Origin of the sequence: Stenotrophomonas sp. ATs4, from assembly GCF_051861585.1 — a bacterium.
GTDB classification, from domain to species: Bacteria; Pseudomonadota; Gammaproteobacteria; order Xanthomonadales; family Xanthomonadaceae; genus Stenotrophomonas; species Stenotrophomonas maltophilia_AS.
The window spans coordinates 113,005-158,530 of record NZ_JBLYPK010000011.1 but is presented as its reverse complement, the minus strand read 5'-3'; the positions used below and the strand labels follow the sequence as shown (position 1 = coordinate 158,530).

The window sequence follows — 45,526 nt, the reverse complement described above, 5'->3', positions numbered from 1 at the left end:
ATGGGGCGCCTTTCCGTTCACCACGCCGGGGCGTGGATCATTCCGATTCCCACCACATCCAGAAGCTGTCCCACAGGCGCTTGAAGAAGCCCGCCTGCTCGACGGCAGCCACCGCCACCAGCGGCGCTTCGGCGACCAGCTTGCCATCCAGCATCACCTTCACGGTACCGATCTGCTGGCCGGCGGTGAACGGTGCTTCCAGGGTCTTGGGCACATCGATGCTCGGCTTCAGGTCGTTGTAGCGGCCGCGCGGCACGCTCACCAGCATCGGCTGGGCCACGCCCAGCTGCACCTTGTCGGTGGTGCCCTTCCAGACCTTGTGCTCGGCCACGGCCTTGCCCGGCTCGTACAGGCGGTGGGTTTCGAAGAAGCGGAAGCCCCAGTTCAACAGGGCCAGGCTGTCATCGGCGCGCTGCTTTTCCGACTGGCCACCCAGGACCACGGCCACCAGTCGCTGGTCACCACGCTGGGCCGAACTCATCAGGCAGTAACCGGCTTCCGAAGTGTGGCCGGTCTTGATGCCGTCCACGCTGCCATCGCGCCACAGCAGCAGGTTGCGGTTCGGCTGCTTGATGGTGCCGACCTGGAATTCCTTGATCTTGTTGTACGCGTAGGTTTCCGGGTAATCGCGCACCATCGCACGGCCCAGCAGTGCCAGATCGTAGGCGCTGCTGTGGTGACCCGGAGCGGTCAGGCCATGGGCATTCACGAAGTGCGAATTCTTCATGCCGATCTTGGCCGCATAGCTGTTCATCAGCGAAGCAAAGGCTTCTTCGCTGCCAGCCACATGCTCGGCCAGGGCGATCGCGGCGTCGTTGCCGGACTGGATCGCCATGCCCTTTTCCATGTCTTCCAGGCGCGCGGTCTGGTTGACCGGGAAGCCACTGTAGCTGCCATCGGTGCCGGCGCCACCTTCGCGCCAGGCGCGCTCGCTCATCATCACCTGGTCGTCCGGGCGCACCTTGCCGTTCTTGACCTCGGCGGCGATCACGTAGGACGTCATCACCTTGGTGATGCTGGCCGGGGCCAGCTGTTCGTTGATGTTTTCACCGGCCAGCACCTGGCCGGTGGCGTAATCCATCAGCACCCAGGCCTTGGACACGCTGGGCGCGGGCGCCGGCGGGGTGGCAACGGTGGCCGGGGCGGCGGCGGCGGCGGCAGGCGTCGGCGTGGCCGGGGTCGGCAGCGGCGTCTGGGCGGAGGCCAGGCCCACCACCAGGGTGGCGGCCAGGGCGGTGGCGGCGGAACGGAAATTCATTGGACAGCAGGCTCCAGGGGACGGCCGGGAATGGAGGGTGGAACGTAACGGCCATTGTAAGGCCGGGGGAACGTGGGCCGGCAGCACCGGTCCGGGCGGATCAATCCTTGACGATCTGCGGTGAACCCAGGCCCAGACCAGCGATGCGGCCGGCAAGTTCCGCGGCACTGGCATGGTCGCTGGCGGGAACGCGCAGGCGGAACAGGGTGCGGCCACCGGCGGCGATGTCGCTGATGGTCGCGCCGACGATACCGGCAGCGTTGAGCTGGCCCATCGCACGGTTGGCATTGTCGCGGCTGGAGAAGCTGGCGACCTGCACCATCACCGCGCCCACCACCTGCTGCGACAGGCTGGGGGCGGCTGGCGTGGTCGATGCGCTGCGCACCGGTGCCGGCGCCTCCGCGCGCGGAGTGGTGCTGGCCACGACAGCCGCAGCGGGCGCCGTGCTGCGCACCGGTGGCGCACTCGGCGGCAGGCTGCTGACCGCCACGTCCGGCAGGGTGCTGGCTACGCCCTGGGTAGTGGCCGGCTGGCCGCGCGCGGGCGCGCCATCGGGTGGCAGGCGCTTAACCAGGCGATCGATGTCGCTGTCGGCGACGGCAGCTGCGGCCGGTGCCGGGCGCGCACCCGCCACCGAGGTAGCAGCTGCCGCTTCGGCGGCACGACGCTCGCGGCGCGACGGCTTCTGCGCCATCAGGTTGCTTTCGCCCGGCTGCAGTGCGCGTACTTCCACGTTGCCGGTGCCGCGCTGGGTGATGCCCAGGCGCACGGCGGCGGCATAACTGAGATCTACCACGCGACCGTCATGGAACGGACCACGGTCGTTGACGCGCACGATCACCGATTCGCCGTTGTCCAGGTTGGTCACGCGCGCGAAGCTGGGCAGCGGCAGCGTCTTGTGCGCAGCCGTGAACTGGTACATGTCGTAGACCTCTCGATTGGAGGTCAGGCGGCCATGGAACTTGGCGCCGTAGTACGACGCGGTGCCACGTTCGACATAGTTGCGGGTGTCGTCGAGCACTTTGTAGGACTTGCCCAGCACCACGTACGGCGTCTTGTTGCCGATCGCCGAGCGATCTTCCGCAGTCACTTCCGGCTCGGGGATGCAGGCCACGTTGGGAATGTAGTCTGGCGTACTGTCACGCACGCCCGGCTTGTACAGGCCGCCGGCGGTGTAGTTGCCGCGGGTATTCATGTCTTCCTTGGCTGCCGCATAGGGCGAACCCTCCGGGCAATGCGCCGGGCGTGAGCCACGGCCCTGCACCAGCGTACCGCTGCTCTTGCCGCCATGGCCGGCCGTGGTCGGCTTCTTCGGCGCGCTGCTGCAGGCAGCCAGCGCGAGGACGATCAAGCCTGGGACCAGCCATCTGATGTTCATGCCGGGGGCAGCTCCTGTCCGGCAATGGCCTGGGACAGCTGGAACACGGCCATCGCGTACATCTTCGAGAGGTTGTAGCGGGTGATCGCGTAGTAGTTCTGGAAGCCCAGCCAGTACTGCTTGCCGGTGCTGCCTTCAAGGGTGATCGGCGTGGCAGTGGCACCCGGCTGTACGGCGGCGCTGGGCTGGTAGCCGCGCTGTGCCAGGTCGGCCAGCGACCAGGTAGGCATCCACTCGGTCGGGTTGAATTCCTCGCGACCCGCGGCCAGCGTTGCCGGCACGGCCACCTGGCCACCGCGCACCCAACCGCCCTTCTTCACGAAGTAATTGGCGATGGACGAGAACACGTCGTCGTAGCTGGTGAACAGATCACGGCGGCCATCGCCATTGCCGTCCACGGCGTAATCCAGATAGCTGGACGGCATGAACTGGCCCATGCCCATCGCACCGGCGTAGCTGCCCTTGAGCGTGGTGATGTCCAGCTTCTCTTCGCGTCCCAGCTCGAACAACTTGGCCAGTTCATCGCGGAAGAACAGTTCGCGGCGCACTTCGCGCTCCAGCTTGGCCGGGTCGCCGCTGCGCGGGTAGTAGAACGCCAATGTGTACAGCGCATCGAGCACGCGATGGCTGCCGGCATTCTTGCCGTAGCTGGTTTCCACGCCGATGATCGCCACGATCACTTCGGCCGGCACCCCGGTGCGCTGCTGCACCCGATCCAGTTCGGCACGGTGCTGCGCCAGGAACGCGCGACCGCCATCGATGCGTGCCTTGCTGATGAACATCGGCCGGTATTCGTTCCACGGTTTGACCCGTTCGGCCGGGCGCGACATGGCGGCGATGATCGGCTGGCGCACCTGCGCCTGGTCGAGCACGCTGCTGATCTGCTCCGGCTTCAGGCCGTAGCGTTTGGCGGTATCGGCAATGAAGCGGGCGCGTGCGACCTCGAACGGCACTGGAGTGAGATCGACCGGCGGCGCGGTGGCAGCGGCGGCTTCAGGCGCGGCCTCAGCCGGGCCCTGCGCTTTGGCGGCAGGTTGGCGCGGCGTACTGCTGGCCTGGGGCGAAGACGGCGGGGACTTCGGCTGGGTCGCGCAGGCGACCAGGCCGAGGGTGAGCATGCAGGCCAGAGTGCGTCGAATCATCGTCGCAGGTTAGCAGGTCATGGATGAATTAAAACCCCTAACACCATGAATCACAACGATTTGCCTGCGAGCAGCGGGAATTGTGAAGACGTCGTGATCCCACTTCCCCATTCAGATAGAGGCTGCCGGTTGCGTCCCCATCCCCGCAGACGCAACCGGCGACCGGATCCGGTCGGTACCTGCGCGGCTGCCGCTCCCCAGTGGCAGTACCCCGCGCTCCTTGTACCCGTTGGATCAGTACTGCTTCCCGCCCGGCGCCCCCTGCGCTGCATCGGTTGACGGCGCCTGTGCCGAACGGGCCGCCATTGTGCAGGCCGATTACGACAAGTCCATTGATCAGGATCAACGCGCTGTAAAAGTGTGAACCAGCTAACGTTTTTTGCGGACTTTGATCAGCGGGCGTGTGGCGGCGCGGCGCACTGAGAACGCTTTCACAACGGGCGTTGCGCAGAGTCGGGAAGTTTCCAGCCAACGGCGCAGCCCCTCGTGGGTGGTGCCGGGTTGGTCGCTGAAAGCCGGATTGCTGAGGGCTGGCCGGGTGGGTGGGTAGCGCGGGGACGCCGTAAACCCGTCCATGGGGGCTTGGCCGCGGCATCCATGCCGCGGACACCCCGCACTACCCACCCACCCGGCCGCTGACAGTTCACGGGTGTTCTCCACCCACGGAGAAGAAAAAGAAGATCAAAAGCAAAAGCGGACTGACGAGTCGCTTCATTGCCTTGTGTAGTGCCGAAGGCAGCGGCAGGAGCCGCTGCCAACGTCGACCATGGCGACGGCGCGAAGGGTGCCGGTCAGGGCGACCGGCATAGCCATGCTCGGCTCACGAGCAAGCGCAGCGCCGCGACCCGCATTTGATCTTCTCTTTCTTCTCTGTGGGTGGCAGACCTCCGAAATCTGTCAGAGGACGGTCGGGTTGGGTACGCGGGGGTGTCAGCCGCATGGATGCGGCTGCCAAGCCTCCAGGGACGGATTCACGGCGTCCCCCGCGTACCCAACCCGACCGGCCCACCCGCGGCTTCTGCTTTCCGCGACTACCCAGACACCACCCACGAGGGGCTGCGCCGTTGGCTGGAAACCCTATCCCCCGTGCACGGGGCGGTGCTCACGTACCGCCATCACCAAGCCGATGCCGGCCAGCAACGAGACCGCCGATGTCCCGCCATAACTGATCAACGGCATTGGAATGCCCACCACCGGCAACAGGCCGGAAATCATTCCACCGTTCACCAGCACGTAGACGAAGAACGCCAGCCCCAGGCTGCCGGCCAGCAGCCGTGCATGGGTGTCGCGTGCGTGCACCGCGATCCACAGACAGCGCCCGACCACGAACAGGTACAGCGCGAACACGGTGGCCACGCCGATCCAGCCGAATTCCTCGGCCAGCACTGAAAATGCGAAATCGGTCGTGTACTCGGGCAGGAAATCCAGCGTCGCCTGGGTGCCCTGCCCCCAGCCGCGCCCCTGCCAGCCACCGGAGCCGATCGCAATGCGCGATTGCAGGATGTTCCAGCCGGTACCGAGCGGGTCTGCGGCCGGGTCAAGGAACGTCAGCACCCTGTCCTTCTGGTACTGCCGCAACAGACCGAACCACGCCAGCGGCGCGGCCACCGCCAGTCCCGCCGCGCCCGTAGCCACCCAGCCCCAGTGCAGGCCGGCCAGCAGCAGCGCGAACACGCCGCTGGCAGTGACCAATGTGGCCGTGCCGAGGTTGGGCTGCATCAGGATCAGCACCGCCGGTACACCGATCAACACCGCAGCGGTCAGCACCGTGCGCGGCGACGGTGGCAGCGGCTGACGGTGCAGGTACCAGGCCATCATCAGCGGCAGGCTGAGCTTGAGCAGCTCGGACGGCTGCAGGTAGAAGACGCCGAGGTTGAGCCAGCGCTGCCCGTACTTGCCGGTGCCGATGACGTACACCGCCATCAGCGGCAGCATCGACAACGCGTACAACGCCGGTGTCCATGCGCGCAGGCGCAGCAGCGAGACACGCGACAGCAGCCACATGGCCAACAGGCCACCGGCAAAGCGCGCCGCCTGCCCGACCACCGGGCCGGACACGCTGTGCAGCACCGCCAGGCCCGCGCCCATCAGGATCAACAATGCGACCAGCAACGGCAGATCGATCGTGCGCAGCGCCTCGCGGCAGCCGCCAAGCATTCGTTTCCATTCCACGCGTGCCACGGTAGCAACGGGCGCTTGCGTGAAGCTGTCAGGGCGCTGCTGCTTTTGTAGAGTCGAGCCATACTCGACTGGCTGAGGTAGCGCCGGGCCATGCCCGGCGGCGGGCCGCCCGATGGGGTCAGAGCCCTTTTCCCATGGAAAAGGGATCCGACCCCGATTCCGGACTCAGCCGTAGCCGCCGTGCACCGGGTTGTGGCTGCGCACCGCCATCACCAATCCGAAACCGGCCAACAGCGAAACCGCCGAGGTACCGCCGTAGCTGATCAGCGGCATCGGCACGCCCACCACCGGCAGCAGCCCGGAAATCATCCCACCATTGACCAGCACGTAGACGAAGAACGCCAGCCCGGTGGCACCGGCCAGCAGGCGCGAATAGGAATCGCGGGACTGGCTGGCGATCCACAGGCAACGCCCGATCACCACCAGGTACAGCGCCAGCACGGTGGCCACGCCGATCCAGCCGAATTCCTCGCTCAGCACCGAGAACGCGAAGTCGGTGGTCTGCTCGGGAATGAAGTTCAGGTGTGACTGCGAGCCCTCGCCCCAGCCCTTGCCATCGAAGCCGCCGGAACCGATGGCGATCTTCGACTGGATGATGTTCCAGCCGGCGCCCAGTGCGTCCATCTCCGGGTCCAGGAACATCATGATGCGATCCTTCTGGTACGGACGCAGCAGCCAGAACCAGGCCACCGGCGCGACTGCGGCCACCCCGCCCACGCCCAGGCCGATCCACCACCACGGCAAGCCGGCCAGCAACAGCACGAACACGCCACTGGCGGCGATCAGCACGCCGGTACCGAAATCCGGCTGCAGCATCACCAGGCCGGTGGGCACGCCAATGATGACCAGGGCAACCAGCACGGTGTTGAAACGCGGCGGCAGCGGCATCTTGTGCAGGTACCAGGCCACCATCATCGGCAGGCTGACCTTCAGCAGCTCGGCCGGCTGCAGGTAGAAGAACTTCAGGTCAAGCCACTGTCGGCCGTACTTGCCAGTGCCAAGCACGAACACCGCCAGCAACGGAATCATCGAGATCGCGTAGATCATCGGCGTGGCCGAGCGGATGCGCAGGATCGGCACCCGCGAAATGCCCCACAACGCGGCCATGCCCACTGCGAAACGCGCGCCCTGGGCCATCACCAGGCTGTCGCCGCCCGCACTCTTGAGCGTCGCCAGGCCGATCAGCATCAGCGCACCCAGGGCCAGGCACAACACCCAGTCCAGCGTGCTGAAGAAGCGGCGAAGCATGTCGCCGGCCCAGCGCAGGAAGACCTTCATCGTGCGGGCTCCGCAGTGGTCGGGCGTGGCGTAGCCGGCAGCGCGGCGGCGGCCGGGGGACCCGGCTGCGGTGCAGGTGCCGGTTCCGGCGCGGGCACGCCGACCAGCACTGGGGGCTCACCCACCTGTGCGGCGGCGAGGTCGCCAGCCTGGCGCGCACCAACGTCTTCGTTGTCGAACGCGGTGGCACCGATGGCGGTGGTGCCGCGCTCGCTGTCCAGCGGCTGCATGCCTTCAGGCATTTTGCCCAGCAGGTAGGCGTCAAACACCTTGCGTGCGATCGGCGCCGCCGCGGCGCCGCCGTAACCACCACCTTCCACGGCGATCGCAATCGCGATCACCGGCTGGTCGACCGGCGCAAAGCCGACGAACAGCGCGCGGTGGCGCAGGTGCATCGGCAGGCTCTTCGGGTTCACTGCCGCCGTGCCCTTGCGGCTGACGACCTGCGCGGTACCGGTCTTGCCGGCCATCGTGTACGGCGCGCCGGCCGCCATGCGGGCCGCGCTGCCGCCAGGCAGCATGGTGGCCATCATGCCTTCGCGCACCGCCTGCAGGTTGTTCGGGTTCGGGCTGACCGGCTTGCTCTCGCCCGGGTCGGTCGCCATCCAGTCATGGTCGAACCCTGCACGTTGCTGGATGACCAGGTGGGGCGTACGCAGCTGGCCGTTGGCCAGCCCACTGACGCCCCGCGCCAGCTGCAGCGGGGTGACCTTCCAGTCGCCCTGGCCGATGCTGATGTTGACCGTGTCGCCGGGGTACCAGGCTTCCTTGCGGCTCTTCCGCTTGTAGGCCGGCGACGGCAGGATGCCGCCGATCTCGCCGGTCAGGTCGATGCCGGTCGGCTGGCCGAAGCCGTAGTACTCCATGTAATGGTCGAAGCGCTCGACGCCCAGGTCCAGCGCCAGCTTGTAGTAGTAGGTGTTGACCGACTGCGCGATCGACTTGCGCAGGTCGGTCCAGCCATGGCCGCCGCGGTGCGAATCGCCCCAGCCGCGCGAGGTGCCGGGCAGGTAGAACATGCCGGTGGACAGCACCTTGTCTTCCGGCCGGCGTACGCCCGAATCCAGGCCGGCCAGGCCGATCAGCGGCTTCAGGGTGGAACCGGGCGCCACGCCACCCAGCACCAGGCGGTTGAACTGCGGCCGCGAGGGATTGTCGTTCAGCGCTTTGAAGTCGGCATGGGAAATGCCGTTGACGAACAGGTTGGGGTCGTAGGACGGCAAGCTGACCATCGCCAGCACTTCTCCGGTGCGCGGGTCCATCGCCACTGCAGATCCTTCCTGCTCACCGAAGGCAGCCACCATGGCGCGCTGCAGGTCCGCGTCGATCGACAGCCGCAGGTCGGCACCGGACTGCGCGGCGACCCGGCCGATGGTGCGGATCGCACGGCCCTGCACGTTGGTCTCGACCTGTTCGTAGCCAATCTTGCCGCGCAGCTGCTGCTCGTAATAGCGCTCCAACCCGGACTTGCCGATGTGGGTCAGTGCTGCGTTGCCCTCGCCAAGGATCTCCAGATCCTTTTCATCGACGCGGCCGACGTAGCCGATGATGTGCGCGAACAGATCACCATAGGGATAGCGCCGGGTCAGATAGGGTTCCAGCTCCACGCCCGGGAAACGCCAGCGATCGACGGCGAAGCGCGCCATCTCCTCATCGCTCATGCGCAGCTTCAGCGTGACCGGCAGGAACTTGCGGCGCGCCTTGCGCGACTTGTCGAACGCTTCCAACTCTTCCGGGCTGATGGTGATGATCTTCGCCAGCCCTTCCAGGGTGGCGTCCATGTCCTTGACCTTGTCCGGGGTCACGTCCAGGCGGAAGGCCGGCACGTTCTCGGCCAGCAGACGGCCGTTGCGGTCGTAGATCATGCCGCGCCCGGGCACCACCGGCCGCGGCTTGATGCGGTTGGACTCAGAGCGGGTCGCGTAGAAATCGTGGTCCAGCACCTGCAGCTTGAAGTACCAGCCACCCAGGCCCAGCAGGCAGACCAGTACGCCAAGGAAGCCCAGCGCCGCGCGGCGGCGGAACTGCTCGGCTTCGGCGTGCGGGTTCTTGACCTGGCGGCGCGGAATCATGGCTCAGCGCCCGCGCTTGCCGAAGCGCACCGCGTCCAGCAGCACGAACACCAGCGGCCACAGGCCCATGCCCAGCAACGGTGCCCACCAGTACGACCACGGCAGGGTCGGTTCACCCACCAGGATGTGAACCAGCGCACTGACGATGCGGTCGTTGAACAGCAGGCCGCCGATGGCCAGCATCTGCTGCGACATCGGGAAGAAACGGATGCGGGCGCGGAAGCGCTGCAGGATGAAGGCCAGCATCACCAGCCGCAGTGCCTGTTCGCCGAGCACGCCGCCGTAGAGCAGGTCGGCGATGACGCCGCTGGCAAAGGCGATGCCCAGTCCGACGCGCTCGGGCGCCTCAATAACCCAGTAGGCCAGCACCAGCGCCAGCCAGTACGGGCGCAGCGGCTGCAGCAGTGCAGGCAATGGCAGCAGGCCCAGCAGCAGCGCCACCACCAGGCTGGCCGGCAGCACCCACGGGTTGTCGCGCAGGCGGCTCATCGCGGGGCCTCCGGCGTGGTCGGTTGCCGGCCAGCGGCCGGCACTACCGGGGCAGCAGGATCAAGGGAGGATGCGGGGGCAGCCGGCTTCGCCGAAGACGGAGTCGGTTGCCCGCCAGCGGCCGGCACTACCGGAGCGCTTGGCGTCGGCGCAGGCGCGGTCGCGGTCGCGGTCGCGGTCGCGGCCGGCACGGTGGCGCCGGTGGCCGGGCCACCCGGTGCGGTCTCTTCCAGCTGCAGGCGCAGTTCCGGCGGAATGCGGATCGCCGCACCCGGACGCAGCAGCAGCACATCGCGCCCACGGTCCAGCTGCGCCGCCGGCTTCAGTTCACCAACCAGGAAGGCATGGGTGTCGTCCGGGCGCAGGCCGGTGATGGTGCCGACCGGGAAGCCTGCCGGGAAACGGCCGCCGAGGCCGGAGGTGACGATCTCGTCGCCCACCTCCACGCCGGCACTGAGCGGGATGTCGCGCAGCTCCAGTGTGTCGCCACGGCCGTAGACGATCAGGCGCACGCCGTTACGCGCCACGGTGACCGGTACCGCGTGGTCAGGGTCGGTCAGCAGCAGCACCGTGGACGTGCTGCCGGTGACGCTGATCACCTGGCCCATCAGGCCGCCAACATCGATCACGGCCTGGCCGACGTGCACGCCTTCACGGCTGCCGGCATCGAGCACCAGGCGCTGTTTCACCGGGTCCAGGTCGATGTCCAGGATGGGCGCCAACTGCACGTCCAGGCCACTGCGCTCGGCCACGTTCAGCAGTTCGCGCAGCTGGGCATTGTCCAGCGCGGCGGTCTGCAGGCGGGTCAGTCGGGCGTTGGCCAGCAGCAGCTGGTTGCGCAGTGCGCGGTTCTCGGTCACCAGCTGGCTGTGGCTGGCCGCAGAGTCCTTGACCTGGTTGCCGAGCTTGCCGGGCAGGCCGGCCAGTGCCCACACCGGCTGCACCAGGCTGTTGGCCTGCCCGCGCAGGCGCGCCAGCCACCCGGCCTGGTCGTCAAGCACGATCAGGGTGATGGCCAGTGCGAGATAAGCCAGCAGCCGCAGCGGGCTGGCGGCATCACCGGATCGGGAAGCGACGGGAGGTCCGGCGTAGGGCGGCACGGCAACGATTCAACTGGCAGAAGGCGGAGGGGAAACACACGGGCGCCCCGCCGGTGCCGACCCGCCATGGTGGCGGGCCGCACCCCGGAGGGACGCTGCGGGCGCAAGCAGCCGGGACGGCTTATTCCGGCGCAAAGAACTCGTTGCCGTGCATGTCGACCAGTTCCAGCGCACGACCGCCACCGCGGGCCACGCAGGTCAGCGGGTCGTCAGCCACCTGCACGTGCAGGCCGGTCTCCTCGGAAATCAGGCGGTCCATGTCGCGCAGCAGGGCGCCACCACCGGTCAGCACGATGCCGCGCTCGGCGACGTCGGCGCACAGTTCCGGCGGGGTCTGTTCCAGGGCCAGCTTGACCGCGCTGACGATGCCCGACAGCGGCTCGTGCAGAGCTTCAAGCACTTCGTTGGAGCTGATCTTGATCATCTTCGGCACGCCCTCGGCGAGGTTGCGGCCGGAGATTTCCATCTCGATCGCTTCCGCCTGTGGGTAGGCACAGCCCAGTTCGACCTTGATGCGCTCGGCGGTGGCTTCACCGATCAGCATGCCGTGGTTGCGGCGCACGTAGTTGGTGATCGACTCGTCGAAGCGGTCGCCGCCGATGCGGACCGAGGCCGAATAGACGATGCCGTTGAGCGAGATGACGGCCACTTCGGTGGTGCCGCCGCCGATGTCGATGACCATCGAACCACGGGCTTCGGTGACCGGCATGCCGGCGCCGATCGCCGCGGCCATCGGCTCTTCGATCAGGAACACGTCACGGGCGCCGGCTTCCTCGGCCGATTCCTTGATGGCGCGGCGCTCGACCTGGGTCGAACCGGCCGGCACGCACACCAGCACGCGCGGGCTCGGGCGCAGCACGCGCGACTTGTGCACCTTCTTGATGAAATGCTTGAGCATCGCCTCGGTGTAGGTGAAGTCGGCGATGACGCCGTCCTTCATCGGGCGGATGGTGGTGATGTGGCCCGGGGTACGGCCCAGCATCTGCTTGGCCTCGGCGCCGACGGCTGCCACCGAGCGGGTACCACCGATGGCGCGATCCTGGCGCACTGCGACCACCGACGGCTCGTTCAGTACGATCCCCTGCCCGCGCACGTAGATGAGGGTGTTGGCCGTGCCCAGGTCGATGGACAGATCGTTGGAGAACATGCCACGGAGTTTCTTGAACATCTGAGGAAGGAGTCCTGAGGGGTGTCGTGCCCGCCGCGGGATGGCGAAAAAATGGGCAGAAATCGAGGCCGACAAGCCTAGCAACCCGCCTGCCGCCGAGCAAGGAAAAAACTAGCTGAACCCGCGCCTTGACAGGCTTTCGGCCCGATCGGGCATCACCCGGTTCTGGCCCTGAGCGGCACCAGCGGGTAACCTTTGCGCCGTCGGGCGCCCAAGGGCGCCGTTTGCTTGCCTGCTGAACCGGGCCGGCCCACCCCAAATTCACCGCATAGGCTTACATCGATGTCCGCTCTGATCTGTGGTTCTCTTGCCTTCGACACCATCATGGTGTTCCCGGACCAGTTCAAGAATCACATCCTGCCGGACAAGGTGCACATCCTGAACGTGTCCTTCCTGGTGCCGCGCATGCGCCGCGAGTTCGGTGGCTGCGCCGGCAACATCGCCTACAACCTGCATCTGCTGGGCGGCCACCCCATCCCGATGGGCACCGTGGGTTCGGACTTCGGCCCGTACCGCGAGTATTTCGAAGGCCTGGGCATCGACCTGGCGCGCGTGCGCGTGATCGATGAGCTGTTCACCCCGCAGGCGTTCATCACCACCGACCATGACAACAACCAGATCACCGCCTTCCATCCGGGCGCGATGATGCGCTCCTACGAGAACCACGTGCGTGGCGTGCCGGGCGTGACCCTGGGCCTGGTCGGCCCGGACGGCCGCGAGGGCATGATCCAGAACGCGCAGGAATTCCACGAAGACGGCATCCCGTTCATCTTCGACCCCGGCCAGGCCATGCCGCTGTTCAACGGCCCGGAACTGCGCGAGTTCATCGAGCAGGCCGACTACGTGGTGGTCAACGACTATGAGTCGAACCTGCTGCAGGAGCGCACCGGCTGGGACGAGAAGGAGATCGTCAGCCGGGTCAAGGCCTACATCACCACCCGTGGCCCGAAGGGCGCGGTCATCCATACCCCGGAAAAGAGCTACGACATCCCGCCGGCGCACGAGCGCCGCGTGGTCGACCCGACCGGCTGTGGCGACGCGTTCCGCGCCGGCCTGATCTACGGCATCCAGAAGGGCTACGACTGGCTGACCATCGGCCGCATGGGCAACCTGATGGGCGCACTGAAGGTCGAGCATCCGGGCACCCAGAACCAGCGCTTCACCTTCGAAGAGTTCAACGAGCAGTTCAAGCAGCAATTCGGTTACGCGTTGAACGCGTAATCGAATTGCCCGCGCAACTGAAGGGAGCTTTTCGCCCGGTGCGGTGTGGGGAATGCTTCTGGTAGGTGTCGACCTTGGTCGACACTGCCGGCCAGCGGCCGGCACTACAACGCCGCCCTGCCCTTCCAGCTCAGGGCTTGGCTTTCTCCGGCAAGCGGTACAGCTCTTTCTCGTAGGCCAACGTGCCCCACATCGCATAGGCATGTGCACGCCGCGCCAGTTCCGGTTTCAGCGGCTGCGGCTGCAGTTGATCGGCGGCCGGGTCGTAGCGGAAGCCCTGCGCCGGCTTGTCCGGCTGCAGGATGGCCACGTCGTTGCCCTCCATCCATGCCAGGTTGCGGTCGTACTGCATCAGCGCGCGACCGGGCTGCAGCCGCCGCATGTCGGTCAGGTCCTGGCCGACCATCGGTGTGGGATCGGCGATGCCCAGCAGCGACAGCAGCGTCGGTGCCAGATCAATCTGGCTGACGATGCGGGTATCCCGGCGCGGTTCGATGCCTCCGCCAAGGATCAAGCCCGGAATATGGAAGTTGGCGATGGGCACCATGTCCTTGCCGAACACGCGTGAGTCATGGTCGGCCACCACCAGGAACACGGTGTTTTCCCAGTACGGTGAGGCCATCGCCTTGCGGAAGAACGCTCCCAACGCGTGATCGGCGTACTTGGCGGCGTTGTCGCGGGTCTGCTTGGGCTGTTCGTACAGCTCGATGCGGCCGTCGGGAAACTCGAACGGATCATGGTTGCTGGAGGTGAACACCAGGCCGAAGAACGGCTTGCCCTGTGCGTTCAACTGCTGGAACTGCTCGTCGGCGCGATTGAACAGATCCTCGTCCGAGGCTCCCCACGAGCCGACGAACGCCGGCGAGCGGTAGTCCTTGCGATCCACGATGCGGCTGAAGCCATTGGCGAGGAAGAACTCGCGCATGTTGTCGAAGTGGCTCTCGCCGCCGTAGTAGAAGCCGGTGTCGTAGCCATGCCGGCCCAGCACATCGGCCAGGGTGAAGAAGCGCTGGCGGGTGGCGGGCAACTTGACCACCGATTCGGCCGGGGTCGGCGGGAAGCCGGTCAGCACCGCTTCGATCCCGCGCACCGAACGCGTACCCGTGGCATACAGCCGCTCGAACGCCCAGCCCTGCTTGCTCAGTCGGTCGTAATGAGGCGACAGCGGGCGCCCGCCGAGGCTGCCGATGAACTGCGCGCCGAGGCTTTCTTCCAGCACGATCACCAGGTTGCGGGGCTTGCCCTGATGCAGTGGCGGACGCAGTGCCAGGCTGGGCAACGCCTCGGACACATACGCCGATGCCGGCAGACCGCTGGTCGCGCGCAGTTCGTCGACAACCTGCGCCAGCGGCAGCTCGCCGTAGATGCGCGAGGTTTCGCTGCGGGCGGCCAGCTGGCGCGCCGCATAGCCCACCGTGTACAGCGAGTTGAGTGGCAGCACGTTGATGGTGGGGTCGGTGGAGAACGCCACCAGCGCCGGATTCAGCGGCCGATGGCCGAGGCTGGAACGCACACCCATCGCCGCCAGCAGCAGCACCAGCACGGCCAACGGTACCCGCCAGAGCCAACCGGCTTCTGCCACCGTCGTCGGGCGCCGTTCCACCCAGCGACGCGACCCGCGCAGCAGCGCCCAGCACAGCACGATCACGGCCACGACTTCGATCACCACCGCCAGCAGATGCCCCCGCAGCAGTGTCATCCCCACTTCTTCGGGATAGATCAGATACTCCAGGAACAAGCGGTTGGGCCGCAGGCCGTACTCGGCCATGAAGCTTGGCGTGGCCAGCTCCATGAACACCAGCAGCACGCTGGCCACGATCAGCCACCCGCGCAGGACATGGCGCCAGGCCAAGCCCAGCCGTCCTTCAACCGGCAACAGCAACGCCAGCACCGCGGGAATGCCGAAGAGCAGGCACAGCGTGGACACGTCCACCCGTACCCCCTGCAGGAACACCGTGGACCAGCCGTCAGCGGCACTGACCCGCGCGGCATGCCACAGCGCCAGCCCCAGCCGTGACAACGACAGGGCGACCAGGCCAAACAGGAAGAAGGCGGCAATCGGACACAGACGCCGGTACAGCGACAGCAACACAGCTCGAGGCATGAAAGGAATCCAGGAATGGAACAACGGAGACCCTTGCCGCATCCCTGGCAGCGGGCCACATCGACCAACGTGTTACCTGACACCATTTCCAGCGCAGCGGATCGCACGCCAACACCGGTGCAACGCTCGCCACCGGCCCGACCAGGCCGCGACAGTCTTCGGCAGCGGTTCCCCAACCGCCCCCAGCCTCAGCTCCGGCCGGGCGTTCCGCCAGACAAGGTCCAGCGCATCGATCGCGCACAATACACTGTGATGACCGTCTACTTCGACGGCTTTCGACATCTGGACCGTTTTCCCCCGCCCGACAAGGCGCGCAGAGGGCACCCCGCTAGCGTTGCCAGCGCTCCAGCACGGCCGTGCAATCGGCCAGGTGCCAGCAGGCCATGTCCGGCCACGGGTTGTCCGGAGCATTGACCAGCAGGGTCCGCGTGCCCGCGGCCCGGCCACACTCCAGGTCGAAGCGGTAATCGCCCACCATCACCACCTGCGCCGGATCCACCTGCCAGCGGCCTGCGAAGTACTGCAACCCGGCAGGTGAGGGCTTCGGGTCGGCCTCGTCACGACCAATGATGTCGTCTTCGGCAAACACATCGCCCAGCCCGATCGCCTGCAGCGTGATCTGTGCCAGGTTGCGCACGTTGCGGGTCAGGATTCCCAGCCGACAGCCTGCTACCTGCAGCGCGCGCACCAGCGCCACCGCTCCAGGCGCGGGCACGGCGGCGGCGGCCAGTTCGCGCTCATGGGCCAGCAACCAGGCGTGCTTGAGGCCGGCCTCCGCCGCGGGCAATCCGGCAAGGTGAGTGAGGATGTCGTCCTGCGCCGGGATCGCCAGTTCGCGCTTGATGCGTGCGAAATCATGCATGGCCACGGTCAGCGTGCCGTCCATGTCGAACACCCAGTGCCGGATCGTCGACAACGCCGGTGCCTCCACCGGCACCGCCAGGGTCATCGCCACCACGCCGGCATGCGGCTGGCGTCGATGCCACCGGTCTCGAACACGGCAGTGCGCGTGCCACCGGCTTTGACCGGGAATTCGATGCTGATCGACTTGCCCTTGGCTGCCAGCTTCCACAGCGCCTTCTGGTCGGTGATGAACAGGGCAATGGCTTCATCGGTCTTCGGCCGCCACGCCGCCATCGAGATCGGCTTGCCGTCGTCCACGGTCACCTTCACCGTGCACTGCGGGCAGCGGAAATCGCCGGCCTGCAGCACCAGATAGGCATGCCGCTTCCATTCGGGGTGGTCGCGGAACACCAGCTGCACCGGCTTGGCGCCGCTGCCATCCACGTCCACCCGTTCCTTGCTGTAGATCTGCGCCGAAACCTGGTTGCCCTTGCTGCCCACCGGGATCTGGTTGTACTGCCACAGCGCCTGCATGCGGCGCAGGTCGCGCGCGGCATCGCCCTTGGCCTTGACCTCGTCGAAGCCTGCGGCGATGCGCTCGGCGGCGGCGGTGTCCTTGTACTGGTCCAGCAGCGAGGCACCCTGCAGGCGCGCGCGCTCCCAGTCCTGCGCGGCCACGGCCATGTCGTACTGCTTGGCCACGTCTTCGGCCTTGGCTTCCTTCTGCGCCTGCACGGCGGCCGCTGCGGCTTCCTGCGCCTTGCGCTCTTCCTCTGGGTTGCTGCAGGCCGCCAAGGCGAGCGTGCAGGCGGTGAGCAGGATCAGTCGTTTCATGGCGGAGGTCCTTTGCGGGTGCGATTGCGATTCTATCGGCAGCGAAAAGCGGATACAGCAACGGCGGGTTTCCCCGCCGTTGCTGGTGAAGCAATGACCGGTTGCCGGCCAGCGGCCGGCACTACCGCTTACTTGGCTTCAGCCTTGGACAACATGTCCTGCACCGAGCCCGTGGTGATCGGGTGGTAGCCCGGCTTGGCCTTCTCGAAGGCCTGCTTGGCCAGCTCCAGACCCTTCGGGGTCTTCACCAGTTCGGCGTAGATCGGCATGATCAGCTTGCGACGGCCGACGCGTTCGATGAACGCAGCTGCGCCTTCATTGGCCTGCTCGTAGCCGCTGCGGATCGCCAGCGGGTACCAGCGCATGGCGATCTCGCCATTAGGGGTGCCGGTGAAGTGGAAGGCCTTGTCCAGCGTGGCCAGCTTGTCCAGCGGCTGGGTGGCGCCCAGGCCGTCGATGAAGCGCACCCATTCCTGGGTGCTCCAGTCGGCGATGACCTGGCTGCTGGGCACGGTGCCGGCGCTGGCGAAGGCGATGCGCGCGGTATCGACGCTGCTGAAATTGCGCGACTGCGCCTTGGCCGCGAACGCGGGAATGCCCGGCTCATCCAGCCACGCCTTCAGTTCGGCTTCGGTCACGGCCGACGGATTCTTCGGCAGCAGGTTCTTCTTCAGGTACACGACGAACTGGTCGGTGTTCGCGCTCTGGAAGGCGTGGTCATCGAACCAGCCGCGCAGGAACGGATCGAAGGTTTCGCGGCCGAAGCGCTGTTCCAGGAATTCGAGGAACCACGAGCCCTTGACGTAGGCGACCTGGCTCAGTGCTTCATCCGGGTCACGCTCGTTCAACGGCGGCAGCGCCAGCGCCTGGTCGGCCGGGCTCATGTCCTTCACTTCGGCGAGCAGATCGGTCTGGTCGATCTGCTTTTCCATCTCGGCCATCTCCTTGCCGTACAGGGCTTCGGTGATGCGGCCCTGGACGTAGGTGGTGAAGCCTTCGTTGAGCCAGATGTCCTTCCAGCTGGCGTTGGTCACCAGGTTGCCCGACCAGCTGTGTGCCAGTTCATGGGCGACCAGCGAGACCAGCGACTTGTCGCCGACGATCACGGTCGGGGTGGCGAAGGTCAGGCGCGGGTTTTCCATGCCGCCGAACGGGAACGACGGCGGCAGCACCAGCATGTCGTAGCGGCCCCAGCGGTATTCGCCGTAGAGCTTCTCGGCGGCACCGATCATCTTCTCGGTGTCTTCGAATTCCTTGGCGGCCTTGTTGACCATGGTCGGCTCGGCCCAGACGCCGGAGCGGCCGGAGATCGGCTCGAACACCAGGTCGCCGGCGGCGATGGCCAGCAGGTAGGACGGAATCGGCTGCGGCATCTTGAAGGTGTAGTCACCGTCACGCGCGGCCTTCGGATCGTTGTCGGCGCTCATCAGCACCATCACGTCCGGGCGCGAGACCACGTGCGCGCTGTAGGTGAAGCGCACGCTCGGGGTGTCCTGCAGCGGTACCCAGGAGCGGGCGTGGATGGCCTGCGACTGGCTGAACATGAAGGGCAGTTTCTTGCCTTCGGTCATCGACGGCGCCAGCCACTGCAGGCCCGAGGCGGTCGGTGCGGTGTGGTAGGTCACTTCGACCTTGGCCGGCTGCTCGGGGGTTTCAATGGTCAGCTTGCTGCCGAACACCTTGTCGACCGGGGCCAGCGCGAACTGCAGCGGGCTGCGCGCACCATCGGCGCCGACGGCCTCGACCTTGGACACGCTCAGCTCACGGGTGTCGAGCACCAGCTGCTTGGCATCCTTCTGCTTCCACTCCAGGGTGTAGGTGGCGGTGCCGCCGATCTGCTTCTGGTCGAAGTCCAGCTTCAGATCCAGCGCGATGTCCTTGATGACGACCTTGTCCGGCTCGGCGTACGAGCTTTCGTCGTGGCTGCGGTTTTCGGCGTTCACGGGAGCGGCGGGGGCCTTTTCGGCAGTCGGGGCGGCGGCGGGCGCGGCCGCCTCCTGGGAGCAGCCGGCGGCCAGGGCCACGGCCAGCGGAAGGAGCATCAGCGGATTACGCATGAATCAGGACCGTTACGGGGATCAAGCCCCAATGGTACCTCGCTCCGGCCCCGCAGGCGTTGCGCGGTGCGGGGTAAGGCCGGCCGGGGGGCCGACCCTGCGCCTGGGGTGCATGCCAACCAAGGTTGGCATCTACAGGCAGGTGCCAACCTTGGTTGGCACGGATCCATCAACGCATGCAGCAGGCCCGTGCCGACCAAGGTCGGCACCCACCAGAGCAGATACCGGGATTTCCCCAGCCCAGGGCTTACAGCTTGTAGCCGGAGTGGATCGAGACGATGCCGCCGGTCAGGTTCTTGTAGTGGCAGCGCTCGAAACCGGCCTGCCCCATCATCGCCTTCAGTTCTTCCTGCGGCGGGTGCTTGCGGATGCTCTCGGCCAGGTACTGGTAGCTGTCCGAATCGTTGGCGAACAGCTTGCCCAGCTTCGGCAGGATCTTGAACGAGTGGAAATCGTAGATCGGCTTGAACCAGTCCGCGCTGACTTCGGAGAACTCCAAGACGCGGGCTTGGCCGCCCACCTTCAGCACCCGGTACATCTCGCGCAGGCCAGCATCCTTGTCGGTCACATTGCGCAGGCCGAAGGCGATGGTCACCAGATCGAAGCTGTTGTCCGGGAACGGCAGGGATTCGGCGTTGCACTGCACGTAGTCCAGCCCGAGCACCAGGCCGCGGTTGGTCAGGCGGTCGCGACCGACCGACAACATGCCGGCGTTGATGTCGCCCAGCACCACCGAGCCTTCGGCGCCTACGCGCTCCTTCAGCAGGGCGGCGATGTCGCCGGTGCCACCGGCCAGATCAAGCACGCGGTCGCCCGGCTTCACCTGCGCGGTGGCCACGTAGTAGCGCTTCCAGACCCGGTGCACGCCCATGCTCATCAGGTCGTTCATCAGGTCGTAGTTGCGCGCGACCGAGGTGAACACCTGGCCGACAAGCTTCTGCTTGTCCTTGGCGTCGACGTCGCGGAACCCGAAATGGGTGGTACCGGATTTGTAGGGGGATTCGCTCATGCCCCCGATTATCGCACCGCCGGGAGCCATCGGCACCCCCTGCCCGTATCATGACCGGCCACGACTTACCGGAGCCCCGCATGATCACCACGCCCGACTACCAGGCCCTGCTGCAGACCGCCATCGCCGAAGCCCGCCAGGGGCTGGCCGAGGGCGGCGTACCGATCGGCGCGGCGCTGTATCACAACGACGGCCGCCTGCTCGGCTGCGGGCACAACCGCCGTGTGCAGGAAGGCGACCCGTCGGTACACGGCGAGACCGATGCCTTCCGCAAGGCCGGCCGCCAGCGCCGCTACCAGGACACCATCATGGTCACCACCCTGGCACCGTGCTGGTACTGCTCGGGCCTGGTGCGCCAGTTCAACATCGGCACCGTAGTGGTAGGCGAATCGCGCACCTTCCAGGGCGGCATCGACTGGCTGCGGGAAAACGGCGTCAACGTGATCGACCTGGACAGCCAGGAATGCGTGGACCTGCTGGGCGGCTTCATTGCGCAGTACCCGGATATCTGGAACGAAGACATCGGTGAATGAACACCAGGCAGTTTCCTGTTGAACCCGCTTAATGAACGCTTCAGTGCCGGCACACCCCTGTGCCGGCAGCGTTTGCGGCGATCACCGTGAACCGGTGCACAGTCAGGTGGCCGGTGTGCATACACGCCGGTAACACCCGAGCCCGCCATCGCACCTAGGGTGGAATGACCGGGGCCCCTTTCCCCGGCGGAGCCAGCCATGTGCGCGCTCGCCCTACGCCCCACGCCCGACCCGGCCCTTGCCGGCATCCGCGACCGAATGACGCAGCAGTTCGCGCTGCATCGACGCACCGCGCCGTTCTGGACCGCTTACCAGGGATTGCAGCAGGAAGTGATCCGCGCCCACCCGCGCGATCATGTCCGGCTGTGCAACGCCATGGCCGACATCGCCGAAGACCTCGGTGCCGTGACCCACGCGCAGCTTCTCGATGGCAACACCGGCTGCACGCCGCGCTGACGCGGCATGCACCGGCGCATACGCCACACTGCGATGAACCCCCACTCCCATCCACCTCAACCGATTGGATCGACATGCACGCTGAAGTCCCCACCATTCCCCCGGTCATCAATGTTGATGCCGAGCTTGATCACTGGCGTCGCCAGCATGCCGACGGTGCATTGCCGCACAACTCGTTCGGCTCCTATGTACCTTGGATCAAGTTCGCCTGTGATTCGCTGATCACCCAGCCGCGCGCCAGCAATTCGCAGCGCGACGAGATGTTCCAGACCCAGTACGCGCTGCAGATCATGCCGCGCCTGAGCGAAGCCCAGGCCCGCGAGTTCGTTGATCGTTGCTGGCAGCATGTCTACCAGACCAGCCCGATTCGGCTGCAGGACGCTCCGCGCCTGCGCGCCTGAGCCGAACGGCGGCTGCACGGCCCCTGCACGGGCCACTGCCGATCATCTTCGTCACCTGAGTGGGATGACGATGATGAAAGCAAGAAACCTGTTCAATACGATCGCCAAGAAGGCCGCGGCCGCCACCGGTTCGCCGTGGACCTTCCTGGCCGCGGTGATGATCGTCGTGATCTGGGGCATCAGCGGGCCGGTGTTTGGTTTCAACGACACCTGGCAGCTGGTGATCAACACCGGCACCACGATCATCACCTTTCTCATGGTGTTCCTGATCCAGCACACGCAGAACGCCGACACCGCGGCGATGCAGATCAAACTGGACGAGTTGATCCGGGCAACGGCCGAAGCCAACAATGAGCTTCTGGACCTGGAAGAACTGGATGAAGAACGCCTGGAGGAAATCCGCGCCGAATACGAGCAGATGGCGCGCGAGGCCGGTGACGCGCTGGCGCGCGTTCGCGCGTGCCATGTGGCGCGGCGCGACGACGAAGCGGTGTAGCAGGCTTTGAAATGACAATGCCGGCCAGCGGCCGGCACTACCATTGATCTCCAGGTAGGTGCCAACCTTGGTTGGCACAGGGCCAGCGGCCTGCGCTGACGCATCCGTGCCAACCACGGTTGGCACCTACCGGAAGCGCGGACTACCCGCGCTCGTGCCAGCCGCCGCCAAGCACCTTGTACAGCGTGATGCGATTGGCCTGCTGTGCCAGCTGTGCCTGCAGCTGCGTCTGCTGCGCGTTGTAGGCGGTACGGCGCGCATCGAGCAGGGTCACGAAGCTGTCCAGGCCGGCGTCATAGCGTGCCTGCGACAGACGATTGGCCTGTTCGGCCGCCTCGACCAGGCGCTGCTGCGACGCAACCTGTTCGTCCAGGCTGACGTTCAGCGCCAGCGCATCGGCGGTTTCGCGGAAGCCCACCTGGATCGCTTTCTCGTACTGCGCCAGCGCGATGTCACGATCGGCGTTGGCAATGGCCAGGTTCGCGCGCAGCTTGCCACCCTGGAAGATCGGAAGCGTGATCTTCGGCAGGAAGCTCCATACGCGGGTGCCACTGTCGAACAGATTCGACAGTTCGTTCGAACCGCTGCCGATGCTGCCGGTCAGCGAGATGCTCGGGAAGAACGCCGCGCGCGCCGCGCCGATACTGGCGTTGGCGGCCAGCAGCTGATGCTCGGCGGACATGATGTCCGGGCGCTGCAACAGCACGTCGCTGGGCAGGCCCGCCGGCGGCGGGGCCAGCGCCAGCAGACTCGGCGCGACGGTATCCGGCAGCAGCGCCGGATCCAACTGGCCTCCGGCCAGCAGCGCCAGTGCGTTGCGGTCCTGGGACAGCTGGCCACGCAGGCGTGCAGCATCGGTGCGCGCGGTTTCAACCAGGGTACGGGTCTGGGTCAGTTCCAGTGCCGAGCTGCCACCACGTTCGTGGCGGGCCTCGGCCAGGCGCAGCGAATCCTCGTACGTCTTCAGCGTCGCTTCGGCGATCTTCAACCGCTGCGCGTCGGCGCCGTAGGTCAACCATGCGGTGGCGGTCTCGGCAACCAGGCTCAACTGCGCGTTGCGCCGGTTCGCGGCAACGGCGAAGTACTGCTGCAAGGCGGCCTCGCTGAGATTGCGCACGCGACCGAACAGATCCAGCTCGAACTCGGCCACACCAACACCGGCAGTGAACGACTCGGTGACGCCGGCATCGGTGCCGCGGCGATCCATCTGGCCGGTGACGGCTACGCCGGGCACACGATCGGCACGCTGCACGCGGTACTGGCCACGCGCGCGTTCAACATTGAGCACGGCCACGCGCAGGTCGCGGTTGTTCTGCAGCGACTGGTCGATCAGCTGCTGCAGGCGCGCATCGGTGAAGAAGTCGCGCCAGCCGACGGCAGCGACATCGGCCACCTGGCCCTGCGCGACCTCGGCCGGCCACTGCGCCGGAATCGCCGGGGCCACGGCGGTATCCTTCGGTACCAGGGTGGAGCAGCCGGCCAGCGCAAGCGCGGCGGCCAGGGATACAGCAAGAGAAGAGAATTTCATGGCGACACCTTGGGGGTCACGGTGGTAGCGCCGGGCCGTGCCCGGCGGCTACGCGGTGAGGCATCCGCCGGGCATGGCCCGGCGCTACCGGATTTCATCACTCGGCGGTCTTGCGCTTGAACACGCGTTGCACCACCACGAAGAACAGCGGCACGAAGAACACGCCCAGCACGGTGCCGACAATCATGCCGCCGAGCACGCCGGTACCGATCGCCTGCTTGGCGCCGGAACCGGCACCGGTGGAGATCGCCAGTGGCAGCACGCCCATGCCGAAGGCCAGCGAGGTCATGATGATCGGGCGCAGGCGGTCGCGGACCGCATGCATCGTCGCCTCGATCAGCCCCGCGCCCTTCTCCAGGTGTTCCTTGGCAAATTCGACGATCAGGATCGCGTTCTTGCTGGTCAGGCCCACCGTGGTCAGCATCGCCACCTGGAAGTAGATGTCACGCTCCATGCCACGGAAGGTATTGGCCAGCACTGCACCAAGGATGCCCAGCGGCGCCACCAGCAGCACCGAGGTCGGCACGCTCCAGCTTTCGTACAGGGCCGCAAGACACAGGAACACGATCATCAGCGACAGCGTGTACAGCAGCGGCGTCTGCGAGCCCGCCTGGCGTTCCTGATAGGACATCGCCGTCCACTCGACACCGAAGCCCTGCGGCAGCTGCTTGGCCAGCTGTTCGATCTCGGCCATCGCATCACCCGAGGCCACGCCCGGCGCCGGCTCACCCTGGATCTCGGAGGCCGACACGCCGTTGTAACGCTCCAGTCGCGGCGAGCCGTAGTCCCACTTCTTGCTGGCGAAAGCGCTGAACGGAACCATCTCGCCCTTGTCGTTCTTCACCGACCAGAGATCGAAGTCCTCCGGCACCATGCGGAACGCCTGGTCGGCCTGCACGAACACGCGCTTGACGCGGCCGCGATCGACGAAGTCATCGATGTACGAGCTGCCCCACGCGGTAGCCAGGGTGGCGTTGATCTGGTCGACCGACAGGCCCAGCGAGGTCGCCTTGGCCACATCGATATCGATGCGGAACTGCGGCGTGTCTTCCTGGCCGTTCGGACGCACGTTGGCCAGCTTGCTGCTCTGGGCCGCCAGGCCCAGCAGCTGGTTGCGCGCGGCCACCAACGCTTCATGGCCCTGGCCGCTGTTGTCCTTCAGGAAGAAGGTATAGCCCGAGGCGGTGCCCAGTTCCGGAATGGCCGGCGGCGGGAAGGCAAAGATGAAGGCATCCTTGATCTGTCCCAGTGCGGCCATCGCACGGCCAGTAATCGGCATCACACCGTTGTCAGCATCACGGTCCTTCCAGTCCTTCAGCTTGACGAAGGCCATGCCCGCGTTCTGGCCCATGCCGGCGAAGCTGAAGCCCTGCACGGAGAACACCGACTCGACGGCATCCTTCTCGTTTTCCATGAAGTGCTTTTCAAGCGCGGCGATCGATTCCAGCGTGCGCTCCTGGGTGGCACCGACCGGCGCCTGTACCAGCGCCATCAGCACGCCCTGGTCTTCATTGGGAAGGAACGAGCTGGGCAGGCGCACGAACAGCACGCCCATCAGCAGGAACAGTGCGGCGACGATGCCCATGAACCGCCACGGACGGTGCAGGATGCCGCGCACGCCACGCTGGTAGCTTTCGCTGGTGCGATCGAAACCACGGTTGAAGCCATTGAAGAAACGGCCCGACCAGCCCTTGTGTGCAACGTGATGCTCGCCCTTCTTCAGCGGCTTGAGCATGGTGGCGCACAGCGCCGGGGTCAGCACGATCGCCACCAGCACCGACAACGCCATCGCAGAAACGATCGTGGCTGAGAACTGCCGGTAGATGACGCCAGTGGAGCCACTCATGAAGGCCATCGGCACGAACACCGCCGACAGCACCAGGCCGATACCCACCAGTGCGCCGGTGATCTGGCCCATCGACTTGCGGGTGGCTTCCAGTGGCGACAGGCCCTCTTCGGACATGATGCGCTCGACGTTCTCCACCACCACGATGGCGTCATCCACCAGCAGGCCGATGGCCAGCACCATCGCGAACATGGTCAGCATGTTCACCGAGAAGCCCAGCACCGACAGCACGCCGAAGGTACCCAGCAGCACCACCGGCACGGCGATGGTCGGGATCAGGGTGGCGCGGAAGTTCTGCAGGAACAGGTACATCACCACGAACACCAGCACGATCGCTTCGATCAGGGTCTGCACCACGCCCTTGATCGAGACGCGCACGAACGGAGTGGTGTCGTACGGGATCTCGGCCTTCAGGCCCGCCGGGAAGAAGCCTTCCAGTTCCTTCAGGGTTGCATCGACACCGGCCGCGGTGTCCAGCGCGTTGGCGCCGGTGGCCAGGGTGACTGCCAGGCCGCTGGCCGGCTGGCCGTTGTAGCGGGTGACGAAGTCGTAGGACTCGGCACCCAGTTCGACGCGGGCGACGTCACCCAGGCGCAGCTCGGCACCGTCCTGCGCGCCACGCACGATGATGTTGCGGAACTGCTCCGGGGTCTGCAGGCGCGACTGTGCGTTGATGGTGGCGTTGAGCTGCTGGCCCTTCACCGACGGCGCACCACCCAGCTGGCCGATGGCCACCTGTGCGTTCTGTGCCTTGATCGCGGCGGTCACTTCCGGCACCGACAGGCCATAGGTGTGCAGCTTGTTCGGGTCCAGCCAGATGCGCATGGCGTACTTGCCACCGAACACCTGGATGTTGCCCACGCCTGGCACGCGGCTCAAGCGGTCCACGACATTGGAACCGACGTAGTCGGCGATGTCGTTGGCATCCATGCTGCCGTCTTCGGACACGAACGCGATGACGTTGAGGAAGCCCGAACTGGACTTGGCCACGTTGATGCCCTGCCGCTGCACTTCCTGCGGCAGCAGCGGCATGGCCAGCTGCAGCTTGTTCTGCACCTGCACCTGGGCGATGTCCGGGTTGGTGCCGCTCTCGAAGGTCAGGGTGATGGTGGCCTGGCCGTTGGACGAGCTGTTGGAGGAGAAGTAGATCAGGCCATCAAGGCCCTTCATGTTCTGCTCGATGATCTGCGTCACCGAGTCTTCGACCACCTTGGCCGAAGCACCCGGGTAGCTGGCGCTGATTTCCACCGCCGGCGGTGCGACGTTGGGATACATCGAGATCGGCAGCTTGAACAAAGCCAGGCCGCCGGCGAGCATGATGATGATCGCGATGACCCACGCGAAGATGGGTCGATCGATGAAGAAACGTGCCATGGGGTTCTCCGCTTACTTCGCGCCTGCGGCCGGGGCTGCAGGTTGGGCTGCGGCCGGCTTGGCCGGGGCGGCGCCCTGTTCGGTGGCGTTCACGGGCATGCCCGGGCCGATCTTCTGCAGGCCTTCGACAATGACCTTGTCGCCGGCCTTCAGGCCGTCCTCGACCAGCCACTTGTCGCCGACGGTACGGCTGACCTTGACCGGGCGCGCCTCGACCTTGTTGTCCTTGTCGACCACCATGGCGCTGGTGTCGCCCTTCGGATCGCGGGCGATGCCCTGCATCGGCACCAGCACCGCATCGCTGCGCACGCCACCGCCGATGACCGCGCGCACGTACATGCCCGGCATCAGCAGGCCATCGGGATTGTCGACCTTGACCCGCAGGCCGAAGCTGCCGGTGGCCGGGTCAACGCTGACTTCGGAGAACTCCAGCGTGCCCTTGTGCTGGAAGGTGCTGCCGTCTTCCATCAGGATGCTGACCGGGGTCTGCTGGTTGTCCTGCAGGCGGCCGGCAGCCAGTTCGCGGCGCAGCTGCAACAGTTCGGCCGAGGACTGGGTCAGGTCGACGTAGATCGGGTCCAGCTGCTGCACGGTGGCCAGCGCGGTGGCCTGGCCGGCACTGACCAGCGCGCCCTGGGTAACGCTGGACTTGCCGATGCGGCCGCTGATCGGCGCAGTGATGCGCGCGTAGCCGAGGGTGACGTTGGCCGCATCCAGCGTTGCCTTGGCAGCGCCGACGTCTGCTTCGGCCTGCTTCTGCGCAGCCACGGCGTTTTCCAGATCCTGCTGGCTGACCGCGTCGACCTTGGCCAGCTCGGTGATGCGCTTGGCGCTCAGGCGGGCGGCATTAGCGGTCGCTTCGGCGCGGGCCAGCTGGGCACGCGCGCTGTTGGCCTGGGCGCGGTAGCTCGCGTCCTCGATCTGGTACAGCGGCTCGCCTGCCTTGACCATGCCGCCCTCGGTGAACAGGCGCTTGGCGACGATGCCGTTGACCTGCGGGCGCACTTCAGCGACCAGGAACGCATTGGTACGGCCCGGCAGTTCTCGGGTCAGACCCACGGTTTCGGACTTCAGCGTCACCACGGTGACGTTGCCCGGGCCCTGTTCGGGGGCCTGGGGTTGGCCGCCACAGGCAGCCACGGTCGCGGCGATCGCCAGCGACAGTGCAAAGGGTCGGATTCGGCTCAGCAACATGACGGAAAGGCTCTTGAAGGAAAGGGTCTCAGCCAGCGCTGATACGGCGGACCCTCCACCACAAACAGTGAAGACCGTGCGAACAGCGCCCACCCGGGTGGAGTGGGAGCCGGACGGGCCTGCCACGCACACGGCGGGAATGATGGGAACGAAATATACATACATGCGTGTTTGTTTGTAAACCGGTACAATTCAGCCACGTTTCACCCGCACTCGTACCGACCCATGGCCCGCAAGACCAAAGAGGACACCCAGGCAACCCGGGAAGGCATCCTTGACGCCGCCGAAGCCTGCTTCCATGAACACGGCGTGGCCCGTACCACGCTGGAGATGATCGGTGCCCGTGCCGGCTACACCCGCGGCGCGGTCTACTGGCACTTCAAGAACAAGAGCGAGGTGCTGACCGCGATCGTCGAACGGGTGCACCTGCCTTTCATGCAGGAACTGGAGCGCACCTCCACCGACCAGCGCGACACGCCGGTGCACGACCTGCGTGCGGTGATGATCCACTCGTTCATCGAGCTGTCCGAGGATGAGCGCCTGCGCAAGACCATGGAGATCATGCTGCGCAGCGACGCCTCGGCCGATACCAAGGTGCTGACCGAACTACAGCAGGCCGGCTTCCGCGATGCGCTGGACCGCATGGAACGCGCCCTGCGCCGTGCGCAGGATCTGGGCCAGCTGCGCGAAGGCGCCGACCCGAAGATCGCCGCACGCATGCTGCACGCCACCGTGCTGGGCGTGCTGCACGGGGCGATGGTCGAACCGGACCTGATGGACCTCAAGCGCGACGGCATGCTCGCACTGGACATGACCCTGGCCGCCTACGTGAAGGAAGGCGTGTTCGTTCCTGGAACGGTGCCCGAGCCGTTGCCGGAAGCGTGAGGGCGCCACCGGGCATGACCCGGCGCTACCGTAGTAGATCCACGCCATGCGTGGATGCAAACGGAAAAGGCCGCCTTTCGGCGGCCTTCTCATTTACAGGATGTAGCGGCTCAGGTCCGGGTCCTGCACCAGCTCACCCAGGTGCGCATCGACGTAGGCGCTGTCGATGGCCAGGGTCTCGCCGTCGCGGTCCGGTGCCTCGTAGCTGAGCGAATCCAGCAGGCGCTCCAGCACCGTATGCAGGCGGCGGGCACCGATGTTCTCCTGGCGTTCGTTCACCTGGAAGGCGATCTCGGCCAGGCGATCGATGGCATCGGCGGTGAAGCTGACCTTGACGCCTTCCGTAGCGAGCAGCGCTTCGTACTGCTTGGTCAGCGCGGCCTTCGGTTCGGTCAGGATGCGCACGAAATCCTGCTTGCTCAGCGCACCCAGCTCCACGCGGATCGGGAAGCGGCCCTGCAGCTCCGGAATCAGGTCGCTGGGCTTGGCCAGGTGGAACGCACCAGAGGCGATGAACAGGATATGGTCGGTCTTGATCGTGCCGTACTTGGTCGACACGTTGGAGCCTTCCACCAGCGGCAGCAGATCGCGCTGCACGCCTTCGCGCGAAACATCACCACCGCCCACGTTATCGCCGCGCTTGGCGACCTTGTCGATCTCGTCGATGAAGACGATGCCGTGCTGCTCGCAGGCTTCAATCGCAGCGGTGCGGATGTCATCTTCGTTGACCAGCTTGCCGGCTTCTTCTTCCAGCAGCAGGGGGCGTGCGGCCTTGATGGTCAGCGTGCGCTTGTGCGCCTTGGCACCGCCGCCAAGATTGGCGAACATCGACTTCAGCTGCTGGCCCATTTCTTCCATGCCCGGCGGGGTCATGATGTCCATGCTGACGTTGGCCGACAGATCCAGTTCGATCTCGCGCTCGTCCAGCTCGCCATTGCGCAGCATCTTGCGGAACTTGATGCGGGTCTCGTTGTCCTGCGCCGACGGCTCGTTGCGCGCCACCTCCGGATCGAAGCCAATGCCACCGCTGCGGCGCGGCAGCAGCGCATCGAGGATGCGGTCTTCGGCACGCTCTTCGGCCTGGGTACGCACGCGCACCTTGGCCTGTTCGCGGTACAGCTTCACCGCGGTATCGGCCAGGTCGCGGATGATCTGCTCCACGTCCTTGCCGACGTAGCCCACTTCGGTGAAGCGGGTGGCTTCGACCTTGACGAACGGTGCATTGGCCAACGTGGCCAGGCGACGCGCGATCTCGGTCTTGCCGACGCCGGTCGGGCCGATCATCAGGATGTTCTTCGGCATGACTTCGTTGCGCAGCTCAGGCTCCAGCTGCATGCGGCGCCAGCGGTTGCGCAGGGCAATGGCCACCGCGCGCTTGGCATCGTGCTGGCCAACGATGTGCCGGTCCAGTTCCTGCACGATCTCGCGCGGGGTCATGGTGGCGGAGGAAACTTCAATCTTGTGCGGCATGGGTGTGCTCACGAATGCGTTGTCGGTAGCGCCGGGCCATGCCCGGCGGATCGGGAATGCCGGTGACGGTTCCCCGTCACAACTCCTCAACCACCACGTTGCGGTTGGTGTAGATGCAGATGTCGCCGGCGATGCCGATTGCTTCGCTGGCGATGGTGCGTGCATCCAGTTCGGTGTGCGCCATCAGCGCGCGTGCCGCGGACAATGCGTAGGAACCGCCGGAACCGATGGCGATGATGCCGTCCTCCGGCTCGATCACATCGCCGGTGCCACTGATGATCAGCGAGGTTTCCTTGTCGGCCACCGCCAACAGGGCTTCGAGCTTGCCGAGGCGGCGCTCGGTGCGCCAATCCTTGGCCAGCTCGACCGCCGCGCGCTGCAGCTGGCCGTGCTTTTCCAGCTTGGCCTCGAACAGCTCGAACAGGGTGAAGGCATCGGCGGCGGCACCGGCGAAGCCGGCCAGCACCTGGCCATCACGGCCGAGGCGGCGCACCTTGCGCGCATTGCCCTTCATCACGGTGTGGCCCAGCGTGACCTGGCCGTCACCGGCAATGGCCACGTGCTCGCCGCGACGGACGCAGACGATGGTGGTGGCGTGGAAAACGTTGGGATTTTGACTGGGGTCCATGCGGCCTCCGATAGCTGTTCCCGGGAGATGGGGACAGCGCCGGGTGCGATCAAGCCTGCGCGGATGGCTGCCGTTCAGCGCTTGGCCGCGCCCTATGGGCAGGAGGGCGCCCTTCCAGCGAGCGCATCGCAATCCGCGCGGACCCCGCCGCCCGAACGTGGAACGACGGCCGTTCAGCGCTTGGCCTGCGAAGGCCGCTCCGGATTCGGTTCGATGCCCCAGGCGATGTACCAGTCTTCGCCCTGCGTCTCGATCGGGTGCTGGGTGCGTCCGGACCCGTTGCCGCACGCCAATGCGTCAGCCGCGCAGTAGCGGTCGCAGCCCCAGCAGATGCGTTCGGGGTGCTTGGGGTGCAGCGGAATGGGCTTCGCCATGGTGGCGGTTTCCTCGTGGCCTGTGGCCACGGTGCGCCGGTTGCACCCGCCCTGCCCTGATCCAGATCAAGGGCGGGACATACCGGTAGCGCAGGGCCATGCCTGGCGAACGCGCAGCGCTCGGGTGTTCGGGAAACGGATCGCACAGCCACCGGGCGTGGCCAGGCGCTACTCGGCCTTGTTGCGGCGCTTCGCGCGCGGATGCGCGGCATCGTAGACCTTGGCCAGGTACTGGAAGTCGAGGTGGGTATAGATCTGGGTGGTGGCGATGTCGGCATGGCCGAGCAGTTCCTGCACACCGCGCAGATCGCCGGACGATTCGAGGATGTGGCTGGCAAAACTGTGCCGCAGCATATGCGGGTGCACGTGCTTGAACAGGCCCTGGCGCTGCGCCAGCTGGCGGATGCGGATCTGCACCGCGCGTTGGCTGATCGGCCCGTTGCGGCCGGGAAACACCGGCATGGCCGGCCCGCCACCACTTTCTGCACGCCACGCCTGCAGCGCTTCGCGCGCCGGCCGCCCGAACGGCACCCGCCGCTGGCGATTGCCCTTACCCAGCACGTTGACCAGCCCGCTGGCGAAGTCCAGATCACGCCAGACCAATCCGCACACTTCGCTCAGGCGCAGACCGGAGGAATAGAACAGTTCCAGCAGCGCGCGATCGCGCCGGCCGAGTTCGCCTTCCGGTTCCAGTTCGACCAGTTGCACGGCTTCATCGGCATCGAGTACCTGCGGCAGGCGGCGTGGTGCGCGCGGTGCCTTCAGCGTGGCCGCCGGGCTGACTTCGATACGGCCGTGCTTGAGCAGCCATGCATAGAAGCTGCGACAGGCCGACAACCGGCGTTGCAGGCTCTTGGCCGACAGGCCCCGCCGATGTTCATCGGCGATGAACTGGCGCAGCGTTTCGGCATCAAGTGCTTCCACCGACACGCCACGCGGTTCGGCCCACACCGACAGCGCATCCAGGTCGCGGCGGTAGGCGTCGAGCGTATGCGCCGACATCCGCCGCTCCACCTGAAGGTGCTGCAGGAAGGCCTGTACTGCGCTCATCGCCGTAAAGTCCTGCTCAGTCCCGGAAGCGCTTCAGGCCGGTGACCAGCGCATCGCCCATCATGCGCAGGAACAGCGTACCCATGCCCGGGTAGAAGCGGTTCGGGTCGTGGCTGCCGACCGCGATCAGGCCAACGCCCGGCAGTGGCAGCAACGCGGTGGTCTGCACTTCTTCGCTGCGCACGCCGTACAGGACGGCGTTCTTCTCCGGCTGCAAGCGGCCACAGATCGGCTCGCCGTCTTTGAGGCAATCGCGGAACGGGCCCAGCTGCGCATCATCGGCGGCGATCACCTGCAGCCAGTCCGCCTGTTCCAGCCCGGCCACCGGCGCGTGCACCACCAATCGCACCAGATCACCGGCGAAATCTTCCTGCAGCGAGGCGGCCATCGCGCGCAGGGTGTCAGCGGCGTTGTCCTGCTTCATCAGCGCAAGGGTGAGCTGGTGCGTGCGCACCGCCAGGCGTTCATTGACCTGGGCGGTCGCACCCAGGTCGGCCAACCGTCGCGCCAGCTCGCGGTTCTTCTCGCGCAGCACTTCCAGCTGGTAGCTGGCCAGCGACGCGGTCGGGCCGTCATCGCGTGGCACCACCAGGGTCAGGGCCAGGTCCGGGAACTGCTTGAGGAAGCCGGGATGGCGCCGCAACCAGGCAGCGACTTCATGGGCTCCGAGCTTGTCGACGGTTTCGGTCATGCGATCCACTCCCCTTCGAAGACGAATGCGGTCGGGCCAGCCATCACCACCGGCTGGCCGTCGCCCGGCCACTGGATGCGCAGCTCGCCGCCGGGCAGGCTGATGCGCGCATCGCGCTGCAGGCGCCCGCGCTGCATCAGGGTGACAGCAGCAGCGCAGGCACCGCTGCCGCAGGCCAGGGTTTCACCGACGCCGCGCTCGAACACGCGCAGGCGTGCGTGCGCCGGGCTCATCACCTGGGCAAAACCCACGTTCACCGAACGCGGGAACGAGGCATGCTGCTGCAGCAGCGAACCGATGCGCTCAACCGGTGCGGCATCGATCAGACCGACTTCAATCACTGCGTGTGGGTTGCCCATCGATACCGCAGCAAAACGCACGGTTTCACCCTGCAGCGGCAACAGGTACTCCTCACGCGGATGGGCGAAGCCCACCAGCGGCACGTTGGCCGGCTCGAATGCAGGCACGCCCATCGCCACCGCGTACTGGCCATCGCCCAGCACCTTTACCGCGTGACTGGCCAGCGGGCTGTCGATGGCGAACGCGTCGCCCTGTGCACTGCCCTCGCGTACCAGCCAGGCGGCGATGCAGCGCGCGCCGTTGCCGCACTGCTCGGAGTTGGAACCGTCGGCATTCCAGATGCGGTACGAAGCCACTGAGCCTTCCGCGCGCGGCGCTTCGATGGTCAGGATCTGATCGCAGCCGACGCCGGTGTGGCGGTCGGCCAGGCGCGCGGCCAGTTCAGGCGTGGGCGGCGCGGTGCCGTCGCGCAGGTCGATCACTACGAAATCATTGCCCGCGCCATGCATCTTGCTGAAGCGCAGGGCCTTGGAACCGGCCTTACTCATTCCCGCCGCCCACCTTCTTCGCAGGCGCAGGCGCCGGTTGGGGGGTGGGTGCAGCCGGGTCTGCGGTCGTGGCCGGGGTGCCGCTGCCCTGGTTCTCCGCCGGGGTCGCCTCGGTGGCGGGCTCGGCAACCGGTTCGACCAGTTCTTCGACCGGTACCGGCTTCTGCGGCAGTACCAGCGGGCCCTTGTTGCCGCAGGCGGCGAGGAACAGCAGCGAAGATGCTGCCAGCGGAATCAGGATGGCGTTTCGATGGGGGATCTTCATGCCCCGAGTATAGCCATTGGTGGCTGAGCGGTTGGTGCAGGGAATCGGGTTGCCGGCCAGCGGCCGGCACCACCGCAGGCGGTCAATCCGCGGGTGGCGGCAGCGGTCGGGTCCACAACCAGATCGCCACCACCGTCATGCTGCCGATCGAGAACCACTTCACCCACGCGATCGGTACGCACCACAGCATGATGCCGGCGCACACCGCCATGGTGATCGTGGCCATCCACTTGCCGTAGCGGCTGACTGCACCATGGGCCTGCCAGTTGGCGATAGCGGGGCCGAAGCGCGGGTGTTGCAGCAGCCAGGTGTGCAGGCGTTCGGAACCGCGCGAGGCGGCCCAGGCCGAGATAAGGATGAATACGGTGGTCGGCAGCCCTGGCACGAAGATGCCGACGATGCCGGTGCCCAGGCTGGCATAGGCCAGCAGCCACCACGCCCAGCGGAACCGCACCGGCCGGGTGGGCGCTGGCAGGTCCTTGGTGGCGGGCGGTTCGGGCAGGCTCATCGCGCAAGGATACCCAGCGCAGGTGGCGGCGGCGATATCACCGCCGCCACGATGCGTCATTCCGTCGCAGCGCCGGCATCGGGCGTTTCGATACCCAGCTGCTGCAGCACGAACGCATACGATTCGGACAGTTCGCGGTAACGCTGGAAGCGCCCGGACTTGCCGCCGTGGCCGGCTTCCATGTTGGTGCGGAACAGGATCGGCAAGTGCCCGGTGTTGTCGTCACGCAGCTTGGCCACCCACTTGGCCGGCTCCCAGTACTGCACCTGCGAATCCCACAGGCCAGTGCCCACGAACAACGCCGGGTACGCCTGCGGCTTGACGTTGTCGTAGGGCGAATAGGAAAGCATGTAGTCGTAGTACGGCTTCTGCTCCGGGTTGCCCCACTCGTCGTACTCGTTGGTGGTCAGCGGGATGGTCGGATCAAGCATGGTGGTGACCACGTCCACGAACGGCACCTGCGCCACCATCACCCGGTAGTCCTGCGGGGCCTGGTTGGCCACCGCGCCCATCAGCAGGCCACCGGCGCTGCCACCGGACGCGGCCACGCGATCCTTCGCTGCCCAGCCCTGCGCCACCAGGCCACGGGTGACGTCGATGAAGTCGTTGAAGGTGTTCTGCTTGTGCAGCAGCTTGCCATTCTCGTACCAGTCCCGGCCCATTTCCTGGCCACCACGGATATGCGCAATGGCATACACCACGCCACGGTCGAGCAGGCTCACTGCCGTCTGGTTGAAGTACGGGTCCATCGACATGCCATAGCTGCCGTAGGCGTACTGGAACAGCGCGCCCTTGCCGTCCTTCTGGTAACCCTTGCGATAGACCAGCGACACCGGCACCTTCACCCCATCGCGCGCGGTGATCCACACGCGGTCGGTTTCGTACTTCGAGGCGTCATAGCCGATCACCGGCTGCACCTTCAGCTGGCGACGCTCGCCGGTGGCGGTGTTCAGTTCGAACACCGTGGTCGGTGTGGTCATGGAGGTATAGACGTAGCGCAACCACGGCGTATTGGCCTCGGTGTTGTCGCCCAGGCCCATCGAGTACGCCGGCTCGTCGGCCTTCACGTAGTCGCTGCGGCCGTCCTTGAACAGCAGACGGATGCGCTCCAGGCCCTCGGAGCGTTCAGCAATGGCGGTGTACGCATCGAACAGTTCGAAGCCTTCGATGAACACCGCATCGTCGTGCGCGATCCAGTCTTTCCATTGCGCACGCGAGGTAGCATCGGTCGGTGCGGTAACCAGCTTGAAGTTTTTTGCACCGTCGTTGGTGCGGATCACCCAGCGGCCATCGAAGTGGTCGGCGTCGTACTCGACATCACGCTGGCGCGGGGCCAGCACGGTGAAATTCGTCGGGTCGCTAGCCGGCGCGTAGCGCTCTTCCGAGGACACAGTGCTGTGCACGCCAATGGTGATGAAGCGATCGTCGCGGGTGCGGCCGATGCCCATGTAGAAGCTGTCGTCCTTTTCTTCGTAGACGACGGTGTCGGCGCTGGCCGGGGTGCCCAACACATGCTTTTTCACGCGCACGGTCAGCAGCGTTTCCGGATCGTTCTCGACGTACAGCACGGTGCGGTTGTCGTCGGCCCAGACCAGGTCGCCGGAGCTGCCGCTGATCACATCGGGCAGCACCTTGCCGGTGGCCAGGTCCTTGAAGCGGATGGTGTACTGGCGGCGGCCGACATCATCATCGGCCCAGGCCAGTAGTTGGTTGTCCTGGCTGACTTCCATCGATCCGACGCTGAAGTAGCCCTTGCCGGCGGCCATCGTGTTGACGTCCAGCAGGATTTCCTCGGCAGCGTCCATACCGCCCTTGCGGCGCGCGTGGATCGGGTAGTCCTGACCGGTCTCGAAGCGGCTGTAGTACCAGTACCCGCGCTCGCGCGCCGGCACGCTGGAATCGTCCTGCTTGATGCGGCCGACGATCTCCTTGTACAGGGTGTCTTCCAGCGGCTTCAGCGGTGCCAGCAGCTGGTCGGCATAGGCATTCTCGGCCTGCAGGTAGGCCAGCATGTCCTTGTTCTCGCGCTTGTCGTCGCGCAGCCAGTAGTAGTCATCGTTACGGGTCGCGCCGAACGGCGCCTTGACCACGTGCGGATGCTTGGTGGCATCCGGCGGAACGGGCGGCGTGGCGGCGGTAGCGGTGGTGGTCATCAGGCTCGCGAGCAACAGGCAGAGAGTGGATTTCATGAGATAAGGCTCCAGGCGCATCAATGCAATGGTCTTCGGCGGGTTCAGATCCCTTTTCCCGAAAAGGGATCTGACCCCAATCCCGGCGACGCGGCAACCCTGCGGATCGTCATGGTGGCCATGCCTGCCGGTAGTGCCGGCCGCTGGCCGGCAACCTCACGGCCTGCGGGTAGATCAGTTGCCGGCCAGCGGCCGGCACTACCCCCGGCGCGCGGCGTACCATGGGGGCATGAGTACCCTGCCCCATACGCCGGGCTACAGCCGGCGCAGCCATGAAATCGCTCCGTTCCACGTAATGTCCCTGCTGGCCCGCGCTCAGGCGCTGGAGCAGGCCGGCCATGATGTGATCCACCTGGAAATCGGCGAACCGGACTTCACCACGGCCGAACCGGTCGTCCGGGCCGGCCAGGCGGCACTGGCCGCCGGCCATACCCGCTACACCGCCGCGCGTGGCCTGCCGGCCCTGCGCCAGGCGATCAGCGGCTTCTATCGCAGCCATTACGGGCTGGATATCGATCCCGAACGCATCCTGGTCACCCCCGGCGGCTCCGGCGCGCTGCTGCTGGCCAGCAGCCTGCTGGTCGATCCCGGCCGCCACTGGCTGCTGGCCGACCCCGGCTATCCGTGCAACCGTCATTTCCTGCGCCTGGTGGAAGGCGGCGCCCAGCTGGTTCCGGTCGGCCCGGACACCGCCTATCAACTGACACCTTCGCTGGTGGAGCAGTACTGGAATGCCGACAGTGTCGGCGCGCTGGTCGCTTCACCCGCCAACCCGACCGGCACCGTGCTCTCCGCCGGCGAACTGGCGGCGCTGTCGCAGGCCCTGCACGCGCGCGGCGGCCACCTGGTGGTGGACGAGATCTACCACGGCCTGACCTACGGCCTGGACGCAGCCAGCGTGCTGCAGGTGGATGACAGCGCGTTCGTACTGAACAGCTTCTCCAAGTACTTCGGCATGACCGGCTGGCGGTTGGGCTGGCTGGTCGCGCCGCCGGCAGCCGTGCCGGATCTGGAGAAGCTGGCGCAGAACCTGTACATCAGCGCGTCCAGCATCGCCCAGCACGCCGCACTGGCCTGCTTCAGCGAGGAATCGATGGCGATCTTCGAACAGCGCCGCCAGGCATTCCAGCAACGACGCGACTATCTGCTACCGGCACTGCGTCAACTCGGTTTCCGCATTGAAGTAGAGCCGCAGGGCGCGTTCTACCTGTACGCCGATGTCAGCGCGTTCACCGACGACGCGCAGGCGTTCTGCGCGCACTTTCTGGAAACCGAGCACGTGGCATTCACCCCTGGGCTGGATTTCGGCTTCCACCGTTCGAACCAGCACGTGCGCCTGGCCTATACCCAGGAAGTGCCGCGGTTGCAGGAGGCGGTGGAGCGGATTGCGCGCGGGTTGAAGAGCTGGGCAGGCTGACCCGGTAACGTCCACCGCATCCACGCATGGCGTGGATCTACTGGTCCGGCGCACGGCACACCGGTAGATCCACGCCATGCGTGGATACGTGGCCCCAACGAAAAACGCCGCCCGAAGGCGGCGTTTTTCATTCCATCACTTACCGCCCAACCGCTCCCACAGGAAGCTGTAGGCCAGCGCCGACATGTGCGCGGCCTGCGCGTTGTTGGCTGCACCGCCGTGGCCACCTTCGATGTTCTCGTAGTAGGTCACGTCCTTGCCGGCGTCGATCATCTTCGCCGCCATCTTGCGGGCATGGCCCGGGTGCACGCGGTCATCGCGGGTGGAGGTGGTGAACAGCACCGGCGGGTAGTTCTTCTTCGCGTCGAACAGGTGGTACGGCGAGAAGGTCTTGATGAACTCCCAGTCGCTGGTGTCCGGGTTGCCGTACTCGGCCATCCACGATGCACCTGCCAACAGGTGGCTGTAGCGCTTCATGTCCAGCAGCGGCACCTGCACCACCACCGCACCGAACAGCTCCGGGTACTGGGTCAGCATGTTGCCGGTGAGCAGGCCACCGTTGCTGCCGCCCTGCACGCCCAGGTGCTTGGCCGAGGTGATCTTGCGGGTGACCAGATCCTGCGCCACCGCGGCCATGTCTTCATACGCCTTGTGGCGGTTCTGCTTCAGTGCCGCCTGGTGCCAGCGCGGGCCGTACTCGCCACCACCACGGATGTTGGCAACCACGTACACGCCACCCTTCTCCAGCCAGGCACGGCCCATGCCACCGGAGTAGTTCGGGGTCAGCGAGATCTCGAAGCCGCCGTAGCCGTACAGCAGGGTCGGGTTGGCGCCATCCAGCTTCATCGCCTTGTCGTGCACCACGAAGTACGGCACGCGGGTGCCATCCTTGCTGGTCGCGAAGTGCTGCTCGATCACCTTGTCCTTGGCATCGAAGAAAGCCGGCATGGTCTTGAGCACTTCCGGCGCCTTGCCGATCTCGGCCAGCGCCAGCGTGGTCGGGGTCAGGTAATCGGTGGCGGTCAACCACACCGCATCACTGTCGTTGCTGTCCACTGCCGCAACGCCAAGCGTACCGAACGCCGGTGCACCGACGAACGCACTCTTCTGCCAGCCCTTCTCGCCCGGGGTCAACACCGACAGGCGGTTCTTGACGTCGTCCAGCACGTTCAGCACCAGGTGGTTCTGGGTCCACGAGGCACTGGCCAGCGAGGTGGTTGCGGTCGGAGTGAACAGCACCTCGAAATCACGCTTGCCGGCCAGGAAGTCGTCCAGCTTGGTCGCCAGCAGCGAACCGGAGGCATAGGTCTTGCCGCCCACGGTCCACGCATCGCGCAGCTCCAGGGTCAGCCACTGCTTGTGCAGGCCCTTCTCGGCCGAATTCGGTGCGTCGATCTTGGTCAGCGTGCCGTTGTCGTTACGCAGGTAGATCTCGTTGTTGTAGAAGGCCAGCGTGCGGCTGACCAGGTTACGCTCGAAGCCCGGCGTGTCATCGTGCATCGCCGCGATGTACATGTCTTCCGGCTTGCCTTCATACACCACACTGGCCGAGGCCATCGGCGTGCCACGCTTCCACAGCTTGGCTACGCGCGGGTAGCCGGAGGTGGTCATCGAGCCGGCACCGAAATCGGTGTAGACGAACACCGTGTCGCGATCGATCCAGTTGAGGCCGCCCTTCGATTCCGGACGGAAGAAGCCGTCCTTGATCCAGGACTTGTTGGACAGGTCGAACTCACGGGTGACATCGGCATCGGCGCCGCCGCGTGACAGCGCGATCAGGCAGCGGCTGTAGTCAGGGCGCAGGCAGTCGGCACCGTGCCAGACCCAGTTTTCGCCCTCGGCCTTGTTCAACGCGTCCAGGTCGAGCACGGTTTCCCACTGCGGCGCGGCCTTGCGGTACTCGGCCAGCGTGGTGCGCCGCCACAGGCCGCGCTCGTGCTGCTTGTCCTTCCAGAAGTTGTAGTAGTAATCGCCGATCTTCTGCACGCCCGGGATCTTCGCGTCGGAGTCGAGCACCTCGCGGATGCTGGTCTCCATCTGCTTGAAGGCCGGGGTCTGCGCCAGGCGACCTTCGGACTTGGCGTTCTGTTCCTTGACCCAGGACAGCGGCTTGTCGCCAGTGACGTCCTCCAGCCAGGCGTAGCGATCGGTTTCTTCAGCGGCCACGGCGGTCCCCACCGAGGCAGCGGTCATCATGCCGGCCAACAGGCAGGCGGAAGCGAGTCGTGACATTGCAGCTCCAGGCAGTCATAAGCCAAAGAACGCTAGCACGGAACATCGCAGCCACCCCGTGTCGAAGGTCAGGCCGGGGCCGTCGAGCTGCGCCGGCCTCGAGGCGCCCCGCTACGGCGGCGGCGCGCCTGTCCACCGGTACGCCGTGCCAGCCGCAGCCACGACAGGCGCGGCAACGGAAAGCGCAGCAGCGCCCACCAGGCAACCAGCGGCATGCCCACCAGCCACATCGGCAGCCAGCCCAGCCAGGCGCTGCTGCCGCGCGCGGCCGGCCAGACCAGCACCAGCGCCAGGCCGGCCAGGGCCAACTGCTGCACGCTGCGCAGCAGGCGCGGGTCGGCACGCTCGAGGATGACGCGTTCAGTTGCAGGGCGACGGGCGCTACGTGCGTTCATGGGGCTTCTCCGGTAGACAATGCAACACAGCTTGGGCATGCCCCTTCTCACAGGTTGCGACACCATTGACGGATCGCGTGCACACAGTTGACCATGCGCGTGCAAGCCCACTGGAGCACGCTCCCGCATGACCTCGATCCGCCCACTCTGCGCCGTACTGCTGGCCCTGTCCCTGGCGGGCCCCGCCGTGGCGGCCAGTGAGCCGACGTCGCCCCGTGCCAGCGCGCCGCGCGCTGCCGCCCTGGACGCACCGATCGACCTGAAGCGCTTCATGGGCACCTGGTATGTGATCGGCCGCGTGCCGAACTTCATCGAACGCGGCCATGTTGCCAGCGTCAATCAGTACGAACTGCGCGACGAACACAAGGTCGGCATCACCTACCGCTACCGCGATGGGTTTGGCGAACCGCTGCAGGAAGTCCGCGCCCGCGCCAGCGTCGACCCGGACAGCGGCAACCATGGCTGGCGCACCTGGTTCTATCGCGTGGTGCCCACGCACTCACGCGTGCTGGAAGTGGCCCCGGACTATTCATGGGCACTGATCGGCTACCCGGGCCGCGAGATGGCCTGGATCTTCTCGCGCACGCCGGACATGGACAAAGCTCTGTACAAGGAGCTGGCCGAGCGCCTGCGTGACGAGTACGGCGTGAACACCGACAAGCTCAAGCGCGTGCCGCAGCACCCCGAGCAGGTCGGCAAGCTGGGCTACGAAGTACCGAACGTGCGCTGACCGCACGTGGGATTGCCGGCCAGCGGCCGGCACTACCGTTTCCAGGCAATGGGGTAGAGCCGGCCGCTGGCCGGCTGCCACGATGTACCAGACGCTGCCGGGGCAGCGCCCGGCAACCCGTTACTTGCGGCTGTAATGCACGACCAGACGGTCGCCGAGCATCTGCAGCAGCTGCACCAGCACCAGCAGCACCACCACGGTAACCAGAGCCACGTCGGTACGGTTGCGCTGGTAGCCCTCGCGCAGCGCCAGATCACCCAGGCCACCGGAACCGATCGCACCGCCCATGGCCGTGAATCCGACCAGAGCCACGGTGGTCACCGTCGCAGCTGCAATCAGGCCCGGGCGGGCTTCGGGCAGCAGTACCCGGCTGACCAGCTGCCAGGTGGTGGCGCCCATCGACTGCGCCGCCTCGACCACGCCGCGATCTACTTCACGCAGGGCCGTCTCGACCAGCCGCGCGTAGAACGGCGCCGCACCGATGACCAGCGCGGGCAGCGTGCCGAGCACACCGATCGACTGGCCCATCAGCCACAGCGACACCGGGATCAGCACTACCATCAGGATGATGAACGGCACCGAGCGCAGCAGGTTCACCACCAACGCCAGCACGCCGTAGGCAAAAGGCCGGCGCTTCAGCTGCGGAGCCCCGAACACATACAACAGCACGCCCATCGGCAGACCGATGGCCAGCGTCAGCGGCAGCGAACCGGCCATCATCAACAGCGTCTCGATGGTCGCCTTGCCGATATCCACCCATTTGTCGCCGTCGAGATGACGGAAAAAGCCTTCAGCGGTGGCGATGATCATCGACGCAGTTCCTCAACGTGTACGCCGGCCGCTACGAATGCGGCCTGCGCGGCGGACTGGTCACCGCCCACCAGGGCGACCACCAGCTGGCCATACGGGGTGTCCTTGATCCGGTCGATGCGGCCGGAAAGGATGTTGTAATCGACCCCGGTCTGCCGCGCGACGCTGCCGAGCAGGGGTTCGTAGGTGTCGCCACCGAGGAAGGTCAGGCGCACGATACGCCCGCCGACGACGCCGAAATCGCGGTGCAGGGCACCTTCGTCCACATGCTCTGATTCGCTGACGAAACGGCGCGTGGTCGGATGCTGCGGGTGCAGGAATACCTGGGTGACCGGTCCGGTCTCGACCATCTGGCCGGCATCAAGCACGGCCACGCGATCACAGACACGGCGGATCACGTCCATCTCGTGAGTGATCAGCACGATGGTCAGGCCCAGCTCGCGGTTGATCTTCGACAGCAGCGACAGCACCGAGGCGGTGGTCTGCGGGTCGAGCGCGCTGGTGGCCTCGTCGCACAGCAGGATCTGCGGCCGGGTTGCCAGCGCACGGGCGATGCCGACGCGCTGCTTCTGGCCACCGGACAATTGCGCCGGATACTTCTGCGCATGTACTTCCAGGCCAACGGTCTGCAGCAGCTCGGCCACGCGCGCGTCGATCTCCGCCTTCGGCGTACCGGCCAGTTCCAGCGGGAAGGCGACGTTGCCAGCCACCGTGCGCGAAGACAGCAGGTTGAAGTGCTGGAAGATCATGCCGATGCGCCTGCGCAGCGCGCGCAGGCCGTCCGGGTCCAGCGCGGTGACATCCTCACCGCCGATCAACAGCCGTCCGCCGCTGGGTTCTTCCAGACGGTTGATCATGCGGATCAGGGTCGACTTGCCGGCACCGGAATGGCCGATGATGCCGAACACCTCACCGGCCTCGATGGTCAGGTCCAGCGGTTGCAGCGCGCTGACCGCGCGGCCGGCAACGGCATAGGATTTGTGCAGGCGCTGGAACTCGATCACGGGCGTGACTCACCGGCTGGGTGGCGGAAGGGGGCGTGCAGCCTACCAGCGTGGGCGCTCGCGCGCCCGCGCCATGGGCCAGAATGTTATTCCTTTTGATTCTAAGCCGCCGCCCCCGGCAGTGCCGGCCGCTGGCCGGCACCTGATCACGGATGATCCAGCGGCTTCGGCGGCTGCACCCGGTTCAGGCGCTCACGGTGCAGCAGGTAAAGGCCCGAGGCGACGATGATCGCCGCACCCACCCAGGTATAGCCATCCGGCAGCTGGCCCCAGAAGGCCAGATCCCAGCCGATCACCCAGACCAGACCGCTGTACTCCAGCGGCGCGATCATCGAGGCCTCGCCCAGTTGGAACGCCTTGGTCAGAGCGATCTGACCCAGCGCCCCGGCCAGGCCCATGCCGGCGATCAGCGGCGCATGCGCCAGCTGCAGCGGCACCCAGCCCGGAATGGCCAGCAGGCCGGCGCCGATGGCCATGATCACCAGGAACCAGACCACCATCGACTGCGAGGTATCGGTGCGGGTCAGCAGGCTGACCGTGATCGCGGCGATGGCATAGGCGGTGGCCGCCGCCAGCACCATCAACCCCGGCACCGAGATGAAGCCGTCCACGCCCGGCCGCAGTACCACCAGCACGCCGACCAGGCCGATGCCGATGGCCACCCAGCGTCGCGGGCCGACCCGTTCGCCCAGCAGCGGCACCGACAACGCCGCGATCAGCAGCGGGGCGACGAAATAGATGGTGTAGGCGGTGGACAGCGGCAGGTCGCGCAGGGCGAACACGAAGCAGCCGATCATCGCCATGCCCAGTGCGCCACGCAGCAGATGCAGGCCCCAGCGGCGCGGGATCAGCGAGCGCGGGCCGGCGCTGACCAGCACCCAGACCAGCACGAACGGCAGCGAGGCCGCACCGCGCAGGAAGGTCACTTCCAGAGTGGGATAGCTGGCCGACAGCTGCTTCATCCCAGCGTCCATCAGCGAGAAACAGGCGACCGCCGCGACCATCCAGGTCACCGCGCGCGAGGGGGAGCGTTGCAGGTTCATGGCCCATTATTGCCCGGCGCCTGCCTTCTGTAGAGTCGAGCTTGCTCGACGGCTCTTCACAAAGCAGCCGAGCATGGCTCAGCTCTACTGAAAAGCGACAGCCGATCAAGGCTCGGCTCCACAGAAAAGCAGGCATGCGAGCCGGCACGATAGAATGGCCGCCACTGAATTCTGCGGAGCCTCGCCCATGCCCTCCTTCGACGTCGTGTCCGAAGTCGACACCCACGAGCTGACCAACGCCATCGACCAGGCCAACCGCGAACTGGCTACCCGCTTCGACTTCAAGGGCGTGGAAGCGAAGTTCGAGCGTGAGGGCGATGTCATCAACCAGACTGCGCCGACCGAGTTCCAGCTCAAGCAGATGAACGACATCCTGCGTGCACGCCTGGCCGCGCGCGGCATCGACGTGCTCAGCCTGGAGTTCGGCGACATCGAGACCAACCTGGCGCAGGCCCGGCAGAAGATCACCGTCAAGCAGGGCATCGAACAGAAGATCGCCAAGAAGATCGCGGCGGCACTGAAGGACGCCAAGCTGAAGGTTGAAAGCCAGATCAACGGCGACAAGCTGCGCGTGCAGGGCAAGAAGCGCGACGACCTGCAGGACGCCATTGCCGTGCTGAAGGCCGGCAAGTTCGAGCTGCCGCTGCAGTTCAACAACTTCCGCGACTGATCGATGCCGCCGGGCATGGCCCGGCGCTACCCAGGTCGCAGCGGTAGCGCCGGGCCATGCCCGGCAGACTGCGCGGTCAATCGCGCAGCAACTTGTACAGCGTAGTGCGAGAGATCCCCAACTGGCGTGCGGCGAGGCTGAGATTACCGTCAGCGGCCTGTGCCGCGCGGCGTGCGGCTTCACGCTGATGGTCACGCAGCAGCGGCACGCCTGGATCTGTCAGGGCGCTCCGCTGTGTAGACCGATACGCGCCACCCCGTGGCCCCTGCAGAAGCTGCAGGTAGACCGCACTGCCCTCGCCCAGCCGAACCCGATGCGGTGCCCCCGGTTGCAGCAGGCGACGCCGTTGCGCCGC

At 66.3% G+C, this 45,526-nt stretch carries 41 protein-coding genes (1 of these 41 cut by a window edge); 9 read left to right on the top strand and 32 right to left on the bottom strand.

All coding sequences use genetic code 11. The annotated features are described in order from the left end of the window. Nucleotides 1–37: 37 nt before the first annotated feature. The 9 genes from ABR323_RS18970 to ABR323_RS18930 all read right to left on the bottom strand — a co-directional run bounded on the left by ABR323_RS18970 (nt 38) and on the right by ABR323_RS18930 (nt 12,066). Nucleotides 38–1,258: a D-alanyl-D-alanine carboxypeptidase family protein gene (locus ABR323_RS18970; RefSeq protein WP_065724669.1), complete on the bottom strand. Its 1,221-nt coding sequence runs from the start codon at nt 1,256–1,258 to the stop codon at nt 38–40. 100 nt (nt 1,259–1,358) lie between these two features. Then, nucleotides 1,359–2,636, bottom strand: a complete 1,278-nt coding sequence (locus ABR323_RS18965; RefSeq protein WP_439450403.1) for a septal ring lytic transglycosylase RlpA family protein — start codon at nt 2,634–2,636, stop codon at nt 1,359–1,361. After that, entirely contained in the window at nt 2,633–3,778 is a 1,146-nt protein-coding gene (gene mltB, locus ABR323_RS18960) for a lytic murein transglycosylase B (RefSeq protein ID WP_135275129.1), read from the bottom strand. Before mltB ends, ABR323_RS18965 begins: the two co-directional genes overlap by 4 nt. Before the next feature lie 1,077 nt (nt 3,779–4,855). Next, complete coding sequence (gene rodA / locus ABR323_RS18955) at nt 4,856–5,935, bottom strand: rod shape-determining protein RodA (protein ID WP_439450402.1); 1,080 nt, start codon at nt 5,933–5,935, stop codon at nt 4,856–4,858. A 189-nt stretch (nt 5,936–6,124) separates the two neighbouring features. Continuing rightward, the gene (gene rodA, locus ABR323_RS18950; protein WP_439450401.1) at nt 6,125–7,237 is read right to left on the bottom strand and encodes a rod shape-determining protein RodA; all 1,113 of its coding nucleotides are present in this window, start codon (nt 7,235–7,237) and stop codon (nt 6,125–6,127) included. Next, nucleotides 7,234–9,309 carry a penicillin-binding protein 2 gene (gene mrdA / locus ABR323_RS18945; protein ID WP_439450400.1) on the bottom strand — a complete coding sequence of 692 codons (2,076 nt, stop codon included), beginning with the start codon at nt 9,307–9,309 and terminating at the stop codon, nt 7,234–7,236. Before mrdA ends, rodA (ABR323_RS18950) begins: the two co-directional genes overlap by 4 nt. Nucleotides 9,310–9,312: 3 nt before the next feature. Then, nucleotides 9,313–9,798 (bottom strand): rod shape-determining protein MreD, encoded by a 486-nt coding sequence (gene mreD / locus ABR323_RS18940; RefSeq protein WP_021204559.1) that lies wholly within the window; start codon nt 9,796–9,798, stop codon nt 9,313–9,315. Continuing rightward, a complete protein-coding gene (gene mreC / locus ABR323_RS18935; protein WP_439450399.1) occupies nt 9,795–10,898 on the bottom strand; it encodes a rod shape-determining protein MreC in 1,104 nt (367 codons plus the stop codon). The genes mreD and mreC overlap by 4 nt, the downstream gene beginning before the upstream one ends. Before the next feature lie 121 nt (nt 10,899–11,019). Then, nucleotides 11,020–12,066, bottom strand: a complete 1,047-nt coding sequence (locus tag ABR323_RS18930) for a rod shape-determining protein (protein WP_439450398.1) — start codon at nt 12,064–12,066, stop codon at nt 11,020–11,022. A 282-nt stretch (nt 12,067–12,348) separates the two neighbouring features. On the opposite strand from ABR323_RS18930, the gene ABR323_RS18925 reads away from it, so the two are divergent. Further along, entirely contained in the window at nt 12,349–13,287 is a 939-nt protein-coding gene (locus tag ABR323_RS18925) for a carbohydrate kinase family protein (RefSeq protein ID WP_135275134.1), read from the top strand. 130 nt (nt 13,288–13,417) lie between these two features. Here ABR323_RS18925 and ABR323_RS18920 read toward each other — a convergent pair whose 3' ends face one another. From ABR323_RS18920 to ubiE, 5 genes are all read right to left on the bottom strand, one after another. Continuing rightward, complete coding sequence (locus tag ABR323_RS18920) at nt 13,418–15,391, bottom strand: LTA synthase family protein (protein ID WP_439450397.1); 1,974 nt, start codon at nt 15,389–15,391, stop codon at nt 13,418–13,420. Between the two features lie 328 nt (nt 15,392–15,719). After that, on the bottom strand, nt 15,720–16,340 hold the full coding sequence (locus tag ABR323_RS18915; protein WP_439450407.1) for an HAD family hydrolase: 621 nt from the start codon (nt 16,338–16,340) through the stop codon (nt 15,720–15,722). Next, complete coding sequence (locus ABR323_RS18910; RefSeq protein WP_439450396.1) at nt 16,337–17,068, bottom strand: hypothetical protein; 732 nt, start codon at nt 17,066–17,068, stop codon at nt 16,337–16,339. Before ABR323_RS18910 ends, ABR323_RS18915 begins: the two co-directional genes overlap by 4 nt. A gap of 128 nt (nt 17,069–17,196) precedes the next feature. Beyond that, nucleotides 17,197–19,125, bottom strand: a complete 1,929-nt coding sequence (locus tag ABR323_RS18905) for a M1 family metallopeptidase (protein ID WP_135275137.1) — start codon at nt 19,123–19,125, stop codon at nt 17,197–17,199. A 247-nt stretch (nt 19,126–19,372) separates the two neighbouring features. Beyond that, nucleotides 19,373–20,134, bottom strand: a complete 762-nt coding sequence (ubiE, locus tag ABR323_RS18900; protein ID WP_439450395.1) for a bifunctional demethylmenaquinone methyltransferase/2-methoxy-6-polyprenyl-1,4-benzoquinol methylase UbiE — start codon at nt 20,132–20,134, stop codon at nt 19,373–19,375. An 80-nt stretch (nt 20,135–20,214) separates the two neighbouring features. On the opposite strand from ubiE, the gene ABR323_RS18895 reads away from it, so the two are divergent. From ABR323_RS18895 to ABR323_RS18880, 4 genes are all read left to right on the top strand, one after another. Further along, nucleotides 20,215–20,667, top strand: coding sequence for a nucleoside deaminase (locus ABR323_RS18895; RefSeq protein WP_439450394.1), 453 nt, complete (start codon nt 20,215–20,217; stop codon nt 20,665–20,667). 198 nt (nt 20,668–20,865) lie between these two features. Next, nucleotides 20,866–21,123 (top strand): hypothetical protein, encoded by a 258-nt coding sequence (locus tag ABR323_RS18890; RefSeq protein WP_135275140.1) that lies wholly within the window; start codon nt 20,866–20,868, stop codon nt 21,121–21,123. Nucleotides 21,124–21,197: 74 nt separating this feature from the next. Then, nucleotides 21,198–21,524: a hypothetical protein gene (locus ABR323_RS18885; protein ID WP_135275141.1), complete on the top strand. Its 327-nt coding sequence runs from the start codon at nt 21,198–21,200 to the stop codon at nt 21,522–21,524. Nucleotides 21,525–21,597: 73 nt separating this feature from the next. Beyond that, complete coding sequence (locus tag ABR323_RS18880) at nt 21,598–22,020, top strand: low affinity iron permease family protein (protein ID WP_439450406.1); 423 nt, start codon at nt 21,598–21,600, stop codon at nt 22,018–22,020. Between the two features lie 142 nt (nt 22,021–22,162). Here the strand turns inward: ABR323_RS18880 and smeF are convergent, their stop codons facing one another. The 3 genes from smeF to smeD all read right to left on the bottom strand — a co-directional run bounded on the left by smeF (nt 22,163) and on the right by smeD (nt 27,962). Further along, nucleotides 22,163–23,548 carry a multidrug efflux RND transporter outer membrane subunit SmeF gene (gene smeF, locus ABR323_RS18875; protein WP_135275144.1) on the bottom strand — a complete coding sequence of 462 codons (1,386 nt, stop codon included), beginning with the start codon at nt 23,546–23,548 and terminating at the stop codon, nt 22,163–22,165. A gap of 97 nt (nt 23,549–23,645) precedes the next feature. Then, nucleotides 23,646–26,768, bottom strand: coding sequence for a multidrug efflux RND transporter permease subunit SmeE (gene smeE / locus ABR323_RS18870; protein WP_439450393.1), 3,123 nt, complete (start codon nt 26,766–26,768; stop codon nt 23,646–23,648). A 12-nt stretch (nt 26,769–26,780) separates the two neighbouring features. Further along, nucleotides 26,781–27,962, bottom strand: a complete 1,182-nt coding sequence (gene smeD, locus ABR323_RS18865) for a multidrug efflux RND transporter periplasmic adaptor subunit SmeD (RefSeq protein WP_439450392.1) — start codon at nt 27,960–27,962, stop codon at nt 26,781–26,783. A 225-nt stretch (nt 27,963–28,187) separates the two neighbouring features. On the opposite strand from smeD, the gene smeT reads away from it, so the two are divergent. Further along, nucleotides 28,188–28,847 (top strand): efflux transporter SmeDEF transcriptional repressor SmeT, encoded by a 660-nt coding sequence (gene smeT / locus ABR323_RS18860; protein WP_012512143.1) that lies wholly within the window; start codon nt 28,188–28,190, stop codon nt 28,845–28,847. A gap of 93 nt (nt 28,848–28,940) precedes the next feature. Here smeT and hslU read toward each other — a convergent pair whose 3' ends face one another. From hslU to ABR323_RS18815, 9 genes are all read right to left on the bottom strand, one after another. Beyond that, nucleotides 28,941–30,317 carry an ATP-dependent protease ATPase subunit HslU gene (gene hslU / locus ABR323_RS18855; protein WP_439450391.1) on the bottom strand — a complete coding sequence of 459 codons (1,377 nt, stop codon included), beginning with the start codon at nt 30,315–30,317 and terminating at the stop codon, nt 28,941–28,943. 76 nt (nt 30,318–30,393) lie between these two features. Beyond that, on the bottom strand, nt 30,394–30,945 hold the full coding sequence (hslV, locus tag ABR323_RS18850) for an ATP-dependent protease subunit HslV (protein ID WP_005411093.1): 552 nt from the start codon (nt 30,943–30,945) through the stop codon (nt 30,394–30,396). 173 nt (nt 30,946–31,118) lie between these two features. Then, entirely contained in the window at nt 31,119–31,319 is a 201-nt protein-coding gene (locus tag ABR323_RS18845) for a DUF3079 domain-containing protein (protein ID WP_439450390.1), read from the bottom strand. Between the two features lie 168 nt (nt 31,320–31,487). Next, nucleotides 31,488–32,369, bottom strand: coding sequence for a tyrosine recombinase XerC (gene xerC, locus ABR323_RS18840; protein ID WP_439450389.1), 882 nt, complete (start codon nt 32,367–32,369; stop codon nt 31,488–31,490). 16 nt (nt 32,370–32,385) lie between these two features. Beyond that, the gene (locus tag ABR323_RS18835) at nt 32,386–33,060 is read right to left on the bottom strand and encodes a DUF484 family protein (protein WP_135275150.1); all 675 of its coding nucleotides are present in this window, start codon (nt 33,058–33,060) and stop codon (nt 32,386–32,388) included. Further along, nucleotides 33,057–33,908, bottom strand: coding sequence for a diaminopimelate epimerase (dapF, locus tag ABR323_RS18830; protein WP_439450388.1), 852 nt, complete (start codon nt 33,906–33,908; stop codon nt 33,057–33,059). The genes ABR323_RS18835 and dapF overlap by 4 nt, the downstream gene beginning before the upstream one ends. Beyond that, complete coding sequence (gene lptM / locus ABR323_RS18825; protein ID WP_439450387.1) at nt 33,901–34,173, bottom strand: LPS translocon maturation chaperone LptM; 273 nt, start codon at nt 34,171–34,173, stop codon at nt 33,901–33,903. Before lptM ends, dapF begins: the two co-directional genes overlap by 8 nt. A gap of 82 nt (nt 34,174–34,255) precedes the next feature. After that, nucleotides 34,256–34,681, bottom strand: coding sequence for a YbaN family protein (locus ABR323_RS18820; protein WP_135275153.1), 426 nt, complete (start codon nt 34,679–34,681; stop codon nt 34,256–34,258). Nucleotides 34,682–34,737: 56 nt separating this feature from the next. Next, nucleotides 34,738–36,870: a S9 family peptidase gene (locus ABR323_RS18815; RefSeq protein ID WP_135275154.1), complete on the bottom strand. Its 2,133-nt coding sequence runs from the start codon at nt 36,868–36,870 to the stop codon at nt 34,738–34,740. A 229-nt stretch (nt 36,871–37,099) separates the two neighbouring features. On the opposite strand from ABR323_RS18815, the gene ABR323_RS18810 reads away from it, so the two are divergent. Beyond that, nucleotides 37,100–38,287, top strand: a complete 1,188-nt coding sequence (locus ABR323_RS18810) for a pyridoxal phosphate-dependent aminotransferase (protein WP_439450386.1) — start codon at nt 37,100–37,102, stop codon at nt 38,285–38,287. 135 nt (nt 38,288–38,422) lie between these two features. Here the strand turns inward: ABR323_RS18810 and ABR323_RS18805 are convergent, their stop codons facing one another. Beyond that, complete coding sequence (locus tag ABR323_RS18805; RefSeq protein WP_439450385.1) at nt 38,423–40,519, bottom strand: prolyl oligopeptidase family serine peptidase; 2,097 nt, start codon at nt 40,517–40,519, stop codon at nt 38,423–38,425. A 68-nt stretch (nt 40,520–40,587) separates the two neighbouring features. Further along, the gene (locus ABR323_RS18800; RefSeq protein WP_135275157.1) at nt 40,588–40,914 is read right to left on the bottom strand and encodes a hypothetical protein; all 327 of its coding nucleotides are present in this window, start codon (nt 40,912–40,914) and stop codon (nt 40,588–40,590) included. Between the two features lie 127 nt (nt 40,915–41,041). Between ABR323_RS18800 and ABR323_RS18795 the strand changes: the two genes are divergently transcribed. Then, nucleotides 41,042–41,644 (top strand): lipocalin family protein, encoded by a 603-nt coding sequence (locus tag ABR323_RS18795; protein ID WP_439450384.1) that lies wholly within the window; start codon nt 41,042–41,044, stop codon nt 41,642–41,644. Between the two features lie 120 nt (nt 41,645–41,764). On the opposite strand, the gene ABR323_RS18790 is transcribed toward ABR323_RS18795, so the two are convergent. The 3 genes from ABR323_RS18790 to ABR323_RS18780 form a co-directional block, all read right to left on the bottom strand. After that, nucleotides 41,765–42,454, bottom strand: coding sequence for a methionine ABC transporter permease (locus ABR323_RS18790; RefSeq protein ID WP_135275159.1), 690 nt, complete (start codon nt 42,452–42,454; stop codon nt 41,765–41,767). After that, on the bottom strand, nt 42,451–43,458 hold the full coding sequence (locus tag ABR323_RS18785; protein WP_439450383.1) for a methionine ABC transporter ATP-binding protein: 1,008 nt from the start codon (nt 43,456–43,458) through the stop codon (nt 42,451–42,453). Before ABR323_RS18785 ends, ABR323_RS18790 begins: the two co-directional genes overlap by 4 nt. 146 nt (nt 43,459–43,604) lie before the next feature. Further along, nucleotides 43,605–44,501: a DMT family transporter gene (locus ABR323_RS18780; RefSeq protein WP_439450382.1), complete on the bottom strand. Its 897-nt coding sequence runs from the start codon at nt 44,499–44,501 to the stop codon at nt 43,605–43,607. Nucleotides 44,502–44,688: 187 nt separating this feature from the next. Between ABR323_RS18780 and ABR323_RS18775 the strand changes: the two genes are divergently transcribed. After that, the gene (locus ABR323_RS18775; protein WP_135275167.1) at nt 44,689–45,171 is read left to right on the top strand and encodes a YajQ family cyclic di-GMP-binding protein; all 483 of its coding nucleotides are present in this window, start codon (nt 44,689–44,691) and stop codon (nt 45,169–45,171) included. A 76-nt stretch (nt 45,172–45,247) separates the two neighbouring features. Here ABR323_RS18775 and ABR323_RS18770 read toward each other — a convergent pair whose 3' ends face one another. Further along, nucleotides 45,248–45,526: the final stretch of a helix-turn-helix domain-containing protein gene (locus tag ABR323_RS18770; RefSeq protein ID WP_439450381.1), read on the bottom strand. The gene runs 819 nt beyond the window's last position; the window shows 279 of its 1,098 coding nt (coding positions 820–1,098); the start codon falls outside the window, past its right edge — the gene reads right to left on this strand; its stop codon occupies nt 45,248–45,250.

Bases quoted from the DNA above. Each gene is read 5' to 3' on its own strand.
- smeE (WP_439450393.1), bottom strand. From the start codon at position 26,768: ATGGCACGTTTCTTCATCGATCGACCCATCTTCGCGTGGGTCATCGCG.
- ABR323_RS18795 (WP_439450384.1), top strand. From the start codon at position 41,042: ATGACCTCGATCCGCCCACTCTGCGCCGTACTGCTGGCCCTGTCCCTG.
- ABR323_RS18925 (WP_135275134.1), top strand. From the start codon at position 12,349: ATGTCCGCTCTGATCTGTGGTTCTCTTGCCTTCGACACCATCATGGTG.
- ABR323_RS18880 (WP_439450406.1), top strand. From the start codon at position 21,598: ATGAAAGCAAGAAACCTGTTCAATACGATCGCCAAGAAGGCCGCGGCC.
- xerC (WP_439450389.1), bottom strand. From the start codon at position 32,369: ATGAGCGCAGTACAGGCCTTCCTGCAGCACCTTCAGGTGGAGCGGCGG.
- ABR323_RS18915 (WP_439450407.1), bottom strand. From the start codon at position 16,340: ATGACCCTGGCGGTGCCGGTGGAGGCACCGGCGTTGTCGACGATCCGG.
- rodA (WP_439450401.1), bottom strand. From the start codon at position 7,237: ATGAAGGTCTTCCTGCGCTGGGCCGGCGACATGCTTCGCCGCTTCTTC.
- smeD (WP_439450392.1), bottom strand. From the start codon at position 27,962: ATGTTGCTGAGCCGAATCCGACCCTTTGCACTGTCGCTGGCGATCGCC.
- hslV (WP_005411093.1), bottom strand. From the start codon at position 30,945: ATGGACCCCAGTCAAAATCCCAACGTTTTCCACGCCACCACCATCGTC.
- ABR323_RS18885 (WP_135275141.1), top strand. From the start codon at position 21,198: ATGCACGCTGAAGTCCCCACCATTCCCCCGGTCATCAATGTTGATGCC.
- ABR323_RS18820 (WP_135275153.1), bottom strand. From the start codon at position 34,681: ATGAGCCTGCCCGAACCGCCCGCCACCAAGGACCTGCCAGCGCCCACC.
- ABR323_RS18895 (WP_439450394.1), top strand. From the start codon at position 20,215: ATGATCACCACGCCCGACTACCAGGCCCTGCTGCAGACCGCCATCGCC.
- ABR323_RS18805 (WP_439450385.1), bottom strand. From the start codon at position 40,519: ATGTCACGACTCGCTTCCGCCTGCCTGTTGGCCGGCATGATGACCGCT.
- ABR323_RS18910 (WP_439450396.1), bottom strand. From the start codon at position 17,068: ATGAAACGACTGATCCTGCTCACCGCCTGCACGCTCGCCTTGGCGGCC.
- ABR323_RS18815 (WP_135275154.1), bottom strand. From the start codon at position 36,870: ATGAAATCCACTCTCTGCCTGTTGCTCGCGAGCCTGATGACCACCACC.
- ABR323_RS18965 (WP_439450403.1), bottom strand. From the start codon at position 2,636: ATGAACATCAGATGGCTGGTCCCAGGCTTGATCGTCCTCGCGCTGGCT.
- dapF (WP_439450388.1), bottom strand. From the start codon at position 33,908: ATGAGTAAGGCCGGTTCCAAGGCCCTGCGCTTCAGCAAGATGCATGGC.
- ABR323_RS18775 (WP_135275167.1), top strand. From the start codon at position 44,689: ATGCCCTCCTTCGACGTCGTGTCCGAAGTCGACACCCACGAGCTGACC.
- ABR323_RS18920 (WP_439450397.1), bottom strand. From the start codon at position 15,391: ATGCCTCGAGCTGTGTTGCTGTCGCTGTACCGGCGTCTGTGTCCGATT.
- mltB (WP_135275129.1), bottom strand. From the start codon at position 3,778: ATGATTCGACGCACTCTGGCCTGCATGCTCACCCTCGGCCTGGTCGCC.
- hslU (WP_439450391.1), bottom strand. From the start codon at position 30,317: ATGCCGCACAAGATTGAAGTTTCCTCCGCCACCATGACCCCGCGCGAG.
- mrdA (WP_439450400.1), bottom strand. From the start codon at position 9,309: ATGATTCCGCGCCGCCAGGTCAAGAACCCGCACGCCGAAGCCGAGCAG.
- lptM (WP_439450387.1), bottom strand. From the start codon at position 34,173: ATGAAGATCCCCCATCGAAACGCCATCCTGATTCCGCTGGCAGCATCT.
- ABR323_RS18930 (WP_439450398.1), bottom strand. From the start codon at position 12,066: ATGTTCAAGAAACTCCGTGGCATGTTCTCCAACGATCTGTCCATCGAC.
- ABR323_RS18810 (WP_439450386.1), top strand. From the start codon at position 37,100: ATGAGTACCCTGCCCCATACGCCGGGCTACAGCCGGCGCAGCCATGAA.
- ABR323_RS18790 (WP_135275159.1), bottom strand. From the start codon at position 42,454: ATGATCATCGCCACCGCTGAAGGCTTTTTCCGTCATCTCGACGGCGAC.
- smeT (WP_012512143.1), top strand. From the start codon at position 28,188: ATGGCCCGCAAGACCAAAGAGGACACCCAGGCAACCCGGGAAGGCATC.
- mreD (WP_021204559.1), bottom strand. From the start codon at position 9,798: ATGAGCCGCCTGCGCGACAACCCGTGGGTGCTGCCGGCCAGCCTGGTG.
- ubiE (WP_439450395.1), bottom strand. From the start codon at position 20,134: ATGAGCGAATCCCCCTACAAATCCGGTACCACCCATTTCGGGTTCCGC.
- ABR323_RS18835 (WP_135275150.1), bottom strand. From the start codon at position 33,060: ATGACCGAAACCGTCGACAAGCTCGGAGCCCATGAAGTCGCTGCCTGG.
- ABR323_RS18845 (WP_439450390.1), bottom strand. From the start codon at position 31,319: ATGGCGAAGCCCATTCCGCTGCACCCCAAGCACCCCGAACGCATCTGC.
- ABR323_RS18780 (WP_439450382.1), bottom strand. From the start codon at position 44,501: ATGAACCTGCAACGCTCCCCCTCGCGCGCGGTGACCTGGATGGTCGCG.
- smeF (WP_135275144.1), bottom strand. From the start codon at position 23,548: ATGAAATTCTCTTCTCTTGCTGTATCCCTGGCCGCCGCGCTTGCGCTG.
- ABR323_RS18970 (WP_065724669.1), bottom strand. From the start codon at position 1,258: ATGAATTTCCGTTCCGCCGCCACCGCCCTGGCCGCCACCCTGGTGGTG.
- ABR323_RS18905 (WP_135275137.1), bottom strand. From the start codon at position 19,125: ATGCGTAATCCGCTGATGCTCCTTCCGCTGGCCGTGGCCCTGGCCGCC.
- ABR323_RS18800 (WP_135275157.1), bottom strand. From the start codon at position 40,914: ATGAACGCACGTAGCGCCCGTCGCCCTGCAACTGAACGCGTCATCCTC.
- rodA (WP_439450402.1), bottom strand. From the start codon at position 5,935: ATGCTTGGCGGCTGCCGCGAGGCGCTGCGCACGATCGATCTGCCGTTG.
- ABR323_RS18890 (WP_135275140.1), top strand. From the start codon at position 20,866: ATGTGCGCGCTCGCCCTACGCCCCACGCCCGACCCGGCCCTTGCCGGC.